Origin of the sequence: Microbulbifer guangxiensis (assembly GCF_021729075.1) — a bacterium.
Lineage (GTDB): Bacteria > Pseudomonadota > Gammaproteobacteria > Pseudomonadales > Cellvibrionaceae > Microbulbifer > Microbulbifer guangxiensis.
The window spans coordinates 57,240-114,540 of the sequence record NZ_JAJSAQ010000006.1; the positions used below are offsets into that span (position 1 = coordinate 57,240).

Genomic DNA, 57,301 nt, shown 5'->3' on the forward strand with positions numbered 1-57,301 from the left:
GGAATCCACGGAGGTCGTCAGCTCGGCCTTGATCAAGTTCACCGACGTAATGTTGATTTCGCGTAATTCAGTCACCGCCAACACCACCGCACACTGTTATTCATTATTCACTGTTCAAATATCAGGCAGGCCCGGTCGGCCGGCACCTGCCAAGGGCCAATGTATACCAAACCGGCAGAGAATCCATGGTTTCCGGGGACAATTCCATCGATCAATCGACAATTCCCGGGCCCACAGCAAAAGCACTTGAATTTTTCCACCGACGGAGTAGCGTTCTGCCAGCCCAGAATCCGGCCCAGGAAAAAATCCAGTGCCCCCCCAGGTGACCGGGCGAGATCTACCACTGCTGCACAGCCCGTGCCAGCTCCAGATTTTGGGCTGGCGCACACTCCCCAAGGATGTACATACGATGTCAAAGCATGGCCACAGCAAGATCGCCCCGGGCGGGATGGGCGGGGCGTTTTTTCACAATTTTCTTGGCGAAGCCCCGAACTGGTACAAAGTCACCATCACCCTCTTCCTGCTCGCAAACCCACTCCTGCTGCACCTGGCGGGTCCGTTTGTCACCGGCTGGATCCTGATTGGGGAGTTTATTTTCACCCTGGCAATGGCCCTGAAATGCTATCCGCTGCAGCCGGGGGGCCTGCTGGCAATCGAGGCGATCCTGCTGGGAATGACCAGCACAGAGGCCGTCTTCCACGAGGTCAGCGACAATATCGAAGTCATCCTGCTGCTGATCTTCATGGTGGCAGGCATCTACTTCATGAAGGATCTGCTGCTGACGCTGTTTACCCGCCTGTTGCTCCGGGTGCGCTCCAAGACCCTGCTGTCCCTGCTGTTCTGCGGCCTGGCCGCCGTGCTGTCCGCATTTCTAGATGCACTTACTGTCACCGCGGTACTGATTGCAGTGGCGGTGGGCTTTTACTCCGTCTACCACCGTGTGGCCAGCAACCAGCCGCACCACCATGTCGATCACGACCACTCCAGCGATGATCATGTGGTGGAATATCACCGCGAGGACCTGGACGAGTTCAGGGCTTTTTTGCGCAGCCTCGTCATGCACGGCGCCGTAGGCACGGCACTGGGTGGCGTTATGACCCTGGTCGGGGAACCACAAAACCTGCTGATCGCTGAAAAAGCGGGCTGGGATTTCGCCGAGTTCTTCCACATGATGGCCCCGGTGACGGTGCCGACTTTTTTTGCCGGTCTCGCCACCTGCGCCCTGCTGGAGAAAGTCCGCCGCTTCGGTTACGGGGCACAACTGCCGGCTGCAGTGCGCGAAGTGCTGGAAAACTTCGCCGCGGAGGAAGCGCGCAAGCGCCATGCCGGCCACCGGGCCGAGTTGTGGATCCAGGGTACAGTTGCGATCCTGCTGGTGTTGTCGCTGGCTTTCCACGTAGCTGAAGTCGGGCTCGTCGGACTCATGGTGATCGTCCTGCTGACCGCCTTCAATGGAGTCGTGCAGGAGGCCCGACTGGGACATGCGTTCGAGGAAGCCTTGCCGTTTACGGCGCTGCTGGTGGTGTTCTTCGCCATTGTCGCAGTCATCCACCAACAGCACCTGTTTACCCCGGTAACACACTTCGTTCTCGGGCTCGACCTGCAGCAGCAACCGGCGATGCTGTTTGTCGCCAACGGGCTGCTGTCGATGATCAGTGACAATGTGTTTGTGGCGACTGTCTACATCAATGAAGTGAAGGATGCGCTCAACGCAGGCGAAATCAGTCGTGAGCATTTCGAGAAACTGGCGATCGCCATCAACACGGGAACCAACCTGCCTAGCGTAGCGACCCCCAACGGCCAGGCGGCTTTCCTGTTCCTGCTGACATCGGTGCTGGCACCGCTGATCCGACTTTCCTATGGACGCATGGTGCTGATGGCACTGCCCTACACGCTGGTGCTGAGCGGTGTCGCCCTCTTCTGCGTGGTCAACGTCATTAGCTGAACGGGACCAACTCCGTGGCCCTGACTGCACAGGGCTTGCGGGGCACAGCCGGTACTCACCAGAAGTGCTTGCCCGCAGATTTCTCCAGCAGTTCCAACATTTCCCGGTGGGCCTCAAGCTCGGCGGCACTGGCCTGCTGAACCGGCAAGGGGGCGCGATCCGCAGAGAGGCGATAGATCGCGCCCGGGGATGCCTCCCCCTGCTGTCCCTCCCCGCGCTCTTCCGAGCGGCTGTCGCCGCCCTGGGCAAGGGCCAGGTCAGTCTGCCCACCGGTCATCATCAGGTAGACGTCGGCGAGGATCTCCGCATCCAGCAGGGCGCCGTGGAGGTCTCGCTGGGAGTTATCGACGAAATAGCGCTTGCATAGTGCGTCGAGGTTGTTTTTCTGGCCCGGGTGCTTTTCCCGTGCCAGCGCGAGCGTATCCAGAACACTGCAGTGCGCCGCAACGCTTTTCCAGCGCGGGCTGCCGAGCAACTTGAGCTCCCAGTCGATAAACCCCACGTCGAACGGCGCATTGTGAATGACGAGCTCGGCACCCTCACAGAAAGCCATGAATTCATCGGCAATCTGCGCAAAGACGGGCTTGTCCTGCAGGAATTCATTGGTGATGCCGTGCACTTCGATCGCGCCGTCATCCACCTCCCGCTGCGGGTTGATGTACTGGTGATAGTGCCGGCCGGTGAGTTTGCGGTTCACCAGCTCAACGCAACCGATCTCAATGATGCGGTGGCCGGTCTTCGGGTCAAGACCGGTAGTTTCCGTATCAAGAACAACCTGTCTCATAGTCAATTCTCCAGTTCATCGATGCCGCGATTGGCCAGCTCATCCGCGCGCTCGTTGCCCGGGTCACCCGCATGCCCCTTGACCCAGTGCCAGTGAACGTCGTGGTGGCCGATGGTTTCATCCAGCAGGCGCCAGAGGTCCGCATTTTTCACCGGCTTCTTGGCTGCAGTTTTCCAGCCATTGCGCTTCCAGTTATTGATCCAACCGGTTATGCCTTGGCGAAGGTACTGGGAATCGGTATGCAGGTCGACACGGCAGCGCTGGTTCAGCGCTTCGAGCGCCCGGATTGCCGCCAACAACTCCATACGGTTGTTGGTGGTATGGGCCTCGCCCCCGAACAACTCTTTCTCGCTCTCACCGTGGATAAGGAGTGCACCCCAGCCACCCGGGCCGGGATTACCCCGGCAGGCGCCGTCGGTATAGATTGTTACTTGCTTCAATGGACTGGTTATTTTCGTTACTTGAATCAGTACTTGACGCTCAACAGACCGCGCCGGGGATCAGGGCTTGTCATCATGCCGCCGCCGGGCCGCCACGCGGGGACTTGAGGGAACGGCGCCGAGGGCCGGCTTGCGGTTGCTGCGCCAGTCAATCTTGATGGTGCGCATACGCGCCACTTCTTTGCGCGCGACTATGATGTAAAAGCCACCCCAAGGCAAGCGCCAGCGGGCTCCGCGTCGCTCCATCCACAGGGTCTTGGCGAGTAACTCCCGGTGCTGTAACGGCAGGCGGAAAAAACCGCGCTCAACGGTATTGGCCTGCAGGTCGAGCAGGTTCATCCAGTCTTCCACCCGGGCCGCCCGCAACTGATTACCACGCTGGTGCGGTGCCCTGTCGAACAGCAATCGCGACAAACCGAGCATGGAAAAGGGATTGAAGCCGATCAACACGAGGTGCCCACCGGGAATCAGCACCCGGGAGGCCTCGCGCAAAACCTGATGGGGCTGGCCGGCGAAATCCAGCAGGTGATGCAGCACGGCCACATCGATGGACTCTGAGGGCAACGGCAACTGCCCGAAATCCACCTGAGCCGCCCCCTCCTGGAAAGCGCAGGGACTCAAGCGGAAACAGTGGTTGATCCGGCTGCAGGCAGCAAAATCCACCTTGTCCGTCATACCCGCCTGCAGCAGGTGATAGCCGAACAGGCGCTCGATCAACGGCTGCGCCAGCGCCATTTCCTGACTCAGGATTTCCTCACCCAGACCGGTAGAGAACCAGGGGGCCAGGTCCTTGCACGACTGCTCGAGACTCGGCTGCTCCCGCTTTTGTTCTGACTTTCTGGTCATTGGGGCTCCCATTGTGCTGGTGCCATCGATTTTACACCGGTCTTGCGCAACCACCGGCCCTTTCGCAGTTTTACCACGATGGGCAGCGACACTCTACGTGCGGGTCAGCATACGGCAGAGTAAAGAGCCGCCGTATTTTCACCGCGCTTCGGCCCCTTGTGCTTCAATGCCATGTGGTATGGTTCCACCATCTAGGGTAGCGGGTGATAAAAATGCTCACAATCTCGCCAATACCGGCTTTCAGCGACAACTATATCTGGCATCTGGAGCACGACGGTGAGCACTGGGTAGTCGATCCCGGAGATGCATCGCCGGTCATGGCAGCACTGGGCCAGAACCCTCTGAGCGGCATACTGATCACCCACCACCACCTGGATCACACCGGCGGTATCGACGCGCTTGTAGAGCGCTACCATTGTCCGGTCTATGGGCCTGCCTCAGTTGAGGGCGTGACCGAGCCCCTCGAGGACGGCGACGAATTCCATCTGCTGGGGGCAACTGTCCGCGTCATCGCCGTGCCCGGCCATACCCTGGACCACCTGGCACTGCTGCTGACGGAGCCCGGCAGCCGGGACTCCCCGCACCTGTTCTGCGGCGACACACTGTTTGCAGGCGGGTGTGGACGCCTGTTTGAGGGCACACCGACGCAGATGTACCACTCCCTGCGCCGTCTGTCGGACCTGCCGCCAGAGACACAAGTTTATTGCGCCCACGAGTACACCAGCGCCAATTTACGCTTTGCCAAGGCAGCAGAACCCGGCAATGCGGTGCTGCAGAATCGGCTCAGCCAGGTGGACAACCTGCGTGCCGAGGGCAAGCCGACTCTGCCGTCGACGATCGGCGAGGAGCTGGCAACCAATCCCTTTCTGCGCTGTCATATTCCCGCGGTGGCCAGGCGGGCCGCCAGTCACGGGGCAGAAGACAATTCCGATGAGGTGGAGGTTTTCGCCAGTTTGCGAAAGTGGAAGGATAATTTTTGAACAAAAGAGAGAGAATGGACTGTCCGCAACAGATGTTGATTTGAGCAACAATCTGACCAATAAATAGCCATTTGCCGTTGACCAGTCCCGGTACCTCTCTTTAGAATCAGTCAATTACAGATAAAAGCTCAGGTTTGACTCCAAGAATTACAAACCTGGCGCCAACGCAGCAGTAGAAACCCAAGCTATAAGCATCGCGGGCACCAGCATGGTTCATAAAAGATTTGCCGTTGCAGTACTGGCAGCGGCCGTGGGGGCTTGCGCGCAAGTGGAAAAACAGCCCATTGCGCAGCAGGACGAGTTGTACCACGACAGAAAGGTTGTAGCCTCTCCCAGTATGGAGAAAGCCACTTCGGCCAAGCCGGAGGCGGCACTGCCTCCCGTTGACATCTGGGATCGGCTCCGCCGTGGCTTCCACCTGGAGCGCCGGCTGGACAACCCCAAAGTCCGGGATTACGTGGCCTATTTCTCGAAGAATGAAGGCTATATGTCCCGGGTGACTGAGCGTTCCCGGCGCTATATCTTCCACGTAGCGGACAAGCTCGAGCAGGCAAACCTGCCGATGGAGCTGGCGCTGCTGCCGATCGTCGAGAGCGCCTACGACCCCTTCGCCTACTCCCACGCCCGCGCCTCGGGCATGTGGCAGTTCATCCCCGCCACCGGCCGCGCCTTCGGCCTGCACCAGAACTGGTGGTATGACGGCCGCCGGGACGTGGATGCCTCCACCGACGCGGCGATCGCCTATTTTCAGTACCTGTCCGAGCGCTTCGATGGCGACTGGGAGCTTGTCCTCGCGGCCTACAACGCCGGAGAGGGCACCGTGCGGCGCGCGAGGCAGCGGAATGAGCGCCGCGGCCTCGGTACCACTTTCTGGGACCTGAAACTGCCAAGGGAGACACAGCGCTACGTCCCACAGCTGCTGGCACTGGCAGAGGTCGTGTCCAGACCGGACTACTACCGGGTGCCCCTGCACGACGTGGCCAACGAACCCTATTACACCAAGGTGAATGTGGGTAGCCAGATCGATCTTGCACAGGCAGCCGATCTGGCGGGTATCGAAGTCGAAGAGCTCTACCTGCTCAATCCCGGCTTCAATCGCTGGGCCACCGACCCGAATGGCAATCATGAACTCCTGATTCCGACAGCCAGCGAAAGAGTCTTCCACGCTGCACTGAGCGAACTGCCCGTCGACCAGCGCGTCAGCTGGCAACGCTATAAGATCTCCCGCGGTGACACGCTCTCCACCATCGCGCGTCGCTATGAAACCACCGTCGCAGCCATTCGCGAAGCCAACAAGCTGCGTGGCAACACGATCCGCGCCGGCCAGACACTCCTGATCCCCAGCGCTTCCGGACCTGCCGGGCAATACGCCTACGCACTGGATGAGCGCGTCCGCCGGCAGCAGTCGTCCGGTCAGGGCAGCAAAACCACCTATACCGTACGGCCGGGAGATACGCTCTGGGGCATTGCCCGTTCCATGGATGTCGGCGTGCGGGATCTCGCCAAATGGAACAGCATGGCTCCCGGCGACACCCTCCGGCCTGGCCGGAAACTGGTCGCCTACAACGGTGGCGACAGTAACAGCCGCACGACCCGCAAGCTCTCGTACCGGGTGCGCAATGGCGATTCCCTGTACCGCATTGCCCGCAAGTTCAGCATCGAGATCAACGATATCCTGCGCTGGAACAAGATCAGCAAATCCACCTATCTACAGCCGGGTCAGCGCCTGACCCTGTTCGTGGACACCGCGGCAAGCGGTTGAAGCCGATACAGCTGACAGCAGACATGAAAAAGCCCGCTTATGCGGGCTTAGTGTGCTGATAAACCCCACCATTTGCTTAAAGCTGGCTCAGGGGCGACAGAGCGCTAGGACCCACATTTCGAAAACGCACAAGTACGTCCGTGTAGCTCCGTCGGGTACGTCCTGTACCCGACGGTTTCGAAATGTGAGCCCTATCACTCTGCCTTAAATTCCCGCAGGGGGACTTTGTCAGCAGGCTCAGCCCGCTTTAAGCGGGCTTTTTCATGTCTGGACGTCCGCCGCCTGTCGGCATGGTACAGTCAAGGCCCGCCTTTTCGGGACGGGCCTCTCTCACCATCAGCGGTTGATTTCCACATCCGCTTCAGTTTTCAGGTACTGCTGCACTGCCGCCAGCTCAGAGGTCCCGGTCATGGAGGCGAGCTGCTGCATCAGCGCTTCCCGCTGTTCCTTGCTCTGGCGGGACAGCTCGCCCGGACGGACTTCGCGGAGCTGAAGCACAACCCGATCTCCACTGTCTGTGGCGAATGCGCTCAGCAGGCTGTCACCCGACTGCGGTGCCGGCAGATGGAAGGCCTGCTCCACGATCTCGCCGCGCTGGCCCATGCCGCCGCGGCGGGTACCATCACTCGTCTCCAGGGTCAGGTCCTTCTGCTCTGCCAGGGCGGCAAACTGGGCGCCCCCTTCCAGCTGCTTTTTCAATGCCTCGGCATCCTGAGCCAGTTGCTCGCTCGCCTTCTCACGCTTCAGGCGCTCGGCAATCTGCTCCCTTACCTCATCCAGCGGATAGGTACCCTCGGGCTTGTGCTCCAGTACCCTCAGGACCAGAGAGTGCTCATTGCTCAGGTTGAGTACGTCAGACGTATTGCCATCCAGCATGACTTCCGGCGCAAAGGCCGCATCAATCACCTGGCTATTGCCGGCAATGCCGACTCCACCCTGACGACCAAAGAGTCCGGTCGTCTGTACCTTCACACCGAGCTCTTGCGCCGGGCCGGCGAGACTGTCGGCGTTGTATGCCAGGTCAGCCAACCGGGACAGCGCGCCGACAAACTCGCGTTCAGCTTCCGCATTCTGCAGCTGCTTGCGAATCGCATCCGCGCGCTCTTCAAAGGTCGGCGGCTCGGAACCAGCCACTTCCACCAGCTTGATCAGGTGCGTACCACTTTCGGTCTGCACCGGCGCAGACACCTGCCCCACCTCGAGTGCAGCCAGTGCGTCTTCAAACGCCTCGGGGAATACATCCCCGGAGGTAAAGCCGAGATCACCCCCCTGATCGCGTGAACCGAAGTCGTCGGAATAGCTCTTGGCCAGTTCAGCGAAATCCTCGCCCGCGGCGAGCTTACCCTGAATCTCTTCGATAACTTCCGGGGTCGGCTCTTCGAGCAGGATATGGGCAGCGCGACGGCGCTCACTGGCCTCGAAACCCTTTACTTCCTGTTCATACTGGGCGCGCACATCCTGGTCCGAAACTTCGATATTCGCAGCAAACATTTCCGGCTTCAGCTCGATGTACTCGATGGCCACCTGCTCCGGCCGCGCAAAGGCATTCTGATTGGCATCGTAGTACTGTTGGATTTCCTCGTCGGAAACCTGTACCTCAGAAAGCAGCGGCTCAACCGGAATTACCACGTAATCGAAATCCCGCTCCTCCATGGAGATTGCCACGATTTCTTCGGCATTGGCTCGGGTGGTGAAGGCGCTGTCGGTCACGGCATCGGCGTACTGCTGCAGGACCAGGTCACGTTCCATGATCTGGCGGAAACCCGCCATAGTGAAACGGTTCTGTGCCAGCCACATGTTCAACGTCTGCTTATCGTACTGGCCATTCACCTGGAATCCGGGAATCTGGACGATTTCACGATCGACAGCGGCAGTGCTCATCGCCATACCGCCCTCTTCTGCAGCCTGGCGCATCACCGCGCTATTGACCAGCTGCTGCAACACCGGCTCACGCAGCTGCTCATCGCTCAGAAGGTCTGCCGGTACGTTTTCCCCATATTGATTCATGATCATGGCACGGCGATTCTGGATAGCGCGCTGCAAGTCCAGGTTGGTAATTTTCTCACCGTTAACTTCAGCCACCGCATCCGCGGAGCCCCCGCTGGCACCGGTGAAAAAATCGATACCGCCAATCACCATAATGAAACCGAAAAAGGCAGCAACGATAATCGCCGCCGTGCCCTTGAGGTTGTCTCGCATGGACTGAAGCATGCTCAGCTCCGAAATTTAACTCTGATCACAAACAAAAAAGGCGCATCCAGTCGATACGCCTCCTTGAAGCTTTAACTGCTTGGGGTTAAGGCTTCTTAATTTACCGCGTCTTTCAGGGCTTTGCCGGCCTTGAAATTCGGAATCTTGGCGGCGGCGATTTCGATCGGGTCGCCGGTGCGCGGGTTGCGGCCGGTGCGGGCAGCGCGCTCTTTTACAGCGAAGGTACCGAAACCTACCAGTGCAACCTGGTCGCCTTTTTTCAGGGCCTCAGTGATGCTATCTACCATTGCGTCCAGTGCGCGGCCAGCAGCTGCTTTCGGAATATCTGCAGATTCGGCAATCGCTTCAATCAGTTCGGACTTATTCACGCTTAATCCCTCTGTTCTTTTCTAGGTATGTTTTGGCGCCCGCCTTGGACGCCTTTGCGTTCGAGCCTTGAGTCACCGGCAATTTTGGCGCCGGCCAATAAGCCACGTGTTATACCAACTGCCTGATAGCGGGTCAAGGAACGACGGGGCTTTCAGGGCAGTTGGACGTTTTTACAGCAACCTTGCGGCGAGCTCAGATTATTTTTTGATCTTTACAGTAAAAGGGCCACCCTGCGGGTGGCCCTGACTGGTCAATGGGTATGCACGGACCGCTGCGACCGCTCCTCGGCCTGCTTCTGCAGCGCGGAGTACTCTTCATCTGACAGCGACTGTGGCTTGTGTTCGAGCGCGTACTCGAGCACCTGATCGATCCACTTGACCGGCTTGATCACGAGATCCTGCTGGATGTTTTCCGGAATATCCCTCAGGTCCCGCTCGTTGTCGGCGGGAATCAGCACCGTCTTGATGCCACCGCGGTGGGCTGCCAGCAATTTCTCCTTGAGCCCCCCGATCCGCAGCACCTCGCCCCGCAGCGTGATCTCACCGGTCATGGCCACATCGGCCCGTACCGGGATATTGGTCAACACGGAAGCCAGCGCGGTGCACATGGCGATACCCGCGGAGGGACCATCCTTCGGGGTAGCTCCTTCCGGCACGTGAATATGGATATCCCGGGTCTCGTTGAAGTCCGGCGCAATCCCCAGCACCTGGGAGCGGGCACGGACCACGGTCAACGCGGCCTGAATGGACTCCTGCATCACATCGCCCAGAGAACCAGTCTTGATGACCCGGCCCTTGCCGGGCACCGCTGACGACTCGATGGTGAGCAGCTCGCCACCCACTTCGGTCCAGGCAAGGCCGGTAACCTGACCGATCTTGTTGTCCTCTTCAGCGCGCCCGAAATCGTACTTGCGAACACCCAGCAGGTCCTCGAGCTGGTTGGGCTCAACAACGGCCTTGCGGCTGCTGGCGTCGCGCACATGCTCGGTAACCACTTTGCGGCAGATCTTGGCGATTTCACGGTCCAGGCCGCGGACACCCGCTTCGCGGGTATAGAAGCGCACGATGTCGCGAACGGTATCGTCCTTGAGCACCAGCTCATTGTCCTTGAGGCCATTGGCCTTGCGCTGCTTGGGTACCAGGTAGCGCTGGGCAATGTTCAGTTTTTCATCCTCGGTGTAACCCGGAATGCGGATGACCTCCATCCGGTCCAGGAGCGGCCCCGGAATGTTCATGGAGTTCGAAGTGCATACGAACATCACATCAGACAGGTCGTAATCCACTTCCAGGTAGTGGTCGTTGAAGCTTTTGTTCTGCTCCGGGTCGAGCACTTCCAGCAGTGCCGATGCCGGATCCCCGCGATGGTCCATGCCCATCTTGTCCACCTCATCGAGAAGGAACAGTGGGTTCTTGACGCCGACCTTGGAAATCTTCTGTATCAGCTTGCCCGGCAATGAGCCGATATAAGTCCGGCGATGGCCGCGAATTTCAGCCTCGTCGCGCACACCGCCAAGCGCCATGCGTACATACTTGCGGTTGGTGGCACGGGCAATCGATTGGCCGAGGGATGTCTTACCCACCCCGGGCGGGCCAACCAGACACAGGATCGGCCCTTTAACTTTCTTCACCCGTTTCTGCACGGCGAGATACTCGAGGATCCGCTCTTTCACTTCCTCGAGGCCGTAGTGATCTTTCTCGAGAATCTCTTCGGCTTTCTTCAGGTCGTGACGAACGCGACTCGCTTTCTTCCACGGCACACTGAGCATCCAGTCGATATAACTGCGCAGCACAGAAGCTTCCGCAGACATCGGCGACATCATTTTCAGCTTGGCCAGTTCCGCGCGGGTTTTCTTCTCTGCTTCCGCACTCATGCCGGATTCGGCAATCTTCTTCTCGAGCTCCTCAACCTCGTTGGGCTCTTCGGTAATATCACCCAGCTCCTTCTGAATGGCCTTCATCTGCTCATTCAGGTAGTACTCACGCTGGCTCTTCTCCATCTGTTTCTTGACCCGCCCGCGGATGCGCTTTTCCACCTGGATCAGGTCAATCTCGGAATCCATCAGACCCAGTAACTGCTCCAGGCGTTCCTTGACGCTCACGGTTTCGAGCAGCTCCTGCTTCTGCGGCAGTTCGAGAGACATATGTGCGGCGATGGTGTCTGCCAGCCGGCCCGGCTCATCGATGCCCGACAGGGAGGTGATCACCTCATTCGGTACTTTTTTGCTGACGGACACATACTGCTCGAATTGCGACATGGCCGAGCGGACCAGCGCCTCGGACTCCGCCTCCGGCAGCTCCTCGCTCTCCATCTCTTCCACGGTGGCGCGGTAATGCCCCTCTCCCTCGATCACATCGAGCACCTTCACCCGGCGGCTGCCTTCCACCAGAACTTTCACGGTACCGTCCGGGAGCTTGAGGAGCTGCAATACGCTGGCGACCGTCCCTACCCGGTAGATGTCGTCCTTGCCCGGGTCATCCTCGGAGGCCTGGCGCTGCGCGACCAGCAATACCTGCTTATCGTCGCGCATGGCTTCCTCGAGGGCGTCGATGGACTTTTCCCTGCCCACAAACAGCGGAATCACCATATGCGGATAAACGACCACATCTCGCAGCGGCAGCAGCGGATACTCTTGTTTGGTGTCGGATTGCTGATCCATAGAACTCCTCTCGGCCCGATCACTGGGGTACTGTGGCGCGGTATTCTGGGCAATGGCTAATGTGATTTCCCCGCTCCGGCCACCACTTCTGTAAGGCAGAGATGGGGGGTAGTCACTGGAATACAAGTCTAATCTAAGCGCAATTGGCTGCCGACAAAGAAATTATCCCACCCTCCCGGAGTCACTCCGGATAGCCGGCACCTGGAGAAGGTACTGCCGGGGCATGGGAGCGGATTGCATCCGGACACAAAAAAAGCCCCGGATGGGGCTTTTTTGTACAGCACTTGCTGGCAGAGTTACCACCGGGGTCCACACCCGGCTATCCGGTTCACTCCTCCGGCGCCGCCTTCTGCTGCGGGGACTCGTTACTGGCGTAGACCAGCAACGGCGCCGACTCGCCCTTGATGACCGCTTCGTCGATCACCACCTTGGCCACATTATCCATGGACGGAATGTCGTACATGGTTTCCAGCAGCACGGACTCCATGATCGAGCGCAGGCCACGGGCACCGGTCTTGCGCTCCATTGCCTTGGCCGCAACCGCGTCCAGCGCGTCGGGACGGAAGTCCAGCTCCACACCCTCCATGTCGAAGAGCTTTGCATACTGCTTGGTGAGAGCATTCTTTGGCTCGGTCAGGATCTGCACCAGCGCCTCGCGATCCAGCTCTTCCAGCGTCGCCGTGACCGGCAGACGGCCGACAAACTCCGGGATCAGCCCGTAACGCACCAGGTCTTCGGGTTCCAGGTCGCGCAGGATCTCGCCAAAGTTGCTGTTACCGTCCTTGGACTTCACCTCAGCACTGAAGCCGATACCACCCTTTTCAGAGCGGTCCCGGATCACCTTGTCGAGGCCGGCAAAGGCGCCGCCACAGATGAACAGGATATTGGACGTATCCACCTGCAGGAACTCCTGCTGCGGATGCTTGCGCCCACCCTGGGGCGGAACCGAGGCAACAGTGCCTTCGATCAGTTTCAGCAGCGCCTGCTGTACACCCTCGCCGGACACGTCACGGGTGATGGAGGGGTTGTCAGACTTGCGGGAAATCTTGTCGATTTCATCGATATAGACGATGCCCTGCTGCGCCTTGTCGACGTCGTAGTCACACTTCTGCAGCAGTTTCTGAATGATGTTTTCCACGTCCTCGCCGACGTAACCGGCCTCGGTCAGGGTCGTCGCATCGGCAATGGTGAACGGCACATTGAGCAGGCGCGCCAGCGTCTCGGCCAGAAGTGTCTTACCGCTACCGGTCGGACCCACCAGCAGGATGTTGGACTTGCTCAGCTCAACGTCGTCCTTGCCCTTGGCACCGGTCTTGGTGCGCAGGCGCTTGTAGTGGTTGTATACCGCCACCGCCAGTACACGCTTGGCGCGCTCCTGGCCGATCACGTACTGGTCAAGGATCTCGGTAATTTCCTTCGGCGTGGGCAGGCGGCCCTCCTGACCATCGGAAGATTCCTGAACCTCTTCGCGGATGATATCGGTACAAAGCTCGACGCACTCGTCACAGATAAACACGGACGGGCCGGCAATCAGCTTGCGTACTTCCTGCTGGCTCTTGCCGCAAAAGGAACAGTACAGCAGCTTGCCGTTGTCTTCTCCGCTGTTCTGGTCGGTCATCAATCTACTCCGTGGTCTCTGGCCCGCCGTCAGCCGGCTGCCCATTAGTCTTCTCTAGCAAGATGCTGCCTTTTGGCGGCTTTTTCAAGCCCTTTGTAACAGCCGTGGGCGCAAGGCCTGTCAGCAAAAACAGAAGCCGAGGAAATTCATCCTCCAACAGGGGCCTGAGCGGTCAATCGATCTTAAATCGCTTACTTTTCTAGTACCTGGCGACGGGTCAGCACGTCGTCAACCAGGCCATATTCCTTCGCTTCATCCGCGCTGAGGAAGTGATCGCGCTCTGTATCGCGCTCTATGTCACTCATGTCGCGCCCGGTATGGTGGGCCATCAACTCGTTCAGGCGCTTGCGGATCTTCAGGATTTCCTGGGCATGGATATGAATATCGCTCGCCTGCCCCTGGGCACCGCCACTCGGCTGGTGAATCATCACCCGCGAGTTGGGCGTCGCGTAACGCTTGCCCTCCGCACCGGCAGCCAGCAGGAAGGCGCCCATGCTGCATGCCTGGCCGATGCACATGGTGCTGACATTCGGCTTGATGAACTGCATGGTGTCGTAGATGGACATGCCGGCAGTTACCGAGCCACCCGGGGAGTTGATGTAGAGGTGAATATCCTTGTCGGGGTTCTCGGCCTCGAGAAACAGCAACTGGGCGACGACCAGGTTTGCCATGTGGTCCTCTACCTGTCCGACGAGGAAGATGACGCGCTCTTTCAGCAGGCGCGAGTAGATGTCGAACGAGCGTTCGCCGCGTGCAGTCTGCTCTACCACCATCGGCACCAGGCCGGTAGCTTGAGGATCGAAGGCCAGGGGATGATCAAAACGTGCCATAAATACCGTAGCTTCCTTTTGTGGCGTATCAGGCGAGAGTACCCGGATCATTGAGATCGGGACTGGAAATTTGGACTTTCTGAGCTTAACCGGTCGAAGGCGAGAAAGCCAGCCGGCCTGGGGGAGGAGGGAAAGGTATCGGCGACTGCCGGTGGCAGCCGCCGATGGTCAGCGCATCAGCCCTGCTGCTGCGGCTTGATGACGTCGTCGTAGGAGCTCTTGACGTCCTTGACCTTGGCGCTGTCGAGCACGAAGTCGACAACCTGGTCTTCGAGAACGACGGACTCGACACCGGAGAGCAGCTCGCGGTTGCTGTAGTAGTACTCGACTACTTCTTCCGGCTGCTGGTAGGTGGAAGCCAGTTCCTCGACCTTGGATTTCACGCGATCGGCATCGACATCCAGCTTGTTCTGCTTGACGATTTCACCGACCACCAGGCCCAGAACCACGCGGCGCTTCGCCTGATCTTCAAACATGGCGTCCGGCAGCATCTTCTCCGCATCTTCCGCTTTGATCTGGCCACCGAACTGCTGAATCATCTGACCGCGCAGGGTGCGGACTTCACCCGCCACCAGTGCAGCCGGAATCTCCACCTCGTGCTTCTCGAACAGCTGATCCATGACCTGGGTCTTGACCTTGTTCAGGGCTGCATTCTTCAGCTCGCGCTCCATGTTGTTGCGCACTTCCTCACGGAACTTATCCTCACCGCCGTCTTCGACGCCGTAGGCCTTGAAGAACTCTTCATCCAGCTCCGGCAGCTCGGGCTTCTCGGAAGATTTGACCTTGATGGTGAAGGTAGCCTCTTTGCCCTTCAGGTTTTCAGCCTGATAGTCCTCGGGGAAGGTGACCTGGATGTCCTGCTCTTCACCCGGCTTCATGCCGAGGATGCCATCCTCAAAGCCCGGGATCATCTGGCCGGAGCCGAGAACCAGCTGCTGGTCTTCAGCCTTGCCACCTTCGAACTCCTCGCCGTCGACACGGCCAACGAAGTCGATGGTCACGCGATCGCCCTTCTGGGCCTTGCGCTTGGTTTCCTTCCAGGAGGACTGCTGCTTGCGCAGCACGTCGATCATATTGTCGACGTCTTTGTCAGTGACTTCAGCAACCGGGCGCTCGACTTCGACGCTGGCCAGGTCGATCAGCTCAACTTCCGGGTAAACCTCGAAAGTGGCAACGTATTCCAGGTTCTTGCCCGGAGCGGTTTCCTTTGCCTCGATGCTCGGCTGACCGGCAGGCTTGACCTGCTCTTTCTGCACGGCTTCGTAGAAAGAGCGGCTCATTACCTCACCCAGCACTTCCTGGCGCACACCGGCACCAAAACGCTGGCGAACCACCTTCATGGGCACCTTGCCCTTGCGGAAGCCGTTCAGGCGCACATTCTTGGCCGCCTGCTGGAGACGCTTATCTACTTCTTTATCGACGACTTCCGCCGGCAAGTTAACCGTGAGGCGACGCTCCAGGCCGGAAGTTGTTTCGATGGAAACCTGCATGTTGATCCTCGTGAGATTCTCTCTTATTCACGTCACGGCGCGATCTGCCGCGCCGCTCTGACTGCGCCGGAGCGCCAACGCCTGTATTCGGCCACCAGCCCTGCCATCAAGCCGCCAGGCCAGGACCTGCGCGCGGCACCGGGAGGGAAACCGGCTGCTACCAAATACAAACAGCCCGCACCTCACCGGTCACGGCGGGCATCACGGGCTGTTCAATTCCTTAAACTTGGTGGGGACGGGGAGACTTGAACTCCCACACCTTGCGGCACCAGAACCTAAATCTGGCGTGTCTACCAATTCCACCACGTCCCCAAACCTGCACCCCGACGCTAACTCATTGATATTTATGCATTTTAGGGCACAAACACCAGGGGCCCGGCGACGAGGGCAGCAGATTGTGCCACAGCGGCCGGGGTGCTTCAACAAATTGCCCGGCCATACAGCGACAGCAGACAAACAGAAGGGGCGCCCTCAGGCGCCCCTTCTGCAATGCAAATTGCGTGAGACCGGCCGCGACGGATACCCGCCCCGGTCGGGCTACCGGTCAGACCCGCTCGACGATGGTGGTGATGCCCTGGCCGAGACCGATACACATGGTGGACACACCCAGGTTGCCACCTTCGTTCTGCATCACCGACAGCAGCGTGCCGGTGATCCGCACACCGGAACAACCGAAGGGGTGACCCAGGGCGATGGCGCCGCCATAGAGGTTGACCTTCTGGTCCATTACATCCAGCAGGTTGAGGTCCTTCAGAACCGGTAGCGCCTGCGCCGCAAAGGCCTCGTTCAACTCGACCTTGTCGATATCCTCGATGGTGAGGCCGGCATTTTTCAGCGCTTTCTGGGTCGAGGGTACGGGACCATAGCCCATGATCGACGGATCCACGCCAGCCAGCGCCATCTCCCGCACCCTGGCGATGGGCTCCAGGCCCAGGGCCCTGGCCCGCTCGGCGGACATGACCAGCATCACTGAAGCGCCATCGGTAATCTGGGAAGAAGTACCGGCGGTGACCTGACCGTGCTTGGGGTCGAATGCAGGCTTCAGCTGGGACAGGCCCTCAACGGTAGTATCGGGACGAATGGTCTGGTCGGTCTCCACCAGCATCGGCACACCATTCTCATCATGCCCCTCAATGGCGATGATTTCCTTGTTGAACTTGCCCTCTTTGGTGGCTGCCGCAGCGCGCTGGTGGGACCGCGCACCGAACTCATCCATCTGCTGACGCTGGATGCCGTGCATCATTGCCAGGTATTCAGCTGTCATACCCATGGACCCGGCGGCCTTGGCCATATGACGACCCAGCATCGGGTTGGGGCTGACATGCTCCATCATATTGAGATGGCCCATATGCTCGACGCCGCCCACCACGTAGACATCGCCAAGGCCTGCGCGGATATTGGCCGCTGCAGTGTGCAGAGAGGACATGGACGAGCCACACAGGCGGTTCACTGTCTGCGCCGGAATGGTGTGCGGCAGACCTGCCCGCAGCAGAATGAAGCGCGCTACGTTGAAGCCCTGCTCATCGCGCTGCATGACACAGCCCCAGATCAGGTCATCGATTTCAGCCGGGTCCAGCTTGTCGTTGCGCTGCAGGAATTTCTTCAGCAACTCTGCGGACATGTCGTCGGCGCGCACGTTGCGGTACACACCATTTTTGGAGCGCCCCATGGCCGTGCGGGCGTAGTCGACAATAACGGCATCTCTGGGATTCAAACTCATCGAAATTCTCCTTGCTGGTCGCCGCCGGCCCCGGCAATCGTGGGACCGGCCCGGCACGGAATGTGCCAGCGCGGCCGCAGCCGCGGGAGCGGTTCGGGCCATGCCCTCCCCGCATCATTTCACTCCGGGCGCCCTGCTCAGGCTCCCCGGAATGAAGACTCGGTTAATAGTAGGTTTTGCCCTCGGCAGCCATCTTGCGCATCTGCTCGGTAGGCTTGTAAAGCTCGCCCAGCTCTGCGTACTTGTCTGCCATCTTCACGAATGCATCCATGCCGATCTTGTCCAGCCAGGCAAAGATGCCGCCGCGGAAGGGAGGGAAGCCGATGCCGTAGATCAGCGCCATATCCGCTTCAGCCGGCGAATCCACAATATCCTCTTCCAGGCAGCGGGCCAGTTCGGTGGCCATCGGCACCATCATGCGCTCGACGATTTCGTCCTTGTCGAACTCGCGCCGCTCGGCAACGTGGGGCTTGAGCAACTCGTAAGACTCCTCGGAGGCCACTTTCTTCGGCTTGCCCTTCTTGTCTTCCTCGTAGTTGTAGAAACCCTTGCCGTTCTTCTGGCCGTAGCGTTCCGCTTCGTACATGACATCGGAAGCCGCCTTGAAGGATTTACCCATACGCTCCGGGAAACCCTCCGCCATGACTTTCTCGGCGTGTACGCCGGTATCGATACCCACCACGTCCATCAGGTAGGCGGGGCCCATGGGCCAGCCCCAGCGCTCCATGACCTTGTCGATTTCCTGGAAGTCGGCGCCGTCGCGCACCAGCATGGAGAAGCCGGCGAAATACGGGAACAGGACGCGGTTGACCAGGAAGCCGGGGCAGTCGCGGACAACGATCGGCTTCTTGCCCATTTTGTTGGCATAGGCAACCACACGAGCCACCGCGTTGTCTGAGGTTTTCTCCCCTCGAATCACCTCCACCAGCGGCATCTTGTGCACCGGATTGAAGAAGTGCATACCGAGGAAATTCTGAGGGCGCTTGAGAGGCTCAGCCAGGGAGTCGATGGAAATGGTGGAAGTATTCGAGGCGATGATCGTGTCCTCGGTCACCTTGTCTTCCACTTCGGTCAGCACTGAGTGTTTGACCTTCTTGTTTTCCACCACCGCTTCGACGATGACGTCGACCTTGTCGAACCCGTCGTAGCTCAGGGTCGGCTCGATACGGTTCAGGGTTTCCCCCATTTTCTCCGGCGTCATCCGACCGCGATCCACGAGTTTGGTCAGCAGCTTGTTGGCTTCCTTCAGGCCCAGGTCAATGCCCTTCTGGTCGATATCCTTCATCTTGATGGGCGTGCCCTTATAGGCAGACTGGTAGGCGATGCCACCGCCCATGATGCCGGCACCCAGTACCGCGGCGCGCTCGATTTTCTTGTCGGCTTTCTTCTCCCAGGATTTGGCCACCTTGCCAATCTTCTGGTCGTTCAGGAATAGACCAACGAGGGACTCTGCGGTATCCGTCTGGGCGCACTCGATAAACTTCTGTTGCTCGATCTTCAGGGCTTCATCGCGATCGACTTTATAGCCCTGCTCGATGGATTCCACCGCCTTCACCGGCGACGGATAATTGCGCCCCGCCTGGGCGCCGACAAAGGCCTTGGTGGTGAAAAAGGCCATCAGCGCTTCGGTGTCGTTCAGCGGGATCGGGGACTTCTTGATCTCACGGCGCGCCTTGTAATCGAGCTCGCCATCAATGGCGCGCTGCAGCAGGCTCAGCGCAGCCTCTTTCAGCTTGTCATTTGGCACGACGGCGTCGACGGCATGTGCGGTCAGGGCAGCCTGGGGCTTCTGCTCCTTGCCGGCCGCGATCCACTCTGCAGCCACATCCACACCGCAAATACGCGGCAGGCGCACTGTGCCACCCCAGCCCGGGATCAGGCCCAGCTTCACTTCCGGCAGCCCCACCTTGGCGGCCTCCCCCATCACGCGATAGTCACAACCGAGGCAGACCTCGAAACCACCACCGAGGGCATAGCCATTGATGGCGACAACGCTGGGGCACGGCAGGTCCTCCAGGCGATTGATGTTCTCGTTGTTCTTGTTCATCAGTTCCGCTACGCCCTCGGGCCCTGCGGAGAAAGCGTCGCCAAACTCGGTGATATCGGCACCGACGATAAAGACACCCTTGCCACTGGTGAGCAGCACACCCTTGACGCCCTCTGCGGCCTCGATCGCATCAAGCGCCTCGGAAAATTCGGAAACGGTGAGCCGGTTGAACTTGTTGACGGACTCATCCTTTAGATCGAAGTTGAGCTCGGCGATGCCGTTGTCCAGCATCTGCACCGTTAGCGCTTTGCCACTAAATAACATTGAATGACCTCTTTTGCTCTGGGCTGGAAGTGCCCGGGGTCGGAGTTGTATTCACCACTGACTGCGCCGGGTTCCGGCGAAGCCCGGATACTGCCTCGGCAGATCCCGCCTGGTGGCGCTGCTTCTGGCCGGGGTAAACGGCCTATTCGCTCCCGGCGAATAACCAGCTGCGGGCCACCAGCACGGGCATCCGTTCAACGGATGACGAAATTAACGCCGGCGGTCAGCAATGCACTAGTATAGCCAGATTCAAACGTGTGTTTGAATACCATTTCTTACAAATCAGGTGGCGGCGCACACTCTGCCGTTCAATTATTGATCGGAGGAGTCGAAACCGGATCGAATGACGCAGCGGCAACAGTCTACATCCTGCTGGCGGGAGCCAGCATCCGGCTGGCGCTCGCGTTGCCTTCTATGATCGTTTTCCGATTGCGGGCCAGTCGCCGGGCTCCGACCTGGCACTCACCTGCACACAGTCGACTTCGCCGGGGTTGCGCAAACGATGCGGGCGGCAACTGCTGAAAAAATAGCCATCACCCGGCCCGAGAAGCGCCACTTCCCCCCCCACCGTCACCTCCAGCAAGCCGGAAATAACAATGCCGCCCTTATCCCCCTCACAAGTCAGGAGCTGCGGACCCGAATCGGCACCGGGCGGATAGGTTTCGTGAAGTAAGGACAGGCTACGCTCGTCGCTGAGCGGGCCGACAAGGAGCTGACGAACAGCATCGGTGCCCAGATTGGGCATCTCTTTCGCGCGGAAAAAAACCTGGGGGTTGCCCTCGAGCGGCAGGGTAAAAAACCCGGCGAGGGACATGGGAATTCCGTCGAGCACTTTTTTCAGGGAGCCGACGGAGGGGCTGACGCGCCCCTGCTCGATGAGGGAGATGGTGGCATGGGTCACACCTGCGCGGCTGGCCAGCTGCCGCTGGGACCAACCGTACAGTTTGCGCACAGCCTTCAGGCGTGCTCCGACGGTATCGACATCATCGCTGTCGTCAGCGCCCTGCCCTGTGGGCTGAACCGGCAAATCCCTGCCCGCCATAATCACTCCCCAATCCCGAGAAGCCTACAGTCTACGCGAAGCGCCCCTAACGGGAAACGCGCCCCGACAGCGGAATCAGACCATGTCCCCGAAGGGGTTTTCTGCAGGCAGGTCGACTTCCGGGTAGCCGGGCAATGCCACCTGCCGGTCCGACAGTCGGATCTCCGCCTCGTCCACCAGTCCCTCGCCGAAGCGATAAATGGCATTGAGGTCACCGCGCTTGACCCGGGCATCGTAGCTCAGGGCCTGCTCGCGCACCGACTCGTTCAGGGCGGCGTGATCGTTTATCGCCCTCTCTCCGTGACGCTTCGCCAGCATGTTGCGCACTACATGGGGCGAAAACACGCTGGCAGTGGCATTGTTGCCGCCGAAGCCTTTCGAGTTCAGGAAGGCCACATCGAGGGACTCGGGATCCCGCTCGCGATGCTCCAGCGCGATATCCAGGCTGGAGTGATGCACGTCATCGGCAATGCTGTCGATGGTGGTGATTCCCGGCAGAATACCGCGATCAAAAATGCCGAGACTGGTAATCAGCTGATCACCACTGGCGGCGGCCACCGTGTGGCCCAGGTAAGCCTTGACCGCACAAACCGGCCAGCTCTCGATGCCGAAAGCGTTCGCGAGGCGATCGAAGATAGCGGACTCGGTGACCCGGTTCTGCGGCGTGCTCGAACCGTGCGCCTGCACGAAACTCCGGTGGCGCAGACTCTCTTCACCGAGAATGGCCCGGGTTTCCGCCATGGCACGGGCAACCGTCAGGTAATTGCCGGGGCCGGGAGCGGAAATGGATTTCTTGGTGCCGTCGGCATTGACGAACACATTGGCCACCGCACCATGAATGTTTGCGCCCAGCTCCAACGCCAGCGCATCGTCCATCAGAATCGCCCACTGGGTGCCCTCACCCAGGGTGAAACCGCAGTTATCGCCAAATGGCCGGCTGGCACGGCGGTAGTCGATCTCCCCGGGGAACAGCTTGCGCAGGCCGTCGATACTGGCCAGCGCGCCCATGGTCGTGTATCCATCCACCACCTCGGGCACCAGTGGAGCCTCTGCCGCACCGACCACTGCGACCCGGGCCCGTCCGCAACGGATATCTTCCACGGCCGCACGGAGGTTATAGAGATATGTGGCGCAGGCACCGGCAACGGCACCGGTGGTGCCGACGCTGCCGAGGACATAGGCGTTGACGAAATCTGCCGGCATGCTGGTGAGGCCCAGCGCCAGCTGTTTCGAGCTTACCCGATTGCCGCGCAGTCGCGATTGCAGGAGCCCACCATTGCCGTAGGGGTCCAGCTGGCTCATGGCCGAACTGGCGTATACGGAGATCGCCTCAGGGCCCACCGTTGAAACGATTTTGTCCCAATCGAGTCCCAGTGACTGCACCGCATCGGAAGCGCCGAGGATGGCGAGCTGCAGCCCGCGGGGATGAAAGCGGGAGTTGTAATGGTCACCGGGCTCAAAGCCGGTGGGCAGCTGTCCCGCAGAAGCGACGGCAATCTCCCGGTAGCTGTCGAGCATCACAGACAGGCTGCGACAGTGCACCCGGACACGCCCCTCACCCAGGGACTCCACCTGCCAGTCCTCCGGCAGTGGCTCCGGCAGCTGGCGGGCGGCCATCTCGAAGGTCATGCCACCGGCACTGCTCAGGTCCGCCGGCTGGTGAAAATGGCACTTGCGGTAGTCGTAGAAGCGCGTTTCCAGCTCGCGCACCAGCGTGGACTCAAGCACCTTGCGCTCAGTGGCTTCATCCAGCGGGGCATCCACCTGGGCGCCACTGCGCAGCCCCATGAGAGAGGCCAGGTCAGCGAGCACGTCGGCGCGCTCGGCAGCGCCGAGTTTATCCATCACCAGGCGCTTGTAGCCGCGGTGAAAGGAACTCCGCCCTGCGGGGTTGAAGCCACCAAAAGCGGTGATAACGGGAAGGCGCTGCATCCTGACCTCCAGCAAAAGCTGACAAAATTTCGACCAAATTTGAGCGGAAGTCAGTTTAGGGGGTGGCGATTCGGCCGGGTTATGGACATACTGGCCAGCAAAATTGAGTATCTGGCCAAATGGGCCTCGCATGCTGGAGAAGTAATGCGCACAGTCACTTTTTTCCTGATCGACGAGATGCTGACCACAGGCACCATGCTGCCCCTCGAGATGCTGCGCGGCGCCGAGAGCCGTGCCCGGGTGGAGGGACAAAAAGAGCCCCTGCGTCTCGTCACGGCGAGCCTGGATGGCAAGGCGGTTTCAACCCGCTCGGGCTTTCCCCTGCAACCGGAGGTGTCACTGGCCGAGGCGCCGGACAGCGACATCATCTACCTCCCCACCCTGTGGAGAAATCCCCGCCCCGCCCTGCGTCGCAGCGCACCCCTGCTCACCTGGCTCCAGCAGCAGGCCGAAAGGGGCGCCGCGATCTGTGCCGTGGGTACCGGCGTGTGTTTTCTCGCGGAGGCCGGCCTGCTCGACGGCAAACCGGCGACTACCCACTGGCACTATTTCGAGCGTTTCAGCCGCGACTATCCGCAGATCAAGCTGAAGCGACAGTATTTCATTACCCAGGCTGACAAGCTGTTCTGTGCCGCCAGCGTGAATTCCCTGGCCGATGTGACCGTCTATCTGATCCGGCAGCTCTATGGTTCGTCGGTGGCGAGCCACGTAGAGCGCAATTTCTCCCACGAGATCCGCCGCCCGTTCGAGGAAATAGCCTACTCGGAAGGGGCGGTCCACCTGCACCCGGACGAGGAAATCGTCGAAGCCCAGACCTGGTTGCGGCAACACTGCGCGGAAGAGGTGCGCCTGAGCGAGGTGGCCCAGCAATTCGATATGAGCGTGCGCTCTTTCAACCGCCGCTTCAAGCTGGCGACAGGACAGACACCGCTGCAATACCTGCAGAACGTGCGGGTGGACATGGCCCGCGAGCTGCTGCAGTCCAGCAACCTGTCGGTCAATGAAATCGCTGAAAAAGTGGGTTACCAGGACATGGGCCACTTTACCGCCCTGTTCAAGAAATTCCTGTCGACCACACCGAGCGAGTACCGGACCACTGTGCGCGCCAAGCTATTCCGGGTCAACACCTGACTTGTGCAGAAAAGCCACGTCGGGGCCAGCCAGCTCCAACCGGCCGCGAAGGTGCCCGGCCAACCAGTGAAAGGTTGTGTCACTGAAAAAACAGATATGGGTAGGATCCCGGGTGTAGTGCCAACCGGCAAATCGTTCCGGCGAGATCACCCGCTTGGTCATCACTGCCAGCAGGCCCCGCGGACGCAGAAGCCGCCACAGGGCCTCGAGTTCGGGTCCCGGGGCAGAAAGGTGCTCGACCACTTCAGTGGTCACGATGAAATCGTAGCGGCGCTGCAATGCGGTTTCGTCCGGCGCATAGAAGGGGTCATATACCCGCATCGGGTGGCCGCCTTCCTCCAGAAGTTGGGCCAGTAATGGCGCTGGACCGCAACCGAAGTCCAGGCCCTCGGCATACTCATCCAGCCGCTCCATCAGCGGCCCGGCACAGCGGTTCAGGAAACGGCGATAACCCGCATCGCCCAGGCCGTTCTCGTGCAAGTCATAGTAGGCTCGCTCCTCTTCACGGGAGAGGTGAAACCCGGACGGAACGAACACCAGTGCGCAGTGTGCGCACTGGAGGTATTCGCGGCTGTTATCGCGGTGGTAGGGATGTGCCGCCAAATGGCGGCACAGCGGGCAATGCAAGGTCAACTCAGGCTGCTTCGGACTCGGCCTTGGACTTTACTTTTCCGTCGTCGGCCTTGCCGTGCTGCAACAGGTTGCCCTGGCTGATTTCGATTTTCCGCGGCTTCATTGCTTCGGGAATTTCCCGGACCAACTCGATGTGCAGCAGGCCATTGGCCAGCTGGGCATTGGTCACCCGCACGTGATCCGCAAGCTGGAAGCGACGCTCGAAATTACGTGCGGCAATGCCGCGATGTAGGAAGTTCCGCTGCTCGGATTCCTCGGGCTTTTTACCCGCGACGGTGAGGCGGTTCTGCTCCACCTGAATGTCGAGCTCGGACTGCTCAAACCCGGCCACCGCCATGGTGATTCGGTAGCTGTCGTCGCCGGTCAGCTCGATGTTGTAGGGCGGATAAGCCGGCTGATTCTGTTCATTGCTGGTCATGGTGTCCAGCAGGCTGGCCATGCGGTCAAAGCCGATGGCAGAACGGTACAGGGGAGAAAAATCAAAGTTACGCATTGTCATATCCTCAATTCAGAGCAATATTCATAGTTCGCCCGTCCTGAGACCGGGCACGCCGGGGAGACACCTCTATGGAGCCTGCCTCCCACACTATCTAGATAGGGGTGGGTGGATGTTTTTCAAGAGCGGGAAAGGCAAAAAAGGAAAACTATGGGGAGCAATCACAGGGGAGAGGGCGTAGCTGACCCGCGCCTGTTTATCGGGGTCCGCCCCACGGCCGACACGCAGGTGTTTCTCGACGGTCTGGTCAATCACTGCCGGCAACAGCTCGGCCAGTCTGCGGAGCGGGCCATCCGCTGGACCAGCCATGCCAACCGCCACCTCACCCTCGCATTCCTGGGGGAGACCCCGGCGGAACTGCTGCCGGCCCTGGAAGCCGGAATAGTGGATATTGCGGACAGGGCCCGTGCCTGTGAGGCGCGGGTAGTCTCACTACAGCCCTTTCCGCGTAACCGATCGCGCCTGCTCGCGGCAGAACTGTTGCCAAACCCGGAGCTGGACACCCTGCACCGACTTTGCCGGGAGCTGATGATTCAGCTGGGCCTCGAACCCGAGAGCGCCACCTATCGCCCCCATTTCACCCTGGGCCGCAATCGCCGCGGCTTCTCCCGCCTGCCGCCACTGGAGCTGGACAGGATCGTGACGCTGGACAATATCGTGCTGTACCAGAGCCGTATGACCCCCGGCGGCAGCCAGTACCACCCACTGCTGGAAGCCGAGTTACCGGGCGGGGCCTAGCACGACGCCCGCGATAGCCGGCAGCAGTGCAGAGGCTGACAGGACGAAGAGGGCCCGCCAGTGGCGGGCCCTCTTCGTCCTGTCAGGCAGGCCTGTACGGGGTTACTGTTCCCCACTCTCCAGCGACTCCAGCGCATACTCCGGGTACATGACCAGGCGCGGACGGGACAAGCGCCGGGCGTCGAAGATAAACACATAGGGAACGCCGGAATCGTCCGCAGGTATCGTGCGGCGGAACCGCCAGGTATTGACCTTGTAGGTCTGGCGACCGGCCTCTACCGGCGCCACCACGCGGTACTGGTTGTGACCGAGAAACTCGAAGGGCACCGAGTCCCCGCGGGTCGGCTCGAGATCCAGATGGCGGAACGTATGCTTGCCCTCATCGCCATCGGCCAGTAGTTTTTCCAGGCGCTGACGCTCGCGGCGCACGTAGTCGAGCAACTCTTCATCGACTTCCCGCAGTGGCTCTGCAGCCTCTGCCGGCGCAGATTCTTCCCCGGCCGGCGCACCGGGCACTCCGGAGGCACTCGCATCCGCCACGGAGGGCGCAGGCACCTCTGGCTTACTGACCGGCGCCGCGGCTTTGGCGACAGCTGCCTCACGGCGCTCCTTTTCCGCCTTGGCCAGCAGGGCGGCGACCAGGTTTTCGATTTTTTCTTGCTGCTGGCTGATGCGACGCTCGCCGGCTGCAATCGCCGTGCGGATTTCCTCGATCTGGCCGTTCAGCTCATCGTAATTGGACTGGAGAAACTCGACCCGACGCGTACGGCTGTCCACCCCCCGCTCCGCCATGGCAAAGCCGTGTTCAGCCTTGCGCAGCTGGCGCTCAGTGTCGGAGCTGGAATTGAGCTGGTGGTCGCGCTTGGCCTGCTGAAGTTCACGGCGGCTGACCTCGTAGTTGCGGCGAGCTTTCTGGAGCGACTCCTTGGCGCGCCCCAGCTTGTAATCGTATGACACGAGTTCGTTCTCGATGTCCTCGATTTCAACCTGGCGGTTCTCCTGGGACTGTTCCATGCGAGCCAGCCGGTTTTTTTCCGCTGTCAGGGAGGCCTCGGTCTGACCGACCGCGGACTGCGCCCCAACTACCACAAGGCCCGCCATAATCAGCGAGCAGTACCGCGATACCGCCATATCTAAGAACCTGTTACCTGTTTTTATCGAATCAGATAGAACAGAAGTACCCCGTACACTTTTCAGCCAGAAAGGGTTACTTGTCCATTCCGTGCAATTTTACGCAGTCACCCCACCCCGGGGCAATGACCCGAGTAAGCAGACCGGTTCACAGATTCGCTTGCGTCCTGACGGGCAGTTTGCCCCCGATCAAAGCCCGTGTTCAAGAGGGCGCAAAATTTGTGACATTTTTGCGATTTGAATGCTTGATTTTTTTTTGCGCGAAAGCATTATGGGTTACAGGGAAAGAGTTAACGAACTCAGTACAAGACCGGACCGGGCGTAAAACACCCATCGCTGCTCAGACAGCAAACACTCGTTGCGACCTCAGTGTTCCGGCCTTTACATGCAGTTGTCACCTTCCCTATAGGGCGCCCTACCTTATACAGCAAACCGCACCAGCGGCCTGCAAGGTTTCTATTAACCGGAGGTAATGCCCATGAAATCTGCGCCTTACGATAACATCGTGTTCCGCGACATCGACAAGTCCGCCGCCCTGGCAGACACCGTCTCCAAAAAACTCGACAAGCTGGAACGTTATTGTGGCGACATTATCAGTAGCCGGGTGGTACTCGAGGCCCCTCACCAACACAAGCATAAAGGCAAGCAGTTCAAGGCCTCTGTTGAACTGGCTCTGAGTGGCAATCCCCTGACCATCAGCAACGAGGATGAGTCCATTCACCGCGCCGTCAACGCAGCCTTTGCCTCGGCCGAGCGCTGCCTCAAAGAGCGCGGCGACCGCCGCAAGGCGATGCGATATCAGAGTGTGGCGATTCCCGAAACCGAAGAATAAGGCCGAAGGCCGTCTCAGGGGGCCAACGCCCCCCGGGAAGACGGCCCTCTATCAACGAACAATTACAGACATGCAAAAGGCGATGCTTGCGCATCGCCTTTTTCGTTTGTCCTGCCCGGCCCTGGAGACTAACTGGCGGGCGTGCGCATGGTGACGAATTCCTCGGCTGCCGTCGGGTGAATACCGATCGTCTGATCAAACGTCTCCTTGGTGGCACCGGCCTTGATCGCAATCGCGATGCCCTGAATGATCTCCCCGGCCTCCGGACCCACCATATGGGCACCAATGACTTTGTCAGTGCGGGAGTCCACCACCAGTTTCATCAGTGTGCGCTCATCACGGCCGCTGACGGTATTACGCATGGGGCGGAATTCAGACTTGAAGACGGTGACCGCGATACCCGAGTCCCGCGCCTCCTCCTCCGAAAGACCAACGGTACCGATATTTGGCTGGCAGAACACCGCCGTAGGGATGTTGTTGTAATCGATCTCTGCGGTTTCGCCGGTCTGCCAGTGTTTCACCAGGGCCATCGCCTCGGCCAGCGCAACCGGCGTCAGTTGTGGTTCACCGGTGACATCACCGAGTGCATAAATCGAGTGGACACTGGTGCGAAAATTGTCATCGACGGAGACGGTGCCGTCACGGTGCATGACGATGCCGAGCTGTTCCAGTCCCAGCCCCCGCGTATTGGCCACCCGGCCGGTGGCGTAGAGCACCGCGTCGACCGCCAGGGGCGAGCCCCCGGCGGAATGCACCAGCAGGGAACCATCATCCTGTTTTTCGATCGCCTCCACCTGCTGGTTGAAGTGCAGGTGCACCCCCTTCTTGCCCATCTCGTCGCGGACAAAGGTGCGAATATCACGGTCAAACCCGCGCAGAAAAAGATCGCGTCGATAGGAGAGGTGTGTCTCCGCCCCGAGGCCGGCGAAAATGCCGGCAAATTCCACGGCGATATAGCCCCCGCCCACCACCAGCACTCTGCGGGGAAACTCGTCCATGGAGAAAACCTCGTTGGAGGTCAGGACATGGTCGCGGCCGGGAATATCTGGCACGAACGGCCAGCTACCGGTGGCGACCAGGATTCGTTCGGTGGTGAAACGCTGCTCACCGATGACCACGGTGTGTCGATCCTCGATATGGGCGCGGCCGTCGATCACCGTAACGCCGGCATTGGCAAGCAGGTTGCGGTAAATGCCGTTCAGCCGGGTGATCTCAGTGGCGTTGTTGTCCCTCAGGGTGGGCCAGTCAAACTCCGGCCCGTCATTTTGCCAGCCATAGGCCCTGGCATCGCCAAAAGCCTCACTGTAGCCACTGGCATAGACAAACAGCTTCTTCGGAACACAGCCGACGTTGACGCAGGTACCACCCATGTAGCGGTCCTCTGCCACCGCCACCCGCATACCCGAAGCAGCGGCCATTCGCGATGCCCTGACACCACCGGAACCCGCTCCAATGACGAATAAATCGAACTCAAAGTCGGCCAAAATTGACTCCTAAACCGTTGACTAAATCCCGACCGGGGCTGACAGATAGTGTAAAAAATTCCGTCAGGATGTCGAGAAATCACTAAATATCGTAAAAAAATAGAATCTTTATCAGGGAATTGGCACGTATGAGACAATTGTCACAAAACGCAGATTGACACTGATTTGGCGTTTCGATATTCATGTGAAGTCATTCACAAAAATTGCCTGCTAGCGACAACAACAAACATAGGCACACGAAAATGAACGCCCTCTCCTTCTCATTGTCCCAGCGAGTCCTGTGTTTCCTCTGCCTGCTGTTTATCTGCAGCAGTAGTAATGCCAAAACCCACGCCTCTTACCTGACACCAGCCTACTGCGAGGGCCTTGTCGAGCAGTTTGTCGACTCCGGCATGCGCAGCCTCGGCACCTACGTCAATGAGCACTTCAACCCGGAGTATCGCGGTGGTATCCGCAACACCATCCACTTCCTGGACCAGCGCTCAGAGTGGCTCAGCGAGTGCAATGACTTCCTGCGCGACACCAACAGCAGCACGGTCTTTTACAGCGAGCAGCTCACCCAGGACATTTTTGCCGCAATTGCATCACTCTCAAGGGAATTGCAGCACGTCCGCCAGGGGGTGGAGTACCCGGATGACACCGGTGCAAACAACCCTGCGCCCTTCATCAAGGAGCGCTATACCGAGCTTGCCAAGCTGGTGGATCAGCACCATACCCGCGTGTTGATGAAAAAGCAGTTCGAGTAACCGCCACTTCACTGCGGCGGAGAAATCCGCCGCAGTGCCGAGCGGGTCAGTCCCGCTCAAGAAACGCTTTCAGGCTCTTCAGCTGTTCCCCCAGGACCTGCTCCACCGGCCCGGCCAGAGGTTCCAGATTGGCCCCGGGCGCTCCCCAGACCTGATAGTCCCATGTCAGGATACTGCCGCCCGATTCAGCCGGCGTAATCCGCCACTGCATCAACCCGTTGACCGGCAGGCTCTGCAAGGGTCCGAGCCCGCCGCGGAGGCGCACCTCACGATCCTGAAGCGCGAATACCACCCGCAGGTGTTCTACCGATGAGTCGTTCCAGCGCTCGCAAAAGCAGCCACCAGCGCGCAGCTCCATCGACAGGTTTGCGGTATCCCCCGAATAAGTATGATCCCGGCTCCACCACTCGGGCAGCCTGCCAAGCGCCCGGTAAACTTCCGTGTTGTTGCGGGGAATACTCTCCTCGAACCGAATCGAGAAAGACGCCCCCGCGCTGTGCACAACCTCCGCCCGGGGACCGCCAAGAGGCAACAGCGCCAGAGCGGCCAGCGACATCAACCAGCCTGACTTTAGGAGTGGAATTCCCATAGTGATCTCCTCCGGTGCAGGCCGCCGAATCCGGCATCGCTGCAGCGATCAATCCTTGTCCTTATTGATGTCGACCCGCTCGCCCTGCCTCATCGCTGCGCGCAGGTCTGCGGCGCGATTCGGGTCCCGCCCCAGCAATCGCTCCTTGAGGCTGCGGGCGACACGCCTGGTGACGGTGCTGAGGCGAGGCCGCTGCTTTTCTGAAAAAGGCACGGGCCGGCAACTGTGCATGGTCGCAAGGCCGATGCGGGACATGAACAGGCTGGCCCCCATACCCTGGCCCAACCGCGCGGATACGCTGCTCAGCATGCTGTCACCGACCAGCTCCGGCCACAGCTCGCTAACGGCGTATTCGCTGGCACCGCTGTAGGCAACCAGTGCCAGTACTTTCTTGAACAACCGCCAGCGCACCACCACGGAGGGACGCACACCATAGATCTGTGCGACATCGTCGATCATCCGCAGCGACTGCCGCAGGGCCACCAGGATATCCAGCGTTGCAAACGGACTGAGGCCGACCAGCGCGCCGGTGGTACTGGCCTGGCGCACCACGCGACGCAACGCCTCCTGATCCAGGGCCTCGAGGAAAGTGAGCTCTACGTGCTGAAGCAGCTCGCTGCCGTCATAGTAATCGGGGGCTTCGTCCAGGACACGGCTGAGCAGCGCTCCCTGGGGCTTCCCGTCAAAATGTTCCGTCAGCTCCTGCCGGAAAGGACCCACTTTCTCCATCGAACGGCAGTCCCGCAGCTCCTCGGCCAGCTCACGGGTATTTTCCAGTTTGCGCAGCGGCAGCCCGGCGCGGAAATATTCCCACACGCCACTGGCAATCGTGAGCGCCAGCGCACCGATCACCGTCCCGGCGAGCACCCCCAGTATCCAGTGCCGTTCCATCGCCCAGGAAAACAGTTGGTGCAACTCCCAGGCCACCGCGCCGGCGGCCAGCCCCAGGGCGGCGAAAAATGCCGGCTTCCACCACCTTAACCGAAAGGTCGGCAAACGCAGCTCCGAAAAGGCAATCCGGTCTGGCAGGGACTCGCCGGTGGTGATGGAACGGGGAAGGCTCCCGGGCTCCTCCGTCAGTGTCTCTACCCGGGTTGCTCCCCGGTCAGTGCGTTTCTCCCCGGGTTCATTCAGACTTTCAATCCTGGTCTGGCGGCGCCCTGTCCGATCATCACTGTCCATCAGAGCTTGTCTCCCAGCAGCAGGTTGAGAAGGGCATCGACACGGATATGGGGAATACACTGGCCAGCCGCCATTCCCGCCGGTGGGCGCAGCTGTGGCGGTGCGGCACCATCGTAGTGCTGCCAGGCATCCCCCTCACCGGGCAGCTGGGCGAAAATCTCCGCGTTTTCGAATCCGAGGTAGCGGCCGTCCAGATCGTGCCCCACCAGCATTCGTCGGCCATCGCGGACGGTTTCGTTCGAGCATCGCACAGCAGAAATCGCCTCGCAGAAAAGGGGCAGGCCCTGATGCCGGGCACCGCTAAAGGCCTGCTGCATCTGGCTGCCGAGTAACTGCCGCAGGGCATCGTGATCGGCGGCCAGTACCTGGTCCACCTTGGTGGCGGCAAAGATGAGACGATCGATCCGCGGACGCCACAATTTGCGCAGCAGGTTGGAGCCGCCGTACTGGAAGGTGTCGGCAATGTGACCAAATGCCAGCCGCATATCGTCCAGCGCCTGCTCTCCCGCGTAAAGGGTGCCGATCATGTCCACCAGCACCAGCTGGCGATCGAGGTAACGGAAGTGGCTCTCTACAAAGGGGGCGACCAGGTCTTCGACGTAGCGACGGTAAAGCCGTGACAGATACTGGTAATTGCTGTCCTCCGGCAACGCCTCCAGGGCCGCGTTGCTCTGCCCGCGCAAATCCAGCAGGGGCAGCAGGCTGTGATTTTCCCGGTCGAGCAGTGCCCTGCCCGGCTGCAGGTAGCTCAGCCTGCGCCTGGCACGGCAGTCGTGGAGAAAGCTGCGGTATTTGTCCCACAGCACGCTTAGCCTATCTGGTTCGGCAGTGGCCGAAGGCGACAGAGCCGCCAGCTCGGACATCAGGTCCGGGGCCAGTCCGGCACGGGCGTCGCCATCGATGATGTGATGCTGGTGCCGACACCAGTCCGCATAGGTCATCCCCAGCAACGGCAGGTCCATGAGCCACTCACCGGGGTAATCCCGCAATTCCACCACCACGGTGCGACGACCACTCCGGCCAAAGCGACGGGTGCGCAGGTGGATATGAAGCTCCATGGCGGAGAGTTCGCGCGTGCTCTCTGGCCAGCGGGGAGGCTGGCCGAGCAGTGCCTGCAGGCACTGCTGATAATCGAACATGGGCAGTTCGGTATCCAGCGCGGGCTTCAACTCTGCTCCGAGCAGGTCGCCATTCAGCGCCGGCCCAAACCCCGGCAACTGGGCTTTCTGGGGATGGCTCAGCTGGTAGATGAGACTGGTCAGCAGAGTGGACTTTCCGGCGCCACTCAGGCCGGTGATGCCGATGCAGATACGGCGATCCAGGAGTCGCTCAGCAGCCCAGTGGGACTTGTCCCTGGCACCGCGACGCAACCGTCGCCACTGCTCCCTGAATTTCCCTCTCTTACTAGAGCCGCTGTTGCCGGCTCCCGGCTCATCCTCTGCCATAGACCATTCCGATTGGATCCGGTGGTGCCCATCACCACCTGCAGGAAGTCAGGATAACAGGTCGGACGGGGAATCAGCATCCCGCCAGGCTGGCCCGTCCTGTAGATTTCTGGTGCAAGTGCGCGCCGCAAACGCAGCGCGGCGGCCCAGGGGCCGCCGCGGTTGAGTGGTATGCGTTGTTGCCTGGGGAGACAATCAGTCCACCAGCGCAATGTCCCCTGAACCCATCACCGAGAAGGAGTCCGACCCGGGGCGACGCAGCACGATGTCTCCGGACCCCATGACCGCACCTTCGCCCCGGTCGGCCTGCAGGTTGCGACCGAGGAAATCCCCGGAGCCCATGATATTGACCCGCACGGTCCCCACGCGGCCATTGACCACGATATCACCGGAGCCCTTGATATCCGCTTCCAGCATCTCTCCGGCAAAGCTCTCAAAACTCAGATCGCCGGAGCCGCGGATTGCCATCTCACCACGCACTGACAGCACGGTGCCCAGGGCCAGGTCGCCGGAACCTGTCACCGAAGCCTGCAGGGACTCTGCAGCAACCTTCGCCACCCGCAGGTCACCAGACCCGGTCACCGCCAGTACAAGCGACTCACTCTCCAGGGTTTCAGCAGTGGCCTCACCGGAGCCGGTCACTGCCACCGCATCGATGGCCGGCAGCGACACCCGGTACTTCACCGACTGGCCGTTACTGACAGTGATAAACCCAAAGAAGCGCTTGTGGTTGGGTTCCACCCACAGTTTGAGGGTATCGCCCCTCACTTCGGCCCGCGCGAGGGCCACCGCTTCCGGCTTGCCGCTGGCAACCACAGAAAAGCTTTCACCCTGCACGATCTCCAGATAGGAGCTCCCCTCCAGATCGATACGGGTGAAACCAGACAGGTCAAATGCCTGCTCGATCGTTTCCCGCGCCAGTGCGGGGGAGCTCAGCACAGACAGCATCAGGGTTACAGCCGCCAGGGCGGCATTGAGGCGGGATAAAAAGGTCATGGATGTTTCTCTCACGTTCAGTTCCTCGATACACCAATGACGCAACCAGTGGGCGGTTCGGATGCACCGGGAAAAAGATTTCTCGCAAATCAGCCGCAATCTGCCTCGCTGAAGCCCGCATCGGTCAGTGCGGCGCGGAGCTTGCGGGCCTCCCCGGCCAGCTCTTCGACACTGGCGGGCTTCTGCTTTGAAAAGTCCAGGTCACCAAGCTCCTCGACGGGGATCAGGTGGATGTGGGTATGAGGCACTTCCAGGCCGGCCACCATCACCCCCACACGCTTCGGGCTGTAAACGGCTTTCAATCCCTTTGCGACCCGCTGCGCCACGTGCATCAGGTGGGCAGACAAATCCCCCGGGACGTCGTCCCAGTGATCGATTTCCTCGACCGGAATGACCAGGCAGTGCCCGGGCTTGATGGGGGCGATGGTCATGATCGCCACAGCCCTGTCATCCCGCCAGATGAAGTGGCCGGGCAGGTCACCGTTCATGATCTGGGTAAACACGCTCGCCATGATGCTGGGTTCTCCTTGTCTCCACGCAAAATTGTCCGCCGGCCGGGCCCTCGCCAGCCCCTCCGGCACACCGAATGAGACTACGCAGTCTACCAGTTTCGCCCACCGACGCAGCTGTTGTTTTGGGGCGCCATGGGGCGCGGCAGGCGCAAGGAGAGGTTTGGCGCCGGCAACTGTTCAGTGACCGCCCAGCCACAGCTGGTAAACACTTAACCCGAGGAAGCAGGTGACAATTTTTTGACAGTCCATTGGCAGTTACCGGCACTTGCCCTAGTCTGCCTGCCTATCGAGAGAGCGCAGTCGCCGAAAGGCTCCCGGCCACAGACCGCCCGTGCGGACACAGCCCTGGGGCACCGGCACAAAAGCGCCAGATGAGGTACTTCAATTCGCGGAAATCGATTGTATCCAGGGACGGGTAAGAAACAGCAGCGGACTTGGTCGCGAGGTCACAGGGAAGATGACCGGTGCGATCACGGCAACAGACCGCGCTCGAACCTATTTGGGGGAATCAAGAGATGACGACGCTATTAGACCGTGTGGGCGGCACCCGCTTCGTAAACGATACGGTTGCAGAGTTTTACACAGCCATCGGTCGCCACCTGTCAGACCAGGACCGCTGCGACCATCACAAGCAACAGAGCCGCCAGGCCCAGTTCCTGAACCACGCTCTCTCAGAACCACCCGAACCAGTCCGTTCCAGCCGCGCCAGCTTCCTCGCCCGGGGCCTGAATCCGACCCTGTTCGAGGCACTGCTGGAGTTCCTCGAAGCACGGCTCACCGAACTGGGATTTTCCTGCCAACTGAGCTCCGCGCTGATGGAAAGCGCCAGCAATCTCTATAGCGACTGCGATCCGGAACTGGCCATCGCCTGCTGATCCCTCCGGTTGCGACATGGCGGAGCGCTCAATACAATGGCGCTTCGCAGCCTTTATTCCCCGTATGCCCCTCTGCATTCGGTAAGCGCTACTCAATACACCCTTCATTCCAGAGAATTCCCCATGAAGATTGTCAACCACTCCGTAGTGGAGATGCACTACACCCTGAAAGACGCTGAAGGCACAGTCATCGACTCGTCCTCCGGCGGTGAGCCGCTGAAGTACCTGCAGGGTGTCGGCAACATCATCCCCGGACTGGAGCGCGAAATGCTCGACAAGAGCGCAGGCGACAAGTTTACCGCTGTCATTCAGCCGGAAGAGGCCTATGGCCCCCAGAACCCGGAGCTGATCCAGACCCTGCCCCGCAGTGCTTTCGGCGGTGTCGAAGAGCTCAAGGTAGGCATGGCGTTCCGCGCGCAGAGCACCGAGGGTCAACCCATCGAAGTGGAAATCATCGACATCGACGGTGACAACGTCACCATCAACGGCAACCATCCGCTGGCGGGTGTCGAGCTGCACTTCGATATCGAAGTCGTGTCCGTGCGCGAGGCGACTCCGGAAGAGATCGACCACGGCCACGTGCACTGATCTCCCGGGCGGCGGCCGCGGCCGCCGCCTCCTCTCCCCCTCCCTGCCCACTTGATGACTGCCCTTCCCGCGCATTTTGCGCCCTCCGCGACCTGCCGCTACCATTCGCTCAACACACCGTCACGGAACCAGCATGCCCCGCTCGCTGCCCGACCGGATCATCCTGTTTGATAGCCTCTGCAACCTGTGCAACGGCTGGGTACGGCTGGTCCTGCGCCATGATCACAGGGCACTGTTCACCCTGTGCCGTGTACAATCCGCCGCCGGCCAGCAGCTGCTGGAAGAACTGGGCCGCCCGCGGGACACCTTTGATACGGTGCTCTACCTGGAGCGGGACGACACCGGTCGCCAGCGGGTCTATGAGAGAAGCACCGCGGCACTGCGTGTCCTCGGGCAACTGCCGGCGCCCTGGAAAGCGCTGGCGATACTCCGGTTAGTGCCGAGTGCGATCCGCGACTGGATCTATGACCGGGTGGCGCAAAACCGCTATCGCCTGTTCGGGCGTAGCGAGCAGTGCCGACTGCCCGGCGCAGAGGAAAAACCGAGATTTCTTGAAGAACTGGAAGAGAATGAAGCTGACTGAGCAATATCGACAGCGCTTTGGCGGCATCGGCCGGCTCTACGGAGAAGCCGCGCTGGAAACACTGCACGCGGCCCACTTCATCGTGATCGGCATCGGCGGTGTCGGCAGCTGGACTGCCGAGGCCCTGGCGCGCTCGGGGGTCGGCAGCCTCACCCTGATCGACCTCGACGATGTCTGTATCACCAATACCAATCGCCAGAGCCATGCGCTGCAGAGCACCATCGGCCAGATCAAAGTCGACGTGACTGCGGAGCGCCTGCGTCAGGTCAACCCGGAGATCCAGATCGAAACCGTGGAAGACTTTGCGGCTTCCGACAACCTGGCGGAGCTGCTGGATCCGACTCTGCGCCCCATCGATATCGTCATCGATGCCATCGATGCGGCCCGGGTCAAAGCGGCAATCGTGGCCTACTGCAAGGCGCGCAAATTGCGCCTGGTCACCGTGGGCTCCGCCGGGGGCAAAAGGGATCCGGCGCAGGTCACCAGCGCCGACCTGGGACGCACCACCAACGACCCGATGCTGGCCAAGGTGCGTCAGCACCTGTACCGGTTCCACAATTTCCAGAAATCCCGCAAGCGGCAGTTCGGGGTCGATGCGATCTTCTCTCCCGAGCCCATGGTCTATCCCCAGCCGGATGGCCAGGTCTGCCAGCAGAAATCCACCATGCAGGATGGGGTCAAACTGGACTGCAGCGGCGGCTTCGGCGCCGCCACCATGGTCACCGGCACGTTTGGCTTCGCCGCCGCCAGTCGGGGTATCGAGCGGCTGCTGCAGAAAACACAGTGACAGGCGGCATACTGGCCACACCGGCTCCGCGCATCACTGCGCGGATTCGACAAACTGCAGTGCCTGGCGCAACAGCGCGTAAAAGCCGTTGCTGCGCGACTGGCTCAAGTGCTGACGAAGGCCGAGATCTGCAAACAGGCGATCGAAATCTGCAGCGGCAATCTGACTGCCCGTACGGCCATCAATCTGCGACAACAGCAATGCCGCCAGTCCCCTGACCACCCGGCTGTCGCTGTCCACGGCAAAATAATGCCGACCCTCCTGCTGCCGGTGCACGAGCCATGCCTCCGACTCACAACCCTGCACCAGGTTTTGGGCCGAGCGGATCCCCGGCTTGGTGGTGATCGACTTGCTCCAGCGCATCAGTTCCCGGTAGCGATCCTGCCAATTCCGCTGGGATGCGAGCCGCTCCAGGCGCAGGGCGGAAAGGTCGTCAGCCAGCCAGTCGTCCCCGGCCGCGGCCGCGGCCGCGGCAGCACTGTCCACCGGCTCTGTGACCCGTTGGAAATCCCGCACCGCTTCCAGAAACGCCTCGCAATCCTGCCAGGTCGTGTAACCTGCCACAGACGCCCGCACGGTGGCACCCTCCCCCGAAGCCCGGATCAGCGGCTGTGCGCAGTGATGGCCGACCCGCACGGCAATGTCCCTCCCATCCAGCCACAGGGCCAGATCGGCCGGGGCCGCGTCCACCGGCGCAAAGGCGACGATGCCGAGATTGTGCTGGGGCTGGCTGAGCAACCGCAGGTGCGGGAGCTGCGACAGTTCCCGGTGCAGCCACTGCAGCAGTGCCTGCTCGTGTGCCGCCATGGCACCCCGGTCCTGCTGCGCCAGGAAATCGAATGCCGCACCCAGCCCCGCCAGCCCGGCCAGCGGCGATGTGCCGGCTTCAAACTTGTGGGGAAGATCCGCGTAGACACTGTGGAGCAAACCCACCTCCGCGATCATTTCTCCCCCGCCCTGCCAGGGCGGCATCGCTTGCAAAAGCGCCTCGCGACCGTATAGCAGGCCCACACCCGTTGGTCCGTAAAATTTGTGCGCCGAGCAGACGAAAAAGTCACAGCCCAGTGCCTGCACGTCCACCACTTCATGGGCCGCCAACTGGGAGCCATCCACGACCCAGTGCAAGTGCCGGCCCCGGAGTTTTTCGGCGATCGCAGCCAGGTCCGGCCTCAGGCCCAGGGCATTGGAACCGCCCGTCAGGGAAACGATACGGGTGCGATTCCCAAGCATCTCATCCAAGCGGTCGAACTGTGGCACTCCGGCGGTGTGGGGCACGTAGCGCAGCTGCAAATGATAGCGCTCTGCCATCATCTGCCAGGGAACAAGGTTGGCGTGATGCTCGATGGTGGACAGCACAATTTCATCCCCGGGCTCAAGGCCGGCGCACAGGCTGTAGGCCAGCAGGTTGAGCGCCTCGGTGGCACCGCGGCAGAAAACGATCTCCCGGCTCGAACGGGCATTCAGGAACGCCGCCGCGCGCTGGCGCGTCTGCTCCACCATCTCCGTGGCCTGTCGCGCGAGCCGATGGCTGGAGCGATGGGTGTTGGCATTGGAGTGCCGGTAAAAATCCGCGACGGCATCGATCACCATAGCGGGGCGCTGGGTGGTGGCGGCATTGTCCAGATAGACAAGGTTGCGGTTTTCCGGCTGTGCAAAGAGGGGAAACTGGCTGCGGAAAGTCTCTGCAGAATGTTCGCTGTTTTTCTCGTGGTGGGTCATAAGGCAAAGAGTCGCTCGGTATTCTCCCGGGTTTGCCGCGCAACGTCCTCGATGGTCGTGGAGCGCAATTCTGCCAGCGCCGCGGCGATATCCGGCAAGAGTTCAGGACTGTTGCGCTGCCCCTGCCGGCCACTGAGTGGCATATCCGGCGCATCGCTTTCCAGCAACAGGCATTCCACCGGTACCGCGGCCACCGTCCGGCGCGTCTTCGCGGCCCGCTCATAAGTGATGGTGCCGCCGATACCGAGGAGGAAACCCAGCTGCCAGTATTCCCGGGCGATTTCCTCGCTGCCGCTGAACGCGTGAATCACACCGCCCCTGGGCGGCCGCAATTCCTTGATCAGCCGCAGGGCTTCCGCGTGATAACGGTGTACATGAACGATCACCGGCAAATCCAGTTCACAGGCCACCGCCAGCTGTAAACGGAACACCGCCTCCTGCCGCTCCAGCGGCACATCGATCGCCTTGTCGAGTCCACACTCCCCGATCGCCACACACCCCTCGCGGTTCGCCTGCCCGAGGAGTTGCCGCTGCAATTCATCGTCCGCCACATCCAGGTCCCGGATCCACCAGGGGTGCAAGCCCGCGGCACCGTACCACCCCTCCTGCCCGTGAATCAGCTGGAACAGGTTGTCCCACTGCTCGATACTGACACCGGGAATAATCATGCCTGTCACGCCGCGGGCGCGGCATCTCTCCCACACCGTGTCACGGTCAGGGGCAAAATCGTCGAAGTCGAAGTGGCAATGACTATCAAACAGTTCCAAAGCAGCTCCGTATCCAGTCGGGCAATCACCCCGGAAGTTTAACACCTGTACCTCGGGCAGACCCGGCGCGTCGCTCGCGGTAGAATGCCCGCGTAGTTTTCCGGAGAGTTACCCGTGCTAGAAGCAGTCCTGCCGCTGGTGCTGTTTGTCTTTGCCACCAGCATCACACCCGGCCCCAACAATATGATGATCATGGCCTCCGGGTTGAACCACGGCGTAGTACGCTCGCTGCCGCATTTCATGGGAATATGCCTCGGCTTTCCAGCCATGATCATGGCCATCGGGCTGGGGCTCGGCACTGTCTTCGAGCAATTCCCCCTGTTGCACCACCTGATTCGCTGGGCGGGCATTGCCTACCTGCTCTACCTGGCCTGGGTTATCGCAAGCACCCGTTCGGTGGACGGGAAAGACAGCTATTCGCCGTTTACCTTCTGGCAGGCCGCCGCTTTTCAATGGGTCAACCCCAAGGGTTGGGTCATGGCTGTCGGCGCGCTGGCTGCATTCTCCACTCCGGGGGGGAGTACCTGGCTGGATGCGGGCCAGATCGCCCTCACCTTCATTTTTGTCGGAGGCCCGTGCATTACCATCTGGATGCTGTTCGGTGTTGGCATGCAGCGCATCCTGCAAGAACCCCTGCAGCTGCGGCGATTCAATATCGCCATGGCAATACTGCTTGTCGTCAGCGTGATTCCCATGGCGCTGGACTGACAGGGTCGTCAATTACCCTATCTCGTCTTCCACGACCGACAGGACCGACCGCGGGGCAGGCATTTCCACTGGGTTCACACAATCCCCCCTTGAATCCCCTCACGTTCATCCCAAGCCTCTTGAATACAGGCGGGGCAAGATGCCCTTTGAATCCGTCTACTCGCAATATGGAGGTCGCTATGGACATGAAGAAACTCGCACCATGGAACTGGTTGAAGGAAGAAGAGGCTTCACACGCTTCCGGCATGCACCCGGACACCGAGCCCCAGCGACACGCATCGGCCATGGCCCGGATGTATGACCGTCTCGACCAGATGTTCGACGAGCTGTTCCACAGCTCCAGTCACGGCAACGCAGGGAAACAGGGTGCGCCGTCCGACATCCGCGCCGAAACCCTGCTGCTCAAGCCAAAGGTCGACATCGCCGCGACGGAACAGGCTTACACCATCACCGTGGAAACGCCAGGTGTGCAGGAAAAGGATATCCAGCTCGAGTTGCTGGGTTCCACGCTGACCATCAGCGGCGAGAAAAAGCGCTCACACCGCGAGGGTGAAGAGCCGCACTTTTACCGGATCGAGCGCAGTTTTGGCACATTCCAGCGCATCCTCTCTGTGCCGAGGGATGCAGAGCTGGATGGTATCGAAGCCAACTTTGCCAACGGCCTGCTGGAGATCCGCTTGCCCAGGGTGATGGAAGAGCAACAGAGGGGCAAAAGGATCGATATCGCCACTGCGGCCTGACGACCAGGCAAACCGCGGTAACCGCACCCATCATCGCAGCGGCCAGCCCCAGCGGGCGGCCGCTCTCACCGTAAAGAAATAACAGGAGAAATCCAACGGGAGGCAATCATGCAACTCTGGAAAATACTGACCGTGTTCGCCGCCCTCAGCCTGATCACTTCCCAGGGCTCTGCGGCCATTACTGGCGTGAAGGAAACGGGAAACATCCGCTATGTATCCGGCGGTGTCGGTGAAGCGGCACGCAACGAATTCGAGCGCGCAGCCGAAGCTTTCGACGTGAAACTGGAACTGGCCACGGCTTCCGGTGCATATCTCGCCAGTACAAACGTGTGGGTTTTCGGCCCGGGCGGGCAACAGCTGCTCGCCACAACCACGAGCGGGCCACTACTGCTGCTGGACCTGCCTGCGGGCAGTTATCGCATTGAAGCAGAGCACGACGGCCGCAGGCAGGGAGCCCGGGTGACAGTGGCCGAAGGTGAGAAAGTAAAGCCACTGACCCTGTCCTGGGCCCAATAGGGCAAGGGTACTAAAGTGGCCCGGATGGGCCACCAACAAAAAGGCTCCCCCGTTCAGCCCTCCTGAGTGGAGGGCTGGATACCCGAGCGGCCCTCGCCTCAGGAGGGCTGAGCGCCGGAGCGGGCCTCGCGCTCTGCCCGGCCCACCTCCAGCTCCACCCGGAAATTCTTCACCATCTGCCGCAGGAAAAGCCGCGGCGCGAGCTTGTAGAGGTAGGCCCCGAGCAGCGACTTGTCACGGGGGAAGAGCCGCTCCTTGCCACTTTCCAGAGCATCGACGATGCGCTCCGCCATCCACTCCGGCGTGCGCACCTGGCCGATGGTGCTCTGCTTGTGTTTGGCGCGGCCGCCATCGCCGGAGAGGGCATTGTGCTCGATGTTGGTGGCAACAAAGCTCGGATAAACCATCAGAACACGGATACCCTCTTCCCGCACTTCCTCGCGAAAGGTTTCAAAATACTGGTGCAGGGCGCTTTTCGCCGCACAGTATCCTGCACGCCCGAGAACCGGCATCCAGCCGGCCATGGAGCTGATATTGGCCACGCAACCCCCTGCGCGGCGGAGCGGTTCCAGCAACCCCTGCGCCAGCTCTACCGGGGCGTGGTAGTCCACCGCCATCACCCGGCGAATCACACGATTGCTGGTCAGCGTAGAGAGGCTGCGGTGGGTGATGCCGGCGTTATTTACCAACAGGTCGACCCGGTCAAAGGCCTGCCTCAATTCTCCCACCAGCGCGGCGACCGCCTCCTCGTCTGAGAGATCGGCGACAAACACCTGCGCCTCCAGGCCGCGCTGGCGCAGGCTTTCTGCCCGCTCCTCCAGAGCGTCCCGGTCGATATCGATCAGGGCAAAGCGGGCCTGCTCGCGCGCAGCCAGCGCCTCCACAGTGGCCCAGCCCAGACCGCCAGCGGCTCCGGTGACAATGAAAACTTTTCCGGTACCCGCCGCTGCAGCGCTCATGCCGAGCCCTCCAGCGCCGGCGTCCCGGCCGCACTGACATCAATACCCAGCGCTTCCCGGGCAAAATAGGTGAATGCCTCGGCGGAAGTCTTCTCGGGCACGAATCCCAGTTCTTCTTTCAGTTTGCGATTCAGCAGCACCGGGCGGTACTGCAGGAACATCACCTGTCCCGGCTGGTTGTCGGTCAGGTGCAGGCCATATCCGATACCCAGCAGCGCCTTTACCAGCCAAACCGGCGGACGGCGCAAGGGCTTGCCCAGTAGCCGCGCGATCTCTTCCGGCGTCAGGGCGCCATCACCGGCCAGGTTGTAGATACCTGCCGCATCGCGGGTTACCCCGTACTCGATCGCGCGGATGACATCCTGGTCCCAGATAAAGACAAACGGGGAATTGTGGCCGCCCGGGTCGACGATGGCGCTGCTGGAAAACAGCTTGGCGATCTTGTTGCTGGTATTGGCACCGACAATGGAACAGGGCCTGAACACCAGCTGCCGGAGTTTGGGGTAACGGCTGCGGTAGGCCGCCAGCATTTCCTCCACCAAACGCTTGTGGTCGGAATAGGCAAATTCGCGATTGCCCCGCAGGCGATGGTGTTCTTCCAGCCATTCGGGATTGTCCGCATGGTACCCATAAGCCGCACCGCTGCTGGTTACGGTAATATGTTTGACCCCAGCATGGACGCAGGCCTTGAGCACGTTTTCCGTGCCCTCCACGTCAATTCGGTACTCTTTCTCCCGATCGCGCCCCGACGACATCACCGATGCCAGGTGCACCACATGGGTGATGGACTCCGCGCGCATCAGCTCGCCGAGGGCAGGATCACAGATATCGAGAGTAAAAATCGGGAACTTTGCCCGGCGCGAGCGGATATCCACCCCGACCACGGACATCTCCCTCGCCAGTAATTCTCCCAGCTGCAGGCCTACATACCCGGCCGCGCCGGTAATCAGCACTTTCTTTTCACTCATAAATGTCTACTTTTTTCTTATCGGTTTTGCAGTTCAGGCACACCGGCGGCAGCGCTGCTATGCAGTGTCCGGTTTTTCCGTTCCCCGTAATTCCAGATTCCAGCCAGCGCGAGGCCGGCTACCAGGTGCCAGACACCCCAGAAACCGGCCACCACCAGCATTTCACCGGCGGACGGGTAAAAAGTGAAGAGGATGGCGAGTGCCAGCCCGGAATTCTGGATTCCCACCTCCATCGTCACCGCACGCCGGTCGCCCACCGGCAGGCGCATGGCGCGGCTGCTCATGTCGCCGATCCAGAACGCCAGGGCGTTGTGGGCAATCACCAGCAACAGCACGGCGCCGGCAACCTGCAGGGCGGTCTCCCAGTGTTTGGAAAAAGAAATCACCACGAACAGCAGGAAAACCAGCAACGAAGCGGTGCGGAAATAGCGCTCACTGGCACGCACGAAGCCCGGGAAGCGTGCGCCGACCACCATGCCCACCAGCATCGGCAATGCCAGCACCAGCAGCACCAGGGTAATCATGTTCTCCGCCGGCAGGGCAATCTCCTGCAAAAGGCTGCGGGTGTGGGGATTGAGACTCCCGTAGAGGGCGAAATTGAGCGGGGTCATCACCACCGCGGCCAGGCTCGACACCGCCGTCATACTCACGGAAGTGGCGACGTTGGCGCGCCCGATCCAGGTCATCACATTGGAGAAAGTTCCGCCGGGACAACAGGATACGAGGATCATGCCCAGCGCCAGCCCAGGCCGTACATTCAACACATAGGTGGCGAGGCAGGTCAGGGCCGGCAGGAGCAGGAACTGGGCGATCAGGCCTGTCACCGGCGCTACCGGCCGGCGCAGCACCGCGGCGAAGTCCGCCGGGCGCAGGCCCAGGGAGACGCCGAACATCATGAAAGCCAGTACCGCGTTCAGCAGCAACAGTGCCGCCGGCGACATCTGGAAACTGCTGACCGCCGACAGGGTATCGTCCACTATGCTGCTCCCGCGCTGGTTACCAATTGCTCAGTATCCCGCGGTGACAGATCCCGCTTCAAGTCTGCGGTGTGACTGCGCAGTGCCTTCAGGTAACTATCCTTGTGCACGTAATAGGCCATGCGCTCCAGATCCAGGTAGTTCATACCCCCATCCGCACGCACCAGGGCCTTCTCGCGCTTCACCTGGCGCAGTGCCTCCGCAGAACTGGCACCATAGGACAGCTGGCGGATGTAGAGGGCTACCAGTTCTGCCTGCTCGTTGCGCCCTTCCCAGCCGAGACCGGCCGCCTCCACCATGCCCATCAGGAACAGGTTGTCGTACTCCGGGTGGAACACGTTGAGGTACAGGCGCGGCGCGAAGCCCTGCCAGTTCAGCTCCGCCTGATCGATAAACGGATAGTGAAGCTTGTAACCGGTGGCCAGCATCACCATGTCGTAGTCGGCACTGAAGCCGTCCTTGAAGGTCACGGTGTGTCCGTCGATGGAAGCGATATCTTTGCGCGGATGGATATCGCCATGGCCGATATGGTGCAGGACCAGCGAGTTCACCACCGGGTGCGATTCGAACATCTTGTAGTCGGGCTCCGGCAGGCCGTACTGGCTCGGGCGCCCCAGCATCAGCTTGCTGATCGCCGCGCTGATCCGCTGCTGCAGCCAGCGTGGCAGCTTGATCTTGCCACCCACGGCATCAGTGGGCTTGCCGCCGATGAACTTGGGCAGGAAGTAATACCCCCGGCGCAGGCTGAGGTCGACACTCTTGGCCCGATGCGCGGCATCCACGGCGATATCGGCACCACTGTTGCCACAGCCGACCAGCAGCACCCGCTTGCCATCGAAAATGGCCGGATCGCGGTAATCCTTTGAATGCAGCAGCTCGCCGGCAAACTCACCGGGCAACTCTGGCACATTCGGGTGATGCAGGGTGCCGTTGGCGATCAGCAGGCCACCGAAAATCCGGGTCTGCTCCTCGCCGTTGCAGCGGGTGGTGATCTTCCAGTCGTCGCCTCTGCGCTCGCAGCGGACCACCTCGGTATTGAACTCGTAGTAGTCGTACAGGCCGAATTCCTGCGCATAATCGCGGAAATACTGCTTCAGTTCGGCGTGATGGGGAAACTGGGCCACCGAGTCCTTCATCGGGAACTCGGCGAATTCCGTCATCTTCTTCGAGGAAATCAGGTGCGCCGACTCGTACATGGTGCTGGTGGGACTGTCGATATCCCACAGACCACCCACATCACTGTGGATTTCAAACCCGACACAGGGAATGCCGTACTTGCTCAGGTTGCGTACTGTACAGAGGCCCATGGGGCCCGCGCCGATCACCGCATAGGGCTTCATTGTTCTTCTCCGGTGGCACTGTTCGTCTTGCCCGGCAATATACCGTGACAACCCCCGGGCAGGTCGTCATAATCGGGCAACCATTGGTTAATTCCGGACAGCAGCAGTGACACCGGCCGACAGCAGAACCGTTACTCTCAGCTATACAAGGGCAATTCTGGCGGCCCTGAATAGCCTTGAGCTCGAAATCCCCGAAGCAGCCGCTCCGATCCTGTCCGGGATAGACGAAAATGACCGTGTCCCCATGGAGATCCAGGAACAGTTCTGGAGCGCCCTCGCCGAGGCCCATCCGGATCCCCTGCTGGGCATCCGCATCGGCCAGGCGATGCACCCGACCCAGATGGGGCTGGTCGGCTACCTGCTGATGACCCAGCGCACCCTGGGGGAGGCCATCAACCAGCTGCTGACCTACCATCCGCTGGTGGGCGAAGGCGGCCAGTTTGAACTGCGCCGCGGCGCCCACCACGCCGACCTCTGCTACCAGCCCAATTACCTGCGCTGCGCGCGCCTGCGCGTCGAGACCGTACTGTCCGCCTGTTTAAACCAGACCCGCAGCATGACCGGTAACCAGTTCAGGCCCCAGAGCCTGCTGCTCGCCTACCCGGCCCCCTCCCTGGCACTGCAGCAACAATACCAGAACCTGCTGCAGGCGCCGGTACAGTTCAACGCCCCGGTGTCCGCCATACGCCTGCGGCCACAGGACCTGGACACTCCCCTCGTCGCCGCAGACCAGCAGGTGATGGCGCGCCTCAAGCCCGAGGCCGATGCGCTGCTCAAGTCCCTGAAACACAAGAGCCTGCAACTGCGTGTCGCCCACCTGTTGCAGCAGGAACCCCAGCTGACCCGCGAACAGGTGGCCAGCCGCCTGTGCATCAGCCCCCGCCACCTGGGACGTAAACTTCAGGAAGAAGAAGCGAGCTTTCGCGCGATTCAGGATGAAGTGAGAAGCCATTACGCCTGCCAGTGGCTGCGCCAGAAGGACCGCAACAATGCGGAAATCGCTGCGGCACTCGGCTACTGCGACGAGAGCGCCTTCGGCAAGGCCTTCCGGCGCTGGACCGGGTTGTCCCCAAAGAACTACCGCAATCAGTACACGGCGGACTGAGCGCTGGCGAGAAATGCCTGCAGCCTCGGCAACAGCGGGGCGAGGGATTTGTAGCGTGACTCATCGGGGGACATGCCCTTGACCGCTTCCGCCAGCGCCGCAACGGCACCGGGGACGGCGTGCAGGTCAGCCAGGGGATTCAATGAAACCCGGATGGTGAACACCACCGCACCCGTCTGTGGCAGGCGACGCAGTGACTGGCGCTCGACCCGCAGATAAAGGGGTCCGTCCGCCGCAGCCACATTGCCGCGTTGCAACAACTCCGGGGAACTCACCACCGACCAGTTGCTGCGCCAGACGGGGTAGTCCGCCAGCAGGTGATCGAAGAAGCGCCCTACCTGTGCGGAGAGCTTATTCGCAAAGCCGGGCACCGGCTTGTGGATCTGGTCCAGAGGTCGACCGATCTTGTCCTCCAGCCGCCAGTAGCTGGGTGCCGCCAGCGAGGCGGCGGTGAGTTCATAGCCGCTGTCACCCGGCTGCAAAAGACAGAGGTCATCTGCTACCCACAGGCTCGCCCCCCACAGGGGGTGCCCGGCATCGGCCATGGACCAGCGCAGCACCGCCCCACCCTGCCGCCACTGCAGTGCATTGGCGGAGCGACGGTATTGCGGGGCATGGTCCCGGCAGAGATGTTGCAACAACAGCCCCCGCAGCTCTTCCTGCGCCTCTTGCGAGCGCGGTAACGCAGCAAAGACGCGCTCGCCAAGGGCCCGCCGGGCATTCAGCTTGTTGTGGTGGTAGTGATGCAGGTTCTGGCAGGGCTGGATCCAGCAGGCCGGATCCAGGCGCTGCAGGCCCATATGCACCAGTTCCCGGTGCTGCATGAACGGCAGCAGGAACGGTTCAGGCTGTGCATAGCGCCTGTCAGCGACAGGGTGCGGCAGAACCGCACCGGGTTTGCTCATGGGAGATCAGAGGGATGCCGTGGCCTGGGCAGATGCCGCGCGCAGGGCAGCGAGATCCTCGAGCCACACGATATCGGCGGGCACCACTTTCTGGCCGGTGGCACCGGACAGGGTGGCGCTCAGCTGGCGCAGCTGCTCGGCCTTGGCGATGCCCTCCTCGAGCGGCATTTCGACCCACAGCTGACCTTCCTGGTCGATGACGGTGCGGACGTCTTCGCCGTCCGCCTCAGTCAGGTGACGATCGATCGCGGAAGAACCGCCGGCCGGCAGGTAGATGGTGCCGTTGGTGAAATCGACCGCGAAAGCCACGATCCCCGGCAGGATACCGAACAGCAGGGCCGCACCATCCAGGATCACGACCACCGGATCCACGCGTCCGCCGGTCTGGCCCTTGCGCTCCGGGTACAGGAAGTAGCCACAGGCAGTCAGGTTCATCGCCATGGTCAGCAGGCAAGTGGCAGCGATGCTGCGCTTCACGGTCTTGTGCATTTCGTTTCTCTCGTTCGTCAGAGGATAAGGACCGGGCGGCTGGGATAGCACCACGGCTTCCAGCCGCCGCCCAGAGGAAAGTGGCCAAGCTTACCGAAACGCCGTTCCTGCGGAAAGTAGCGCCACCCCGGCGGTATGTGGCACAGGTCGCAAAGCCACGAGGAAACAGTCGAGCGAAACGCGCGCCTCTGGTTAAATCAGACCATAAAACCAAACAAGGAGAGCGTCATGCAGGCATTCGCACGCCTACCGTCCACACTGAAGACCCTGGCCACCCTGCTTATTGCCACCCTGGTGGTGAGCGCCTGCGCCGCCCCCGGCCAGACCCGCCAGGACCAGCGCCAGCATATCGACCGCACCGAGCAGGCAGTCCTGAATGAACTGTTCCAGCTCAAGCCCGACCTGCAGGGTGACCTGGCCCGCGCTCCGGGCTATGCAGTATTCAGCAACGTCAATGTCAACCTGCTGCTGGCCAGCGCATCCACAGGCTACGGCGTTGCGGTGGACAACCAGACCCGCCAGCGCACCTATATGAAGATGGGTGAGCTGGGCGTGGGGCTCGGCTTCGGGGTGAAAGACTTTCGGGCCCTGTTCCTGTTCGACTCCCCCGAGGTTATGGACCGCTTCGTGAACCGCGGCTGGTCTTTCGGCGGCCATGCCGATGCCGCTGTCAAAGCCCAGGACAAGGGCGCCGCGGTCGGCGGGGAAGTGGTTGCGGACGGCATGCGCGTATACCAGCTGACCGAGAGCGGTATTGCCCTGCAGGCCACTTTGAAAGGCACCAAGTTCTGGAAGGATAGCGAGCTGAACTGAGGCCCACCTGCAGTTGCGCGGCACGGTTCCCGCCATCGACGCAATGCCGGTGCCACCGGGACCAGCGCCGCGCAATCGAGCAAAACTTGACCAATCTGGCGCCAATTCCGGAACCCCGGGCGCGCACATCCCGGACACTGCCTAAACTTTAAACAGCGCCAGCTGCGGAATGTTAGGGAGCAGTAACCGATTTCTGAAAGTGCTGGATCTCGCACTTGTGATCTGGCCCGGGCAGTCAGCAGTCGCCAAGGTTTTGACACCGGAAATTCCAGGGAGCAGTAGTCGCAGCAGGTGCCGCCAGGGAATGGCAGAAGCACGGTATCGTTCGCGGTGCCGTGCTTTTTATTTGTGCCCGCCCGCTCCGCTCCCGTCCCGCCTCCCCCGACCCGCCACCTGCAAAGATCCTCGCTTGCCTGTATGCTTGCCCGATTCATCGAACGGGAGTCCACTCAATGCATATCACCTGCGCTTTCGACAGCGGCAATATCGAGATCGTCAACGCTGACAGCAATCCCATCGAACTGGCCATCCGGCAGGACAACAATTCCGATTTTTACCAGTGGTTCCACTTCCGCCTTGAGGGAGAACCCGGCAAGCAGTATCCGCTGCGTATCACCAATGCCGGTAAGGCCGCCTACCCGGAGGGCTGGGAGAACTACCGGGTATGCGCTTCCTATGATCGCCAGAACTGGTTCCGTATCGGTGCCGAATACGACGGCAAGGTCCTCGATTTCACCGTCGAGCTGGACCAGCCGGCGATCTACCTGGCCTACTTCGCGCCCTTTTCCTGGGAGCGACACCTGGACATGATCGCCTGGGCACAGGGCAGTGACCTCGTCACACAGGAAACCCTCGGCCAGACCCTGGACGGGCGCGACATGACCCTGCTCACCATTGGCGATGCCAGTAGCGCCAAGCACCGTGTGTGGATGATCGCGCGGCAGCACCCTGGCGAGACCATGGCGGAGTGGTTCGTGGAAGGCTTCCTCGACGCACTGCTGGACGATGCCAACCCGGCCGCGCGCACTCTGCTGCAGGATACGGTCTTCCACGTGGTCCCCAATATGAACCCCGATGGCAGCGTGCGCGGCCACCTGCGTACCAACGCGGTCGGCGCCAACCTGAACCGGGAGTGGCTCGAGCCGAGCATGGAGCGCAGCCCTGAGGTTTACCTGGTGCGGGAGAAAATGCTCGAACTGGGTGGCGACATCTTCCTGGATATCCACGGCGATGAGGCCCTGCCCTTCAATTTCGTTGCCGGTTGCGAGGGCATCCCCGGTTACGACGAACGCCACGCAACGCTCGAGGACACCTTCAAGCGGGCCTTTGTCGCGGTCAACCCGGACTTCCAGACCGAGCGCGGCTATGAGAAGAACAAGCCGGGCGAGGCCAACATGACCGTGGGCACCAACTGGTGTGGCCACCAGTTCCGCACCCTGGCCCTGACCCTGGAGATGCCCTTCAAGGACAATGACAACCTGCCCGACCCCATCGAGGGATGGTCCCCCGCGCGCTGCCAGCAGCTGGCCCGCGACATCCTGTTCCCGATCCGGGAAACCCTCAAGAAACTGTGATCCCATACGCGGCAGCCACTGTGGCTGCCGCACAAAAGATAAGATCCTCTGCCGGCGGCCGGATATTCAGCACAGAATCATTCGGCCGCCAGCGCCGTTTTTGGTAACTTATCCGCCGATAAAAAAAGACAGGTAGAAATCCATGCAAATTTCCTCGTTTTGGCGCGGCATAGGCCTGACTGCGGCCATCGCCGGCGTCACCGCCTGCGGCAAGGACGCGACAGCGCCCGCCGACACCACTCAGACCGCTGACCCGATCAAGGTCATGGCGGAAGAACTGCACGAGCACATCGCCATCCTGGCCTCCGACAAGTTCCAGGGCCGGGCCCCCGCCACCGCGGGTGAAGAGCTGACCGTCAACTATCTGGCAGAGCAATTCGCCGCCCTCGGTTTGGAGCCGGGCACCACCGACGATCACGGTGAACCCAGCTGGTTCCAGCAGGTGCCGGTGGTCGAGATGCAGATCAAGTCCAGCCCCATGAGCATTTCCGGCCAGGGCTTCGAGAAAGAGCTGCAGCCACTCACTGACATGGTGGCCTTCACCCAGCGCCAGACCGAAGCGTCCGCCATCGACGCCAGCGAACTGGTGTACGTCGGCTACGGCATCGTGGCCCCGGAAAACGACTGGAACGACTATGCCGGCCTCGATATGACCGGTAAGACTGCGGTAATCCTGGTCAATGACCCGGGCTACGCCACCAAGGACGCGGACTTCTTCAACGGCAACGCCATGACCTATTACGGTCGCTGGAGCTACAAATTTGAAGAAGCGGCCCGCCAGGGTGCCGACGGCGCCATCATCATTCACGAGACCGGCGCAGCCGGCTACCCGTGGGAAGTGGTCAGCGGCAGCTGGTCCGGCGCCCAGATCAGCCTGGCAGCGGAGGACAAGAATGCGGACCGGGTGGCGATCGAATCCTGGATCACCCAGGACGTTGCGCGCGAGTTGTTCGAAGCTGCCGGCCTGGACCTCGACAGCGAAGTCGCGGCTGCCCACCAGCGCGGTTTCAAGGCCAAGCCGCTGGGGCTGAAAGCCAGCGTCGCACTGGAAAACAGCCTGCGCACTTCCGACTCCCGCAATGTGGTCGCGAAACTGCCAGGCAAGAAATACCCGGACGAAGCAATCATCTACACCGCCCACTGGGACCACCTGGGTGTCAATGACCACGCCGAGGGCGAAGACCACATCTTCAACGGCGCAAAGGACAATGCCACCGGCACCGCCGGCCTGATCGCCATGGCCCGCCAGGCGGCGGCAATGGAAGAGCGTCCGGACCGCTCCTTGCTCTTCGTCGCGGTCACCGCCGAGGAATCCGGCCTGCTGGGTTCCAAGTACTACGCCGCCAACCCGGTTGTACCGCTGGAGAAAACCGTGGCAGGCATCAACTTCGACGCCCTGGGCGTGCTCGGGCCGATGCGTGACGTGGTGGTCGTGGGCTACGGCAACAGCGAACTGGAAGAAATGCTGGAGACTGCGGCCAAGGGTCAGGAGCGCTACCTGGCGCCCGAGGAACACCCGGAGCGCGGTTACTTCTACCGCTCGGATCACTTCAGCCTGGCCAAGAAAGGCGTGCCGATGCTGTACTTCAAGTCCGGCACCGACTCCTTCGAACACGGCCGCGAGTGGGCCCAGGCTCAGGACCAGGAATACCTCTCCCACGCCTACCACAAGCCCGCTGACGAGTATGATCCGAACTGGAACCTGGAAGGTACTGCCATGGATCTGCAGCTGGGCCTGGAACTGGGCCTGAAACTGGCCAACAGCCGCGACTGGCCCAACTGGTACGAGGGCAACGAATTCCGCGCGGCCCGTGACGCCAGCGCAGAAGCCCGCCAGTAATCAGCGGCATTTGTCCCAAAAAAGCCCGGCTTTGCCGGGCTTTTTTCGTTCTTCCGGGGCATCAGGAATTCCTCACCCGGAATTTTTTCTGAGGCACTCGCCCCTTATCCCCCTCCCTGATCCCCTCAGCTTTTCTTCGCCACCAGCCAGTACGCAATTCCGAGTGCAACCGCCGCTGCGGCGATAGCGAACACATACAGCGCCTCGGTATCCGTCAGGTCCAGCACGATCACCTTCCTCGCAATCGCCATCAGCGCTGTCGCCAGCACCAGCTGGATGGGAATCACATTGGAGCCGAGATAGAGGCGGATGTTGATGAAAATCTCGATGGCGATCAGCACCGGCATAAAGGCGCCGAAGACATCAAACAGGTCGTTGTGGTCCAGTAACCATAGCGGTTCTTTCGTCAGCCGCTCGTAGATGGTATGGACTACATCGGCCACTGACCACATGATCACCAGTGCCATCAGCACCGCCAGCAGCCGCACCGAATTCCGGATTGCCCCGTGCAGGATACGAATCAGGGGATCCTCGTGCTCCTTCGGCAGCTCCTCGTGCACCAGTTGACTGTGCTCGTCAGTATCCGCCATCTCATCCTCCAGCCAAGTGTTGCGCACAACAGTTATAGCGCAGCTTGCCCATACAGCCTTCGGCGAGAGGTGAGCAGCAGATCCGGAGCCTGCCCTCTCCACTCCTCCCCGTCAGGACAAAACGGAGATACAAAAAAACCCCGCTGTTGCCAGCGGGGTTTTAGATGACGAATCAATCGCGGATAAAGATCCTCGACATCAGGCGTTTTCGAGCGCCCCGATCTTCTTCATTTCCTCGTCGCGCAGCTCGCGACGCAGAATCTTGCCGACATTGGTCTTCGGCAGTTCGTCACGGAACTCTACCTGCTTCGGCACCTTGTACGCGGTCATGTTATCCCGGCAGAAGGCGATCAGTTCTTCTTCGGTGAGCGAGTCATCGGCTTTCACCACGAAAAGCTTCACCATCTCCCCGCTCTTCTCGTCGGGGATACCGATGGCGGCGGCCTCAGTGACTTTGTCGTGGGCGCTGACAACGTCTTCAATCTCGTTCGGATACACATTGAAACCGGAGACGATGATCATGTCTTTCTTGCGATCGACGATTTTGATATAGCCGTCGTCCTGGATGACCGCCATATCACCAGTGCGCAGCCAGCCTTCACTGTCGATCGTCTCGGCAGTGGCCTCTTCGCGCTGCCAGTAACCCTTCATCACCTGGGGACCGCGTACGCACAATTCGCCCGGGGTGTTGTTCGGCAGGTCGTTGCCGTTTTCGTCGATGACCTTCACTTCGGTGGCCGGCACCGGCTTGCCCACGGTACCCAGCTGTACGGCCTCGGCCGGATTGAATGACACCACCGGCGAGGTCTCGGTCATGCCGTAGCCCTCGGTCACCACGCAACCGGTCATCTCCTCCCAGCGCTTGGCCGTGTCACGGGTCAGGGCCATGCCACCCGATGCGGTGGTGTGCAGCTTGCTGAAGTCGAGCTCGGCGAAGTCCGGGTTGCGCATCAGGCCATTGAACAGGGTGTTCAGACCGACGAAACCGGTGAAACGGATACCCTTCAGGGTCTTCACGAATGCAGGGATATCCCGCGGGTTCGGGATCAGGATCGAATGGTTGCCGGTGGCAAACAGGGACATGCAGTGAATGGTGAAGGCATAGATGTGGTAGAGCGGCAGCGGGGCGATGTAGATCTCTTCGCCTTCCTTGATGGAATCCCCCAGCGCTTCACGTACCTGCTCCATGTTGGCCACCAGGTTGCGGTTGGTCAGCATGGCCCCCTTTGCGACACCTGTGGTACCGCCGGTGTACTGCAGCACGGCTACGTCTTCCGGGCCCCGCTCGACGTCCTGATGTGGCTGCTTGCCCCCCAGGTTCATGGCATCGCGGAAATTGACCTGATTGCGGAAGGAAAACTCCGGAACCATCTTCTTGACGTATTTGGCAACACTGTTGATCAGGGTGCGCTTCAGCGGGCTGTGCAGATCAGCGATTTCACTGACGATAACGGTCTCTACACCGGTCTCCCCGATTACCTGGGACGCGGTATCGGCAATATTGGCCAGCACCACCAGCGCCTTGGCACCGGAATCATTGAGCTGGTGTTTCAGCTCCCGGCGGGTATAGAGCGGGTTGGTGTTCACCACCACTAGGCCGGCGCGCATCGCACCAAACACCACCACCGGGTATTGCAAAACATTCGGCAGCTGTACGGCGATCCGGTCGCCAGGCTTCAGGTTGGTATGGTTTTGCAGGTAGGAGGCAAAGCGGCCGCTCAACTTGTCGATGTCGGAAATTGACAGGGTATGCCCGAGACAAGTAAATGCGGGCCTGTCACCGAACTTGGCGCAGGCGTCTGAAAATACGTCGATAATGCTGCGGTCGAGGTCCAACTTTCTTCTCCCAATCCTGTTGTTGTTTTCTCTCAGTCCGTTTATAGCCGAATCCCGGCTCAACGGATCCGTTAATTATTGTTCATCCGCTGCCTGGCGTTTAATTCATTATGGAGTCGCCCGGCAACTGTAAAGCCTGTGTGCCGCTTTCGCAGCCTTATGATGCCCTCTCTCAGGCCGCCGGAAAAAGGTCGGCCAGCGCGGCGGCCAGATCCCGGTCGCCGGTATAACAAAGGTCGCCGAGCAGGAATGCATGGCGCGCGCTCAGGGTGCCTCCGAGGATGGCTTCGAGGGTCCGCTCCGACATCTCCAGCACCAGGCGCGGGGACTCAGTCTCTCCAAACCGGGAAATCACCGCCACATTTTCGCCACAGGGCGGCAATATCACGTAAAAATCGCTGGCATCCGGCAGCCGGAACTGTACCCGAGTGAGTGGGTGCAAACAAGAGAGCCTCTGCAGGCGCTCGATGATGGGGGCCGGCAACTGCATACTGCGGTCCTACTACCAGAGCGAAAACAGCGAGCCCACCCCGCCGCGGGGCATGTTGGGCTCGGCATAAAAAAACCGCCGGCTAGGCCGGCGGTATCGACAGGTGCCCGGACTCAGAAGGCGAAGTGCTCTGCGTCCAGCTCCATCAGGTTGGCCGCACCGCTCTTCATGGCTGCGGCATGGGTTGCGGTGCGCGGCAGGATGCGGTCGAAATAAAAGCGCGCAGTCGCCAGCTTGGCGCGATAGAAGTCGGCATCGCCTTCCCCTGCCGCCAGCTTGTCGTTGGCCACCTTGGCGGCACGAGCCCACAGGAAGCCCAGAGCCACGTAACCCGAGTACATCAGGTAATCGACGGAAGCAGCACCCACTTCTTCCGGATTCTCCATCGCCTTGGCACCGACGTGCATGGTGACATCGCCCCACTCCTTGTTGAGCTCCTGCAGCTTGCTGACGAACGGAGCCAGTGCTTCTGTATCGACTTCTGCCTGGCAGAATTTGTGCACCTGCTTGGTGAACTTGCGCAGCAGCTCACCCTGGCTCATCAGCACCTTGCGGCCCAACAGGTCCAGCGCCTGGATTCCGGTGGTGCCCTCATAAATGGTCGAGATACGGGCGTCGCGAACGTTCTGCTCCATGCCCCACTCGGCGATGTAGCCGTGGCCACCGAAGCACTGCAGGCCCAGGTTCGCCGACTCGAACCCGGCCTCGGTGAGGAATGCCTTGGCGATCGGGGTCAGGAAGGCGAGCAGGTCTTCGGCTTCCTTTTTCTCCTCATCGGATCCCTTGTGCGTGCGGTCCACCTGCTGCGCACACAGCATGATCAGCATGCGGCCGCCCTCGGCGAAGGCCTTCTGGGTCAGCAGCATACGGCGTACGTCCGGGTGCACGATGATCGGGTCGGCGGCACCTTCCGGGTTCTTCGGACCGGAAAGGGAGCGCATCTGCAGACGGTCACGGGCATAGGCCAGGGATTTCTGGAAGCCCGCCTCAGCGTGGGCCAGGCCCTGCAGGGCAGTACCCAGGCGCGCGGTGTTCATGAAGGTGAACATGCAGTTCAACCCCTTGTTCGGCGGGCCGATCAGGAAACCCTTGGCGCCGTCGAAGTTCAGCACCGCGGTGGCATTGCCGTGGATACCCATCTTGTGCTCGAGGGAGCCACAGACCACACCGTTGCGCTCCCCCGCGGAACCGTCCTCATTGGGCAGAAACTTGGGCACGATGAACAGGGAGATGCCCTTGGTGCCGGCCGGCGCATCCGGCAGGCGCGCCAGAACGATATGG

The 57,301-nt window shown here is 60.8% G+C and carries 53 protein-coding genes and 1 tRNA gene (2 of these 54 only partly in view); 18 read left to right on the forward strand and 36 right to left on the reverse strand.

Translation table 11 applies throughout. The features are described from left to right. Nucleotides 1-75 carry the beginning of a FimL-related protein gene (locus LVD12_RS13455; RefSeq protein ID WP_237068252.1) on the reverse strand. 1,623 nt of this gene lie to the left of the window's left edge, so the window shows 75 of its 1,698 coding nt (coding positions 1-75); the start codon lies at nt 73-75; the stop codon falls past the left edge of the window. A 334-nt stretch (nt 76-409) separates the two neighbouring features. Between LVD12_RS13455 and nhaB the strand changes: the two genes are divergently transcribed. Beyond that, nucleotides 410-1,945, forward strand: coding sequence for a sodium/proton antiporter NhaB (gene nhaB / locus LVD12_RS13460; protein WP_237068253.1), 1,536 nt, complete (start codon nt 410-412; stop codon nt 1,943-1,945). Nucleotides 1,946-2,000: 55 nt separating this feature from the next. On the opposite strand, the gene dnaQ is transcribed toward nhaB, so the two are convergent. From dnaQ to LVD12_RS13475, 3 genes are read right to left on the reverse strand one after another with little or no spacing between them, the layout of a single operon-like run. Then, on the reverse strand, nt 2,001-2,729 hold the full coding sequence (gene dnaQ, locus LVD12_RS13465) for a DNA polymerase III subunit epsilon (protein WP_237068254.1): 729 nt from the start codon (nt 2,727-2,729) through the stop codon (nt 2,001-2,003). Between the two features lie 2 nt (nt 2,730-2,731). Next, nucleotides 2,732-3,169, reverse strand: coding sequence for a ribonuclease HI (rnhA, locus tag LVD12_RS13470; protein ID WP_237068255.1), 438 nt, complete (start codon nt 3,167-3,169; stop codon nt 2,732-2,734). A 60-nt stretch (nt 3,170-3,229) separates the two neighbouring features. Then, nucleotides 3,230-4,015, reverse strand: a complete 786-nt coding sequence (locus tag LVD12_RS13475; RefSeq protein ID WP_237068256.1) for a methyltransferase domain-containing protein — start codon at nt 4,013-4,015, stop codon at nt 3,230-3,232. Between the two features lie 212 nt (nt 4,016-4,227). Here LVD12_RS13475 and gloB point away from each other — a divergent pair, with 212 nt between their 5' ends. Together gloB and LVD12_RS13485 are read left to right on the forward strand one after the other, a co-directional pair. Beyond that, nucleotides 4,228-4,995: a hydroxyacylglutathione hydrolase gene (gloB, locus tag LVD12_RS13480; protein ID WP_237068257.1), complete on the forward strand. Its 768-nt coding sequence runs from the start codon at nt 4,228-4,230 to the stop codon at nt 4,993-4,995. A 208-nt stretch (nt 4,996-5,203) separates the two neighbouring features. After that, on the forward strand, nt 5,204-6,757 hold the full coding sequence (locus tag LVD12_RS13485; RefSeq protein ID WP_237068258.1) for a LysM peptidoglycan-binding domain-containing protein: 1,554 nt from the start codon (nt 5,204-5,206) through the stop codon (nt 6,755-6,757). Nucleotides 6,758-7,093: 336 nt separating this feature from the next. Here the strand turns inward: LVD12_RS13485 and LVD12_RS13490 are convergent, their stop codons facing one another. The 11 genes from LVD12_RS13490 to LVD12_RS13540 form a co-directional block, all read right to left on the reverse strand. Continuing rightward, nucleotides 7,094-8,968 carry a SurA N-terminal domain-containing protein gene (locus LVD12_RS13490; RefSeq protein ID WP_237068259.1) on the reverse strand — a complete coding sequence of 625 codons (1,875 nt, stop codon included), beginning with the start codon at nt 8,966-8,968 and terminating at the stop codon, nt 7,094-7,096. 95 nt (nt 8,969-9,063) lie between these two features. Further along, on the reverse strand, nt 9,064-9,336 hold the full coding sequence (hbs, locus tag LVD12_RS13495; RefSeq protein ID WP_237068260.1) for a non-specific DNA-binding protein Hbs: 273 nt from the start codon (nt 9,334-9,336) through the stop codon (nt 9,064-9,066). A gap of 251 nt (nt 9,337-9,587) precedes the next feature. Continuing rightward, nucleotides 9,588-11,993, reverse strand: coding sequence for an endopeptidase La (gene lon / locus LVD12_RS13500; protein WP_237068261.1), 2,406 nt, complete (start codon nt 11,991-11,993; stop codon nt 9,588-9,590). 328 nt (nt 11,994-12,321) lie between these two features. Further along, nucleotides 12,322-13,611 (reverse strand): ATP-dependent Clp protease ATP-binding subunit ClpX, encoded by a 1,290-nt coding sequence (gene clpX / locus LVD12_RS13505; protein WP_237068262.1) that lies wholly within the window; start codon nt 13,609-13,611, stop codon nt 12,322-12,324. 191 nt (nt 13,612-13,802) lie between these two features. Next, on the reverse strand, nt 13,803-14,441 hold the full coding sequence (gene clpP / locus LVD12_RS13510) for an ATP-dependent Clp endopeptidase proteolytic subunit ClpP (RefSeq protein WP_237068263.1): 639 nt from the start codon (nt 14,439-14,441) through the stop codon (nt 13,803-13,805). A 176-nt stretch (nt 14,442-14,617) separates the two neighbouring features. Further along, the gene (gene tig / locus LVD12_RS13515; protein ID WP_237068264.1) at nt 14,618-15,931 is read right to left on the reverse strand and encodes a trigger factor; all 1,314 of its coding nucleotides are present in this window, start codon (nt 15,929-15,931) and stop codon (nt 14,618-14,620) included. Nucleotides 15,932-16,158: 227 nt separating this feature from the next. Further along, a tRNA-Leu gene (locus LVD12_RS13520) sits at nt 16,159-16,243 on the reverse strand. Between the two features lie 232 nt (nt 16,244-16,475). After that, on the reverse strand, nt 16,476-17,651 hold the full coding sequence (gene fadA, locus LVD12_RS13525) for an acetyl-CoA C-acyltransferase FadA (RefSeq protein WP_237068265.1): 1,176 nt from the start codon (nt 17,649-17,651) through the stop codon (nt 16,476-16,478). A gap of 163 nt (nt 17,652-17,814) precedes the next feature. Next, a complete protein-coding gene (fadB, locus tag LVD12_RS13530; protein WP_237068266.1) occupies nt 17,815-19,962 on the reverse strand; it encodes a fatty acid oxidation complex subunit alpha FadB in 2,148 nt (715 codons plus the stop codon). Nucleotides 19,963-20,374: 412 nt separating this feature from the next. Next, the gene (locus LVD12_RS13535; protein WP_237068267.1) at nt 20,375-21,004 is read right to left on the reverse strand and encodes a cupin domain-containing protein; all 630 of its coding nucleotides are present in this window, start codon (nt 21,002-21,004) and stop codon (nt 20,375-20,377) included. A gap of 75 nt (nt 21,005-21,079) precedes the next feature. Further along, nucleotides 21,080-22,936: a beta-ketoacyl synthase gene (locus LVD12_RS13540; RefSeq protein ID WP_237068268.1), complete on the reverse strand. Its 1,857-nt coding sequence runs from the start codon at nt 22,934-22,936 to the stop codon at nt 21,080-21,082. Between the two features lie 144 nt (nt 22,937-23,080). Here LVD12_RS13540 and LVD12_RS13545 point away from each other — a divergent pair, with 144 nt between their 5' ends. Beyond that, the gene (locus tag LVD12_RS13545; RefSeq protein ID WP_237068269.1) at nt 23,081-24,067 is read left to right on the forward strand and encodes a GlxA family transcriptional regulator; all 987 of its coding nucleotides are present in this window, start codon (nt 23,081-23,083) and stop codon (nt 24,065-24,067) included. Here LVD12_RS13545 and LVD12_RS13550 read toward each other — a convergent pair. Further along, complete coding sequence (locus LVD12_RS13550; protein WP_237068270.1) at nt 24,047-24,670, reverse strand: class I SAM-dependent methyltransferase; 624 nt, start codon at nt 24,668-24,670, stop codon at nt 24,047-24,049. The genes LVD12_RS13545 and LVD12_RS13550 overlap by 21 nt on opposite strands. 31 nt (nt 24,671-24,701) lie before the next feature. Continuing rightward, on the reverse strand, nt 24,702-25,193 hold the full coding sequence (locus LVD12_RS13555) for an Hsp20 family protein (protein WP_237068271.1): 492 nt from the start codon (nt 25,191-25,193) through the stop codon (nt 24,702-24,704). 153 nt (nt 25,194-25,346) lie between these two features. On the opposite strand from LVD12_RS13555, the gene thpR reads away from it, so the two are divergent. Further along, the gene (gene thpR, locus LVD12_RS13560) at nt 25,347-25,934 is read left to right on the forward strand and encodes an RNA 2',3'-cyclic phosphodiesterase (RefSeq protein WP_237068272.1); all 588 of its coding nucleotides are present in this window, start codon (nt 25,347-25,349) and stop codon (nt 25,932-25,934) included. 102 nt (nt 25,935-26,036) lie between these two features. Here the strand turns inward: thpR and LVD12_RS13565 are convergent, their stop codons facing one another. Further along, on the reverse strand, nt 26,037-26,948 hold the full coding sequence (locus tag LVD12_RS13565; protein WP_237068273.1) for a hypothetical protein: 912 nt from the start codon (nt 26,946-26,948) through the stop codon (nt 26,037-26,039). A gap of 595 nt (nt 26,949-27,543) precedes the next feature. On the opposite strand from LVD12_RS13565, the gene LVD12_RS13570 reads away from it, so the two are divergent. Beyond that, nucleotides 27,544-27,897, forward strand: a complete 354-nt coding sequence (locus LVD12_RS13570) for an HPF/RaiA family ribosome-associated protein (RefSeq protein WP_237068274.1) — start codon at nt 27,544-27,546, stop codon at nt 27,895-27,897. 128 nt (nt 27,898-28,025) lie between these two features. Here LVD12_RS13570 and gorA read toward each other — a convergent pair whose 3' ends face one another. Continuing rightward, nucleotides 28,026-29,381, reverse strand: a complete 1,356-nt coding sequence (gene gorA / locus LVD12_RS13575) for a glutathione-disulfide reductase (RefSeq protein WP_237068275.1) — start codon at nt 29,379-29,381, stop codon at nt 28,026-28,028. Nucleotides 29,382-29,623: 242 nt separating this feature from the next. Here gorA and LVD12_RS13580 point away from each other — a divergent pair, with 242 nt between their 5' ends. After that, nucleotides 29,624-30,127, forward strand: coding sequence for a hypothetical protein (locus LVD12_RS13580; RefSeq protein WP_237068276.1), 504 nt, complete (start codon nt 29,624-29,626; stop codon nt 30,125-30,127). 46 nt (nt 30,128-30,173) lie between these two features. Here the strand turns inward: LVD12_RS13580 and LVD12_RS13585 are convergent, their stop codons facing one another. The 5 genes from LVD12_RS13585 to LVD12_RS13605 all read right to left on the reverse strand — a co-directional run bounded on the left by LVD12_RS13585 (nt 30,174) and on the right by LVD12_RS13605 (nt 34,851). Next, on the reverse strand, nt 30,174-30,716 hold the full coding sequence (locus LVD12_RS13585; protein WP_237068277.1) for a hypothetical protein: 543 nt from the start codon (nt 30,714-30,716) through the stop codon (nt 30,174-30,176). Nucleotides 30,717-30,764: 48 nt separating this feature from the next. Beyond that, nucleotides 30,765-31,898, reverse strand: coding sequence for a TIGR01620 family protein (locus LVD12_RS13590; RefSeq protein WP_237068278.1), 1,134 nt, complete (start codon nt 31,896-31,898; stop codon nt 30,765-30,767). Continuing rightward, nucleotides 31,898-33,343, reverse strand: a complete 1,446-nt coding sequence (locus tag LVD12_RS13595) for a YcjX family protein (RefSeq protein WP_237068279.1) — start codon at nt 33,341-33,343, stop codon at nt 31,898-31,900. Before LVD12_RS13595 ends, LVD12_RS13590 begins: the two co-directional genes overlap by 1 nt. Before the next feature lie 195 nt (nt 33,344-33,538). Further along, entirely contained in the window at nt 33,539-34,339 is an 801-nt protein-coding gene (locus LVD12_RS13600; RefSeq protein ID WP_237068280.1) for a GIN domain-containing protein, read from the reverse strand. An 89-nt stretch (nt 34,340-34,428) separates the two neighbouring features. Continuing rightward, nucleotides 34,429-34,851 (reverse strand): HIT family protein, encoded by a 423-nt coding sequence (locus LVD12_RS13605; protein ID WP_237068281.1) that lies wholly within the window; start codon nt 34,849-34,851, stop codon nt 34,429-34,431. 515 nt (nt 34,852-35,366) lie between these two features. Here LVD12_RS13605 and LVD12_RS13610 point away from each other — a divergent pair. The 4 genes from LVD12_RS13610 (at nt 35,367) to tcdA (ending at nt 37,684) form a co-directional block, all read left to right on the forward strand. Then, complete coding sequence (locus LVD12_RS13610) at nt 35,367-35,726, forward strand: hypothetical protein (RefSeq protein ID WP_237068282.1); 360 nt, start codon at nt 35,367-35,369, stop codon at nt 35,724-35,726. Nucleotides 35,727-35,849: 123 nt separating this feature from the next. Then, on the forward strand, nt 35,850-36,314 hold the full coding sequence (locus LVD12_RS13615) for an FKBP-type peptidyl-prolyl cis-trans isomerase (RefSeq protein ID WP_237068283.1): 465 nt from the start codon (nt 35,850-35,852) through the stop codon (nt 36,312-36,314). Nucleotides 36,315-36,447: 133 nt separating this feature from the next. Continuing rightward, nucleotides 36,448-36,897 (forward strand): thiol-disulfide oxidoreductase DCC family protein, encoded by a 450-nt coding sequence (locus LVD12_RS13620; RefSeq protein WP_237068284.1) that lies wholly within the window; start codon nt 36,448-36,450, stop codon nt 36,895-36,897. Then, entirely contained in the window at nt 36,884-37,684 is an 801-nt protein-coding gene (gene tcdA / locus LVD12_RS13625) for a tRNA cyclic N6-threonylcarbamoyladenosine(37) synthase TcdA (RefSeq protein WP_237068285.1), read from the forward strand. The genes LVD12_RS13620 and tcdA overlap by 14 nt, the downstream gene beginning before the upstream one ends. Nucleotides 37,685-37,717: 33 nt before the next feature. Here tcdA and LVD12_RS13630 read toward each other — a convergent pair whose 3' ends face one another. After that, a complete protein-coding gene (locus LVD12_RS13630) occupies nt 37,718-39,403 on the reverse strand; it encodes an aminotransferase class V-fold PLP-dependent enzyme (RefSeq protein WP_237068286.1) in 1,686 nt (561 codons plus the stop codon). Continuing rightward, entirely contained in the window at nt 39,400-40,170 is a 771-nt protein-coding gene (locus LVD12_RS13635; RefSeq protein ID WP_237068287.1) for a TatD family hydrolase, read from the reverse strand. The genes LVD12_RS13630 and LVD12_RS13635 overlap by 4 nt, the downstream gene beginning before the upstream one ends. Before the next feature lie 114 nt (nt 40,171-40,284). On the opposite strand from LVD12_RS13635, the gene LVD12_RS13640 reads away from it, so the two are divergent. The 3 genes from LVD12_RS13640 (at nt 40,285) to LVD12_RS13650 (ending at nt 42,134) form a co-directional block, all read left to right on the forward strand. After that, nucleotides 40,285-40,878 carry a LysE family translocator gene (locus LVD12_RS13640; RefSeq protein WP_237068288.1) on the forward strand — a complete coding sequence of 198 codons (594 nt, stop codon included), beginning with the start codon at nt 40,285-40,287 and terminating at the stop codon, nt 40,876-40,878. 179 nt (nt 40,879-41,057) lie between these two features. Continuing rightward, on the forward strand, nt 41,058-41,618 hold the full coding sequence (locus tag LVD12_RS13645) for an Hsp20/alpha crystallin family protein (RefSeq protein ID WP_237068289.1): 561 nt from the start codon (nt 41,058-41,060) through the stop codon (nt 41,616-41,618). Nucleotides 41,619-41,726: 108 nt separating this feature from the next. Continuing rightward, the gene (locus LVD12_RS13650) at nt 41,727-42,134 is read left to right on the forward strand and encodes a peptidase associated/transthyretin-like domain-containing protein (protein ID WP_237068290.1); all 408 of its coding nucleotides are present in this window, start codon (nt 41,727-41,729) and stop codon (nt 42,132-42,134) included. A 98-nt stretch (nt 42,135-42,232) separates the two neighbouring features. Here LVD12_RS13650 and LVD12_RS13655 read toward each other — a convergent pair whose 3' ends face one another. The 4 genes from LVD12_RS13655 to LVD12_RS13670 are packed head-to-tail and all read right to left on the reverse strand — an operon-like array spanning nt 42,233 to nt 46,378. Next, the gene (locus LVD12_RS13655; RefSeq protein WP_237068291.1) at nt 42,233-43,093 is read right to left on the reverse strand and encodes an SDR family NAD(P)-dependent oxidoreductase; all 861 of its coding nucleotides are present in this window, start codon (nt 43,091-43,093) and stop codon (nt 42,233-42,235) included. Beyond that, nucleotides 43,090-44,061, reverse strand: a complete 972-nt coding sequence (locus LVD12_RS13660) for an SDR family oxidoreductase (protein ID WP_237068292.1) — start codon at nt 44,059-44,061, stop codon at nt 43,090-43,092. Before LVD12_RS13660 ends, LVD12_RS13655 begins: the two co-directional genes overlap by 4 nt. Nucleotides 44,062-44,078: 17 nt before the next feature. Next, nucleotides 44,079-45,038, reverse strand: a complete 960-nt coding sequence (locus LVD12_RS13665) for a bile acid:sodium symporter family protein (RefSeq protein WP_237068293.1) — start codon at nt 45,036-45,038, stop codon at nt 44,079-44,081. Next, nucleotides 45,038-46,378, reverse strand: a complete 1,341-nt coding sequence (locus tag LVD12_RS13670; protein ID WP_237068294.1) for a flavin-containing monooxygenase — start codon at nt 46,376-46,378, stop codon at nt 45,038-45,040. The genes LVD12_RS13665 and LVD12_RS13670 overlap by 1 nt, the downstream gene beginning before the upstream one ends. A 106-nt stretch (nt 46,379-46,484) precedes the next feature. Here LVD12_RS13670 and LVD12_RS13675 point away from each other — a divergent pair, with 106 nt between their 5' ends. Continuing rightward, nucleotides 46,485-47,483 (forward strand): AraC family transcriptional regulator, encoded by a 999-nt coding sequence (locus LVD12_RS13675; protein WP_237068295.1) that lies wholly within the window; start codon nt 46,485-46,487, stop codon nt 47,481-47,483. Here the strand turns inward: LVD12_RS13675 and LVD12_RS13680 are convergent. Next, the gene (locus tag LVD12_RS13680; RefSeq protein WP_237068296.1) at nt 47,465-48,388 is read right to left on the reverse strand and encodes a heme-dependent oxidative N-demethylase family protein; all 924 of its coding nucleotides are present in this window, start codon (nt 48,386-48,388) and stop codon (nt 47,465-47,467) included. The two genes, LVD12_RS13675 and LVD12_RS13680, sit on opposite strands and share 19 nt — an antisense overlap. 6 nt (nt 48,389-48,394) lie before the next feature. Beyond that, the gene (locus LVD12_RS13685) at nt 48,395-48,877 is read right to left on the reverse strand and encodes a hypothetical protein (protein ID WP_237068297.1); all 483 of its coding nucleotides are present in this window, start codon (nt 48,875-48,877) and stop codon (nt 48,395-48,397) included. Between the two features lie 228 nt (nt 48,878-49,105). Here LVD12_RS13685 and LVD12_RS13690 point away from each other — a divergent pair, with 228 nt between their 5' ends. From LVD12_RS13690 to LVD12_RS13700, 3 genes are all read left to right on the forward strand, one after another. Beyond that, entirely contained in the window at nt 49,106-49,690 is a 585-nt protein-coding gene (locus LVD12_RS13690) for a lipid-binding SYLF domain-containing protein (RefSeq protein ID WP_237068298.1), read from the forward strand. Between the two features lie 452 nt (nt 49,691-50,142). Further along, nucleotides 50,143-51,264 (forward strand): M14 family metallopeptidase, encoded by a 1,122-nt coding sequence (locus LVD12_RS13695; protein WP_237068299.1) that lies wholly within the window; start codon nt 50,143-50,145, stop codon nt 51,262-51,264. A gap of 142 nt (nt 51,265-51,406) precedes the next feature. After that, on the forward strand, nt 51,407-53,104 hold the full coding sequence (locus tag LVD12_RS13700) for a M28 family metallopeptidase (protein ID WP_237068300.1): 1,698 nt from the start codon (nt 51,407-51,409) through the stop codon (nt 53,102-53,104). A 125-nt stretch (nt 53,105-53,229) separates the two neighbouring features. Here the strand turns inward: LVD12_RS13700 and LVD12_RS13705 are convergent, their stop codons facing one another. The 4 genes from LVD12_RS13705 to LVD12_RS13720 form a co-directional block, all read right to left on the reverse strand. Continuing rightward, nucleotides 53,230-53,694 (reverse strand): phosphate-starvation-inducible PsiE family protein, encoded by a 465-nt coding sequence (locus LVD12_RS13705; protein WP_237068301.1) that lies wholly within the window; start codon nt 53,692-53,694, stop codon nt 53,230-53,232. A gap of 198 nt (nt 53,695-53,892) precedes the next feature. Next, nucleotides 53,893-55,530: an AMP-binding protein gene (locus tag LVD12_RS13710; protein WP_305080543.1), complete on the reverse strand. Its 1,638-nt coding sequence runs from the start codon at nt 55,528-55,530 to the stop codon at nt 53,893-53,895. 172 nt (nt 55,531-55,702) lie between these two features. Further along, on the reverse strand, nt 55,703-56,020 hold the full coding sequence (locus tag LVD12_RS13715) for an SCP2 sterol-binding domain-containing protein (protein ID WP_237068302.1): 318 nt from the start codon (nt 56,018-56,020) through the stop codon (nt 55,703-55,705). A 113-nt stretch (nt 56,021-56,133) separates the two neighbouring features. After that, on the reverse strand, nt 56,134-57,301 hold the 3' portion of the coding sequence (locus LVD12_RS13720; protein ID WP_237068303.1) for an acyl-CoA dehydrogenase C-terminal domain-containing protein. Its footprint extends 626 nt past the window's final position; 1,168 of the gene's 1,794 nt are visible here — the last part of the coding sequence; its start codon lies off the right edge, out of view — the gene reads right to left on this strand; it ends in the stop codon at nt 56,134-56,136.

Bases quoted from the DNA above. Each gene is read 5' to 3' on its own strand.
- nhaB (WP_237068253.1), top strand. From the start codon at position 410: ATGTCAAAGCATGGCCACAGCAAGATCGCCCCGGGCGGGATGGGCGGG.
- dnaQ (WP_237068254.1), bottom strand. From the start codon at position 2,729: ATGAGACAGGTTGTTCTTGATACGGAAACTACCGGTCTTGACCCGAAG.
- LVD12_RS13475 (WP_237068256.1), bottom strand. From the start codon at position 4,015: ATGACCAGAAAGTCAGAACAAAAGCGGGAGCAGCCGAGTCTCGAGCAG.
- gloB (WP_237068257.1), top strand. From the start codon at position 4,228: ATGCTCACAATCTCGCCAATACCGGCTTTCAGCGACAACTATATCTGG.
- LVD12_RS13485 (WP_237068258.1), top strand. From the start codon at position 5,204: ATGGTTCATAAAAGATTTGCCGTTGCAGTACTGGCAGCGGCCGTGGGG.
- LVD12_RS13490 (WP_237068259.1), bottom strand. From the start codon at position 8,968: ATGCTTCAGTCCATGCGAGACAACCTCAAGGGCACGGCGGCGATTATC.
- lon (WP_237068261.1), bottom strand. From the start codon at position 11,993: ATGGATCAGCAATCCGACACCAAACAAGAGTATCCGCTGCTGCCGCTG.
- clpX (WP_237068262.1), bottom strand. From the start codon at position 13,611: ATGACCGACCAGAACAGCGGAGAAGACAACGGCAAGCTGCTGTACTGT.
- clpP (WP_237068263.1), bottom strand. From the start codon at position 14,441: ATGGCACGTTTTGATCATCCCCTGGCCTTCGATCCTCAAGCTACCGGC.
- tig (WP_237068264.1), bottom strand. From the start codon at position 15,931: ATGCAGGTTTCCATCGAAACAACTTCCGGCCTGGAGCGTCGCCTCACG.
- fadA (WP_237068265.1), bottom strand. From the start codon at position 17,651: ATGAGTTTGAATCCCAGAGATGCCGTTATTGTCGACTACGCCCGCACG.
- fadB (WP_237068266.1), bottom strand. From the start codon at position 19,962: ATGTTATTTAGTGGCAAAGCGCTAACGGTGCAGATGCTGGACAACGGC.
- LVD12_RS13535 (WP_237068267.1), bottom strand. From the start codon at position 21,004: ATGGCGGGCAGGGATTTGCCGGTTCAGCCCACAGGGCAGGGCGCTGAC.
- LVD12_RS13540 (WP_237068268.1), bottom strand. From the start codon at position 22,936: ATGCAGCGCCTTCCCGTTATCACCGCTTTTGGTGGCTTCAACCCCGCA.
- LVD12_RS13545 (WP_237068269.1), top strand. From the start codon at position 23,081: ATGCGCACAGTCACTTTTTTCCTGATCGACGAGATGCTGACCACAGGC.
- LVD12_RS13555 (WP_237068271.1), bottom strand. From the start codon at position 25,193: ATGCGTAACTTTGATTTTTCTCCCCTGTACCGTTCTGCCATCGGCTTT.
- thpR (WP_237068272.1), top strand. From the start codon at position 25,347: ATGGGGAGCAATCACAGGGGAGAGGGCGTAGCTGACCCGCGCCTGTTT.
- LVD12_RS13565 (WP_237068273.1), bottom strand. From the start codon at position 26,948: ATGGAACAGTCCCAGGAGAACCGCCAGGTTGAAATCGAGGACATCGAG.
- LVD12_RS13570 (WP_237068274.1), top strand. From the start codon at position 27,544: ATGAAATCTGCGCCTTACGATAACATCGTGTTCCGCGACATCGACAAG.
- LVD12_RS13580 (WP_237068276.1), top strand. From the start codon at position 29,624: ATGAACGCCCTCTCCTTCTCATTGTCCCAGCGAGTCCTGTGTTTCCTC.
- LVD12_RS13585 (WP_237068277.1), bottom strand. From the start codon at position 30,716: ATGGGAATTCCACTCCTAAAGTCAGGCTGGTTGATGTCGCTGGCCGCT.
- LVD12_RS13590 (WP_237068278.1), bottom strand. From the start codon at position 31,898: ATGGACAGTGATGATCGGACAGGGCGCCGCCAGACCAGGATTGAAAGT.
- LVD12_RS13595 (WP_237068279.1), bottom strand. From the start codon at position 33,343: ATGGCAGAGGATGAGCCGGGAGCCGGCAACAGCGGCTCTAGTAAGAGA.
- LVD12_RS13600 (WP_237068280.1), bottom strand. From the start codon at position 34,339: ATGACCTTTTTATCCCGCCTCAATGCCGCCCTGGCGGCTGTAACCCTG.
- LVD12_RS13605 (WP_237068281.1), bottom strand. From the start codon at position 34,851: ATGGCGAGCGTGTTTACCCAGATCATGAACGGTGACCTGCCCGGCCAC.
- LVD12_RS13610 (WP_237068282.1), top strand. From the start codon at position 35,367: ATGACGACGCTATTAGACCGTGTGGGCGGCACCCGCTTCGTAAACGAT.
- LVD12_RS13615 (WP_237068283.1), top strand. From the start codon at position 35,850: ATGAAGATTGTCAACCACTCCGTAGTGGAGATGCACTACACCCTGAAA.
- LVD12_RS13620 (WP_237068284.1), top strand. From the start codon at position 36,448: ATGCCCCGCTCGCTGCCCGACCGGATCATCCTGTTTGATAGCCTCTGC.
- tcdA (WP_237068285.1), top strand. From the start codon at position 36,884: ATGAAGCTGACTGAGCAATATCGACAGCGCTTTGGCGGCATCGGCCGG.
- LVD12_RS13630 (WP_237068286.1), bottom strand. From the start codon at position 39,403: ATGACCCACCACGAGAAAAACAGCGAACATTCTGCAGAGACTTTCCGC.
- LVD12_RS13645 (WP_237068289.1), top strand. From the start codon at position 41,058: ATGGACATGAAGAAACTCGCACCATGGAACTGGTTGAAGGAAGAAGAG.
- LVD12_RS13650 (WP_237068290.1), top strand. From the start codon at position 41,727: ATGCAACTCTGGAAAATACTGACCGTGTTCGCCGCCCTCAGCCTGATC.
- LVD12_RS13655 (WP_237068291.1), bottom strand. From the start codon at position 43,093: ATGAGCGCTGCAGCGGCGGGTACCGGAAAAGTTTTCATTGTCACCGGA.
- LVD12_RS13660 (WP_237068292.1), bottom strand. From the start codon at position 44,061: ATGAGTGAAAAGAAAGTGCTGATTACCGGCGCGGCCGGGTATGTAGGC.
- LVD12_RS13670 (WP_237068294.1), bottom strand. From the start codon at position 46,378: ATGAAGCCCTATGCGGTGATCGGCGCGGGCCCCATGGGCCTCTGTACA.
- LVD12_RS13680 (WP_237068296.1), bottom strand. From the start codon at position 48,388: ATGAGCAAACCCGGTGCGGTTCTGCCGCACCCTGTCGCTGACAGGCGC.
- LVD12_RS13685 (WP_237068297.1), bottom strand. From the start codon at position 48,877: ATGCACAAGACCGTGAAGCGCAGCATCGCTGCCACTTGCCTGCTGACC.
- LVD12_RS13690 (WP_237068298.1), top strand. From the start codon at position 49,106: ATGCAGGCATTCGCACGCCTACCGTCCACACTGAAGACCCTGGCCACC.
- LVD12_RS13695 (WP_237068299.1), top strand. From the start codon at position 50,143: ATGCATATCACCTGCGCTTTCGACAGCGGCAATATCGAGATCGTCAAC.
- LVD12_RS13700 (WP_237068300.1), top strand. From the start codon at position 51,407: ATGCAAATTTCCTCGTTTTGGCGCGGCATAGGCCTGACTGCGGCCATC.
- LVD12_RS13705 (WP_237068301.1), bottom strand. From the start codon at position 53,694: ATGGCGGATACTGACGAGCACAGTCAACTGGTGCACGAGGAGCTGCCG.
- LVD12_RS13715 (WP_237068302.1), bottom strand. From the start codon at position 56,020: ATGCAGTTGCCGGCCCCCATCATCGAGCGCCTGCAGAGGCTCTCTTGT.